At 63.7% G+C, this 57,671-nt stretch carries 48 protein-coding genes and 2 pseudogenes (1 of these 50 only partly in view); 28 read left to right on the top strand and 22 right to left on the bottom strand.

All coding sequences use genetic code 11. From position 1 onward, the window contains the following. Positions 1-80 precede the first annotated feature (80 nt). Positions 81-956: a tripartite tricarboxylate transporter substrate binding protein gene (locus GXN78_RS29835; RefSeq protein ID WP_164255884.1), complete on the bottom strand. Its 876-nt coding sequence runs from the start codon at positions 954-956 to the stop codon at positions 81-83. Positions 957-1,240: 284 nt separating this feature from the next. Next, positions 1,241-1,921, bottom strand: a complete 681-nt coding sequence (locus GXN78_RS29830; protein WP_106559125.1) for a Crp/Fnr family transcriptional regulator — start codon at positions 1,919-1,921, stop codon at positions 1,241-1,243. A gap of 553 nt (positions 1,922-2,474) precedes the next feature. Here GXN78_RS29830 and GXN78_RS29825 point away from each other — a divergent pair. The 10 genes from GXN78_RS29825 to GXN78_RS29780 all read left to right on the top strand — a co-directional run bounded on the left by GXN78_RS29825 (position 2,475) and on the right by GXN78_RS29780 (position 15,153). Further along, complete coding sequence (locus GXN78_RS29825) at positions 2,475-3,023, top strand: nuclear transport factor 2 family protein (RefSeq protein WP_106559126.1); 549 nt, start codon at positions 2,475-2,477, stop codon at positions 3,021-3,023. Between the two features lie 15 nt (positions 3,024-3,038). Continuing rightward, on the top strand, positions 3,039-3,758 hold the full coding sequence (locus tag GXN78_RS29820; protein WP_106559127.1) for an NAD(P)-binding domain-containing protein: 720 nt from the start codon (positions 3,039-3,041) through the stop codon (positions 3,756-3,758). A gap of 80 nt (positions 3,759-3,838) precedes the next feature. Continuing rightward, positions 3,839-4,831 carry a tripartite tricarboxylate transporter substrate binding protein gene (locus GXN78_RS29815; protein ID WP_106559128.1) on the top strand — a complete coding sequence of 331 codons (993 nt, stop codon included), beginning with the start codon at positions 3,839-3,841 and terminating at the stop codon, positions 4,829-4,831. Positions 4,832-4,871: 40 nt separating this feature from the next. Next, complete coding sequence (locus GXN78_RS29810) at positions 4,872-6,257, top strand: FAD-dependent oxidoreductase (RefSeq protein ID WP_164255881.1); 1,386 nt, start codon at positions 4,872-4,874, stop codon at positions 6,255-6,257. 31 nt (positions 6,258-6,288) lie between these two features. Further along, positions 6,289-7,275, top strand: coding sequence for a cupin domain-containing protein (locus tag GXN78_RS29805; RefSeq protein WP_106559130.1), 987 nt, complete (start codon positions 6,289-6,291; stop codon positions 7,273-7,275). Further along, complete coding sequence (locus tag GXN78_RS29800; RefSeq protein WP_106559131.1) at positions 7,272-8,468, top strand: FAD-dependent monooxygenase; 1,197 nt, start codon at positions 7,272-7,274, stop codon at positions 8,466-8,468. Before GXN78_RS29805 ends, GXN78_RS29800 begins: the two co-directional genes overlap by 4 nt. Positions 8,469-8,563: 95 nt before the next feature. Further along, positions 8,564-9,391 (top strand): fumarylacetoacetate hydrolase family protein, encoded by an 828-nt coding sequence (locus GXN78_RS29795; RefSeq protein WP_343231038.1) that lies wholly within the window; start codon positions 8,564-8,566, stop codon positions 9,389-9,391. Between the two features lie 11 nt (positions 9,392-9,402). Beyond that, positions 9,403-10,116, top strand: a complete 714-nt coding sequence (locus GXN78_RS29790; protein ID WP_106559133.1) for a TetR/AcrR family transcriptional regulator — start codon at positions 9,403-9,405, stop codon at positions 10,114-10,116. Between the two features lie 32 nt (positions 10,117-10,148). Then, entirely contained in the window at positions 10,149-11,147 is a 999-nt protein-coding gene (locus GXN78_RS29785; protein ID WP_106559134.1) for a tripartite tricarboxylate transporter substrate binding protein, read from the top strand. 1,084 nt (positions 11,148-12,231) lie between these two features. Beyond that, entirely contained in the window at positions 12,232-15,153 is a 2,922-nt protein-coding gene (locus GXN78_RS29780; protein WP_106559135.1) for an adenylate/guanylate cyclase domain-containing protein, read from the top strand. Here the strand turns inward: GXN78_RS29780 and GXN78_RS29775 are convergent. From GXN78_RS29775 to GXN78_RS29765, 3 genes and pseudogenes are all read right to left on the bottom strand, one after another. After that, complete coding sequence (locus GXN78_RS29775; RefSeq protein ID WP_106559136.1) at positions 15,134-18,685, bottom strand: Dyp-type peroxidase domain-containing protein; 3,552 nt, start codon at positions 18,683-18,685, stop codon at positions 15,134-15,136. The two genes, GXN78_RS29780 and GXN78_RS29775, sit on opposite strands and share 20 nt — an antisense overlap. An 11-nt stretch (positions 18,686-18,696) precedes the next feature. Beyond that, positions 18,697-19,401, bottom strand: a complete 705-nt coding sequence (locus GXN78_RS29770; RefSeq protein WP_146163121.1) for a hypothetical protein — start codon at positions 19,399-19,401, stop codon at positions 18,697-18,699. Between the two features lie 195 nt (positions 19,402-19,596). Beyond that, positions 19,597-20,836, bottom strand: a pseudogene (locus GXN78_RS29765) (ISL3 family transposase). Between the two features lie 306 nt (positions 20,837-21,142). On the opposite strand from GXN78_RS29765, the gene GXN78_RS29760 reads away from it, so the two are divergent. The 4 genes from GXN78_RS29760 (at position 21,143) to GXN78_RS29745 (ending at position 28,772) form a co-directional block, all read left to right on the top strand. Further along, complete coding sequence (locus GXN78_RS29760; RefSeq protein WP_164255879.1) at positions 21,143-22,630, top strand: S8/S53 family peptidase; 1,488 nt, start codon at positions 21,143-21,145, stop codon at positions 22,628-22,630. Positions 22,631-22,669: 39 nt separating this feature from the next. Beyond that, positions 22,670-26,365: a patatin-like protein gene (locus tag GXN78_RS29755; RefSeq protein WP_106561427.1), complete on the top strand. Its 3,696-nt coding sequence runs from the start codon at positions 22,670-22,672 to the stop codon at positions 26,363-26,365. Between the two features lie 85 nt (positions 26,366-26,450). Further along, complete coding sequence (locus GXN78_RS29750) at positions 26,451-27,098, top strand: hypothetical protein (protein ID WP_106561428.1); 648 nt, start codon at positions 26,451-26,453, stop codon at positions 27,096-27,098. Positions 27,099-27,395: 297 nt separating this feature from the next. Then, positions 27,396-28,772 carry an IS4 family transposase gene (locus GXN78_RS29745; protein ID WP_106561512.1) on the top strand — a complete coding sequence of 459 codons (1,377 nt, stop codon included), beginning with the start codon at positions 27,396-27,398 and terminating at the stop codon, positions 28,770-28,772. Between the two features lie 12 nt (positions 28,773-28,784). On the opposite strand, the gene GXN78_RS29740 is transcribed toward GXN78_RS29745, so the two are convergent. Then, the gene (locus GXN78_RS29740; protein WP_106561497.1) at positions 28,785-30,332 is read right to left on the bottom strand and encodes a cytochrome P450; all 1,548 of its coding nucleotides are present in this window, start codon (positions 30,330-30,332) and stop codon (positions 28,785-28,787) included. Between GXN78_RS29740 and GXN78_RS29735 the strand changes: the two genes are divergently transcribed. Both GXN78_RS29735 and GXN78_RS29730 read left to right on the top strand, forming a co-directional pair. Continuing rightward, a complete protein-coding gene (locus GXN78_RS29735) occupies positions 30,331-30,477 on the top strand; it encodes a hypothetical protein (RefSeq protein WP_164255877.1) in 147 nt (48 codons plus the stop codon). The two genes, GXN78_RS29740 and GXN78_RS29735, sit on opposite strands and share 2 nt — an antisense overlap. 151 nt (positions 30,478-30,628) lie before the next feature. Continuing rightward, positions 30,629-31,873 carry an IS4 family transposase gene (locus GXN78_RS29730; RefSeq protein ID WP_164255875.1) on the top strand — a complete coding sequence of 415 codons (1,245 nt, stop codon included), beginning with the start codon at positions 30,629-30,631 and terminating at the stop codon, positions 31,871-31,873. Positions 31,874-32,273: 400 nt separating this feature from the next. Here the strand turns inward: GXN78_RS29730 and GXN78_RS41525 are convergent, their stop codons facing one another. Further along, entirely contained in the window at positions 32,274-33,611 is a 1,338-nt protein-coding gene (locus GXN78_RS41525; protein WP_106560155.1) for a BTAD domain-containing putative transcriptional regulator, read from the bottom strand. 29 nt (positions 33,612-33,640) lie between these two features. On the opposite strand from GXN78_RS41525, the gene GXN78_RS29720 reads away from it, so the two are divergent. The 4 genes from GXN78_RS29720 (at position 33,641) to GXN78_RS29705 (ending at position 35,565) form a co-directional block, all read left to right on the top strand. Continuing rightward, a complete protein-coding gene (locus GXN78_RS29720) occupies positions 33,641-33,835 on the top strand; it encodes a DUF1059 domain-containing protein (protein ID WP_106560154.1) in 195 nt (64 codons plus the stop codon). A 519-nt stretch (positions 33,836-34,354) separates the two neighbouring features. Beyond that, positions 34,355-34,606 carry a hypothetical protein gene (locus GXN78_RS29715; RefSeq protein ID WP_146163168.1) on the top strand — a complete coding sequence of 84 codons (252 nt, stop codon included), beginning with the start codon at positions 34,355-34,357 and terminating at the stop codon, positions 34,604-34,606. Further along, entirely contained in the window at positions 34,603-34,980 is a 378-nt protein-coding gene (locus GXN78_RS29710; RefSeq protein WP_106560152.1) for a hypothetical protein, read from the top strand. The genes GXN78_RS29715 and GXN78_RS29710 overlap by 4 nt, the downstream gene beginning before the upstream one ends. Before the next feature lie 96 nt (positions 34,981-35,076). Continuing rightward, complete coding sequence (locus GXN78_RS29705) at positions 35,077-35,565, top strand: hypothetical protein (RefSeq protein ID WP_146163167.1); 489 nt, start codon at positions 35,077-35,079, stop codon at positions 35,563-35,565. A gap of 586 nt (positions 35,566-36,151) precedes the next feature. Here GXN78_RS29705 and GXN78_RS42045 read toward each other — a convergent pair. From GXN78_RS42045 to GXN78_RS42040, 4 genes are all read right to left on the bottom strand, one after another. Next, a complete protein-coding gene (locus GXN78_RS42045; protein ID WP_258187258.1) occupies positions 36,152-36,277 on the bottom strand; it encodes a hypothetical protein in 126 nt (41 codons plus the stop codon). Positions 36,278-36,758: 481 nt separating this feature from the next. After that, a complete protein-coding gene (locus tag GXN78_RS29700) occupies positions 36,759-37,040 on the bottom strand; it encodes a hypothetical protein (protein WP_164255873.1) in 282 nt (93 codons plus the stop codon). A gap of 101 nt (positions 37,041-37,141) precedes the next feature. Next, positions 37,142-38,563: a DUF4832 domain-containing protein gene (locus tag GXN78_RS29695; protein WP_164255871.1), complete on the bottom strand. Its 1,422-nt coding sequence runs from the start codon at positions 38,561-38,563 to the stop codon at positions 37,142-37,144. Positions 38,564-38,762: 199 nt separating this feature from the next. Then, positions 38,763-38,888 (bottom strand): hypothetical protein, encoded by a 126-nt coding sequence (locus GXN78_RS42040; RefSeq protein WP_258187257.1) that lies wholly within the window; start codon positions 38,886-38,888, stop codon positions 38,763-38,765. Between the two features lie 607 nt (positions 38,889-39,495). Between GXN78_RS42040 and GXN78_RS29690 the strand changes: the two genes are divergently transcribed. Together GXN78_RS29690 and GXN78_RS29685 are read left to right on the top strand one after the other, a co-directional pair. Further along, positions 39,496-41,400, top strand: a complete 1,905-nt coding sequence (locus tag GXN78_RS29690; protein ID WP_164255869.1) for a histidine kinase — start codon at positions 39,496-39,498, stop codon at positions 41,398-41,400. Positions 41,401-41,428: 28 nt separating this feature from the next. Beyond that, complete coding sequence (locus GXN78_RS29685) at positions 41,429-42,163, top strand: LytTR family DNA-binding domain-containing protein (protein ID WP_239143016.1); 735 nt, start codon at positions 41,429-41,431, stop codon at positions 42,161-42,163. Between the two features lie 979 nt (positions 42,164-43,142). Here the strand turns inward: GXN78_RS29685 and GXN78_RS29680 are convergent. The 7 genes and pseudogenes from GXN78_RS29680 to GXN78_RS29650 form a co-directional block, all read right to left on the bottom strand. Next, positions 43,143-43,532: a hypothetical protein gene (locus tag GXN78_RS29680; RefSeq protein WP_146163165.1), complete on the bottom strand. Its 390-nt coding sequence runs from the start codon at positions 43,530-43,532 to the stop codon at positions 43,143-43,145. Positions 43,533-43,598: 66 nt separating this feature from the next. Next, complete coding sequence (locus tag GXN78_RS29675) at positions 43,599-44,591, bottom strand: hypothetical protein (RefSeq protein ID WP_146163164.1); 993 nt, start codon at positions 44,589-44,591, stop codon at positions 43,599-43,601. Between the two features lie 492 nt (positions 44,592-45,083). Next, positions 45,084-47,660 (bottom strand): annotated as a pseudogene (locus tag GXN78_RS29670) (TrlF family AAA-like ATPase); the annotation flags it as partial. Further along, positions 47,642-48,136 carry a glyoxalase gene (locus GXN78_RS29665; protein WP_106560143.1) on the bottom strand — a complete coding sequence of 165 codons (495 nt, stop codon included), beginning with the start codon at positions 48,134-48,136 and terminating at the stop codon, positions 47,642-47,644. The gene GXN78_RS29665 and the pseudogene GXN78_RS29670, both read right to left, overlap by 19 nt. A 12-nt stretch (positions 48,137-48,148) precedes the next feature. Next, the gene (locus GXN78_RS29660) at positions 48,149-48,445 is read right to left on the bottom strand and encodes a putative quinol monooxygenase (protein ID WP_106560142.1); all 297 of its coding nucleotides are present in this window, start codon (positions 48,443-48,445) and stop codon (positions 48,149-48,151) included. 34 nt (positions 48,446-48,479) lie between these two features. Then, positions 48,480-48,779 carry a hypothetical protein gene (locus GXN78_RS29655; protein WP_106560141.1) on the bottom strand — a complete coding sequence of 100 codons (300 nt, stop codon included), beginning with the start codon at positions 48,777-48,779 and terminating at the stop codon, positions 48,480-48,482. Between the two features lies 1 nt (position 48,780). Further along, positions 48,781-49,590 carry an NAD(P)H-dependent oxidoreductase gene (locus tag GXN78_RS29650; RefSeq protein ID WP_106560140.1) on the bottom strand — a complete coding sequence of 270 codons (810 nt, stop codon included), beginning with the start codon at positions 49,588-49,590 and terminating at the stop codon, positions 48,781-48,783. Between the two features lie 96 nt (positions 49,591-49,686). On the opposite strand from GXN78_RS29650, the gene GXN78_RS29645 reads away from it, so the two are divergent. Then, positions 49,687-50,583 (top strand): LysR family transcriptional regulator, encoded by an 897-nt coding sequence (locus GXN78_RS29645; RefSeq protein ID WP_106560139.1) that lies wholly within the window; start codon positions 49,687-49,689, stop codon positions 50,581-50,583. 56 nt (positions 50,584-50,639) lie between these two features. Here GXN78_RS29645 and GXN78_RS29640 read toward each other — a convergent pair whose 3' ends face one another. The 4 genes from GXN78_RS29640 to GXN78_RS29625 form a co-directional block, all read right to left on the bottom strand. Beyond that, the gene (locus GXN78_RS29640) at positions 50,640-50,828 is read right to left on the bottom strand and encodes a hypothetical protein (RefSeq protein ID WP_106560138.1); all 189 of its coding nucleotides are present in this window, start codon (positions 50,826-50,828) and stop codon (positions 50,640-50,642) included. A 119-nt stretch (positions 50,829-50,947) separates the two neighbouring features. Further along, on the bottom strand, positions 50,948-51,583 hold the full coding sequence (locus GXN78_RS29635; RefSeq protein WP_106560137.1) for a class I SAM-dependent methyltransferase: 636 nt from the start codon (positions 51,581-51,583) through the stop codon (positions 50,948-50,950). A 3-nt stretch (positions 51,584-51,586) separates the two neighbouring features. Next, on the bottom strand, positions 51,587-52,033 hold the full coding sequence (locus tag GXN78_RS29630) for an AAC(3)-I family aminoglycoside N-acetyltransferase (protein ID WP_106560136.1): 447 nt from the start codon (positions 52,031-52,033) through the stop codon (positions 51,587-51,589). Between the two features lie 22 nt (positions 52,034-52,055). Further along, positions 52,056-52,874 carry a GntR family transcriptional regulator gene (locus GXN78_RS29625; RefSeq protein ID WP_181360669.1) on the bottom strand — a complete coding sequence of 273 codons (819 nt, stop codon included), beginning with the start codon at positions 52,872-52,874 and terminating at the stop codon, positions 52,056-52,058. Between the two features lie 100 nt (positions 52,875-52,974). On the opposite strand from GXN78_RS29625, the gene GXN78_RS29620 reads away from it, so the two are divergent. The 5 genes from GXN78_RS29620 to GXN78_RS29600 form a co-directional block, all read left to right on the top strand. Next, positions 52,975-53,844 carry an isocitrate lyase/PEP mutase family protein gene (locus GXN78_RS29620; RefSeq protein WP_106560134.1) on the top strand — a complete coding sequence of 290 codons (870 nt, stop codon included), beginning with the start codon at positions 52,975-52,977 and terminating at the stop codon, positions 53,842-53,844. Continuing rightward, positions 53,844-55,247: a 3-isopropylmalate dehydratase large subunit gene (leuC, locus tag GXN78_RS29615; protein WP_106560133.1), complete on the top strand. Its 1,404-nt coding sequence runs from the start codon at positions 53,844-53,846 to the stop codon at positions 55,245-55,247. The genes GXN78_RS29620 and leuC overlap by 1 nt, the downstream gene beginning before the upstream one ends. Further along, on the top strand, positions 55,244-55,873 hold the full coding sequence (gene leuD, locus GXN78_RS29610) for a 3-isopropylmalate dehydratase small subunit (RefSeq protein ID WP_181360668.1): 630 nt from the start codon (positions 55,244-55,246) through the stop codon (positions 55,871-55,873). The genes leuC and leuD overlap by 4 nt, the downstream gene beginning before the upstream one ends. A 152-nt stretch (positions 55,874-56,025) precedes the next feature. Further along, the gene (locus GXN78_RS29605) at positions 56,026-57,066 is read left to right on the top strand and encodes a tripartite tricarboxylate transporter substrate binding protein (RefSeq protein ID WP_239143015.1); all 1,041 of its coding nucleotides are present in this window, start codon (positions 56,026-56,028) and stop codon (positions 57,064-57,066) included. Positions 57,067-57,093: 27 nt separating this feature from the next. Continuing rightward, a protein-coding gene (locus GXN78_RS29600; protein WP_106560132.1) for a TauD/TfdA family dioxygenase crosses the window boundary here: on the top strand, positions 57,094-57,671 show its 5' portion. The gene runs 535 nt beyond the window's last position; 578 of the gene's 1,113 nt are visible here — the first part of the coding sequence; the start codon lies at positions 57,094-57,096; the stop codon falls past the right edge of the window.

Raw genomic sequence — 57,671 nt, 5'->3', positions numbered from 1 at the left:
GGGGTCGAACGCTGCGAGGTTCAAACGGCCGCAGGGCGCAGCCAGGGCGCGAGAGAACTCCCGCACCGTGCGTGCAGCAGTCAGTCCAGCGAAAGGTTTCCCTTTTTGACCACCTCGCTCCATTTCGAGATGTCCTGCTGAATGAACTTGGCGAACTCTTCGCTGCTGCTTCCGACCGGCTCGAAGTCGAAGCTGCGAATCCTTTCGGCGATCTCCGGCTCGGCAACGATCTTCCGGATCTCTTGCGACAGCTTCGCCACGATCGGCGCTGGCGTATTCGCGGGCAGAAAGAAGCCGCCCCAACCCGACAGGTTGGCAGACGAATATCCCGCCTGCTCGAAGGTCGGAATGTCAGGCAGGCTCTTCAAGCGCTTGGTCGACGACACCGCCAGGATCCGCGTCTTGTCGCTTTGTGGAATGTAGTAGCCGGCCGAACCCGTTGCCGCCGTGATGACGCCGCCCACCAGATCGGAGAACGGTTCGGCCTCGCCCTTGTATGCGACATGCGTCAGCTTCGCACCAGACTGCTGCTTGATGGCTTCAACGATGATGTGGCCCGTCGAACCCGTGCCCCAGGAAGCCACGCTCACGTTGCGCTGCGGGTCTTTCGAAAGCTCGACGAGATCCGCGACTGACTTCACGGGACTGTTCGCCTTGACGGCGAGGGCCACCGGAAAGAGCACGACGAGCGAAACTGGGGCGAGATCGCGCAGCTGGTAGGAAGTCCGCGATCGAAGCACTGTGTTCTGCACAACGGAAGCCTGCCCGAACAGGAGCGTGTAGCCATCGGCCGGCGCCTTGGCCACATAGGAGGTGGCCAACATGCCCGTGGCACCGGGCTTGGACTCCACGACCACGGGCTGTTTCAGGGCCAGCGACAACCTCTGGCCGATGAGGCGTGCCATGGCGTCGTGGGTTCCACCGGCCGGCGTGGGAAGAACGATGCGGATCGGCATCGACGGATAGGAGCCTGCATGCACCTGCGAATGGGCGGGCGTGAGCGCAAGCAGCGCCGCACCCGAGAGCAACGATGCTGCGACGCATCGGTGCCAGTGGCGAGCGTCTGTGCCGCATTTCTGCCGTGCGTGGGGGGTCGATCCGGTGTTCACGTGGTCTCCATGCGCTGATCTGCGTCAGCAACTGCATTAGAGATTTGTGCGCGCATCAAGATCGGCACTATTGCGACAATTCGAGGGTATGCACCGAATCCGGCAGGCACCCGTCGACCGGGGTGTGCTTGCTATCCGCTCAGCGCGCGCAGGACCACAAGATGTCGATAGCCGAGCCTGATGTAGCCGCTCTTCTCCAACTTCTGGAGCTCCATGCTCACCCGCTGGCGCGATGCGCCGATCGCGTACGCGATGTCTTGCTGCGAGAGCGTCAATCGGACACCCTCGCCCTGCAGCGGTGCAGGCTGATGCGCTACAAGACGCCTCAGAAGACTCACGATCCTTTTCTCCAGGCTCCCTGAGGTGAAGGCTGCCAGCAGTGCCACCAGCTCCGCGGCGAAGTGGCTCACTCTCGCGGCGAACGCCAGCGCACCTTCGGGATCAGTAGCCAGATGGCGCCGGAACTCGGACGCATCGAGCTGAACGGCCTCGACGGTGCCGGACGCAATCGCATCCGATGGAAAAGGAATCCGCCCCAAAACGGAAGCCACACCCGCAAACTCGCCTGGTCCGAACCAGCGCAGGAACACCTCGTCTCCCTCCGGCGTGCTGGCCACCATGCGCACTTGACCACTCAGGATTAGACACACGGAATTCGCCATCAATCCGTTGTGCAGGATAAGTTCACCGTCTTCCCAACACTTGAGATGTCCAAGCGCACGCAAGGCTTCCGCCGTGCGTGGCGGAAGTTCGTGCAACGCTTGCGCGAGCACATCAGCGGCGGGCCGACGAACGTCGGCATCCTTGATCATGAGAAGATTTTCGCACCCCGCATGGAGAACGGTCCTTCTGCGGTCGATCGGCTGGCGGACGGAGTGAATCGATCAAGTCAAGGCGGCAAGCAAGGTCTGAAGCAGCGCCGATGCGAGAAGTCGTGCGTCGTCGTCGCCAGTTGAAGCAGTCCAAATGGAGCGCGAAATCTTGGCAAACAGCTCCCGCTGATCGCGGGAGCAACGGCGCTCCTTGCCATCTTCTCGATTGCGCCGGCGGCAGGTTGCCCGGCACCTGGTGGCGCACCGACCATGTCAAGCGGCCTCATGACCGCCGCGCCCTGTGCGCTGAGTGCTGCGCGACTGCCGCGCCGGGCGAGGTCATGTAGTCCCCGCCGCAATGGGGCAGGCATGCGTTCTGACGTTCGCCCTATCTATTAAAGACGCGTCTCCTCGCGAAGCGCGAAGGGTTCGAGGGCCGTACCTATCGAAAACCCTGATGCTGTCGGGAGGTTCATGCATCACACTTACAAACCAGCTGGACGGTTTGTTCCATGCAGGTCGACTTCCACCAAACAGGACAAGGAGACAGCCCATGACGAAAACGACTGACGAGAAGCTGCGCGAGTTGCTGGTGAAGGATCGGCTTCACGAACTGGAGATGGCCTACTGCCGTGGCGTGGATCGACGTGACGCCGCGCTGTTGCGCTCCATCTTCTTCGAGGATGCGATCGAGGAACACGGCGACATGTACAGCGGCAGTGCGACGGAGTTCGCCGATTGGGTGTTCCGGGACCTTCTGCCCAAGTACGAACTCACGACGCACTATGTGCTCAACGAGTGGTACCGCGTCGATGGCGACAAGGCCGAGGGCGAGACGCACCGCCTGTCCTACCATCGCGAGCGTGCTGCGAACGGCTCGGCGACGGAAGCCACTGCAGCTTGCCGCACGTTCAACCGGTACGAGTGTCGCGACGGCGTGTGGAAGATTTCCTACCGCAGCGTGGTACGCGATTGGGTGACGAAGCGCCCCGTCGACGACTCGCTCTATCGCGGGCATTTCGGCATGGCGCTGAGCCAGCCGAACGATCAGGACGATTCGTACCGCCTGCTCACGCTGTTCCCGCGCGGCGACCGGCTCTGAGACGAGGCTGAAGTGATGAAGATCGGCATTGTGGGCACGGGCAACATGGGCCGCATTCTGGGATGCGGATGGGCGGTTCACGGGCACGAAGTGTTCTTCGGCGCGCGCGATCCACAGACGGCCGTCGATGCGGCCGAGCTGGCGCGGGCCAATGGTGCAGCGCGTGCGCAGGCGGGCAGCAATCGCGAGGCCGCCGTCTTCGGCGATGTGATTTTCTACAGCGTCCGCGATGTGGACCCCACCCAGGTGATCGGCGACATCTCCGCGCTGGACGGCAAGGTGGTCATCGACCCGAACAACTGGCCGGTCCCCGAAGGCAAATTCGACTTCGCGCCGATTGCCCAGTCCCTCGCTGAGAGGCTCCAGGCATGGCTCCCGAGCGCCCAGGTCGTGAAGTGCTTCAACACCATGGCGCAGGAGTTGTTCGAGATGCCGGTGGACGAACTGCGCGCTCAGAAGGTCTCGGCCTTCATCGCCTCCGACCACGCCGGCGCGCGCGACACGGTGGCTGCCCTCACGCGCGACCTCGGCCTCGCACCCGTGGACATGGGACCACTGCGCAACGCGCGCATCGTCGAACCGCTGGGCGACGTCATCCGCTATCTCATCCTGGGCGCGGGGCTCGGCCCCTACGCCACATTGAAAGTCGATGTTCTGCAACCGGCCGAGACGGGCCGCTTTGGCGGCCGCCACGCCTCGGCCTGGTGGGCCCGCAACGCCGAGACGGCCGGGTGACACACGCACTCCCTTAACGCACCCCCCGAATACACCGGCCGTATCGATGGCATTTCACGACAACGAACGGAGACGCATCCATGATTTCTCGCATTTCCCTGCTGCGCGCCTTCACGGCGGCAGCCCTGACCCTCGCCTCCGCAGGCGCGCTGTCCCAGGCCTCCCAGGCCTACCCGGACAAGCCGATCCGCATCGTCGTGCCCTTCAGCGCCGGCGGCGGACTCGATGCCGCCGCCCGCGTGCTGGGACAGGGGCTCACCAAGCGGCTCGGCCAGCCGGTCATCGTGGACAACAAGCCCGGCGGCAACGGTCTCATCGCGACGCAGTACGTCACCGGTGCCAAGCCGGACGGCTACACGCTCTACCTGTGCGTCACCACCCCGTGGTCGATGCTGCCGGCGCTCTACAAGCGACCGCTGGGCTACGACGCCCACAAGGACTACACGGCGATCTCTCTGCTGGCCGAATTCCAGACCGTGATCTTCGTGAATCCCAAGACCGGCATCACGTCGATGAAGGCTTACATCGAGCGTGCCAAGGCCAACCCCGGAAAGCTTTCGTATGCCTCGACGGGCTCCGCACAGCCCTACACGCTGGCGACCGAGCTGCTGAAATCGAAGGTGGGCATCGATGTGCTGCACGTGCCGTTTGCGGGCGCCGCGCCCGCGACGCAATCGGTGGTCGCCGGTGACGTGGATTCGGCCATGTTCGACGTCGGAGGCTCAGCGCCCTTCATCAAGGCTGGTCGCCTGACGCCGCTGGCCATTGTTGGCAAGAGCCGCGTGCCCTCGCTGCCCGACGTGCCCACGCTCACCGAGGCAGGCATCATGGGCGTCGACATCCCGATGATCTGGATGGGCGTTGTCGGCCCGGGCGGTCTGCCACCGGCCATCGTGCGCAAGCTCAACGAAGAGATCAACACGGTGCTGCGCGGCGACGAGATGACGGCGCTGCTCGCGGCCCAGTCGCTCACACCGCTGGTCGCGTCGCCAGAGCAGATGGACGCGCAGATCAAGGGTGACATCAAGTCCTGGGGCGCCGTCATCAAGCAGCTCGGCGTCCAGCTTGACTAACGAAGGAATCGCAATGAAGAACGCAAGCTTGCATCATGACGTGGTCGTGGTCGGCGCCGGCATGGCCGGCCACTGCGCGGCGCTCGAAGCGGCGCGCATTGGCGCATCCGTGGTGTTGCTCGAGAAGATGCCGGCCTATGGCGGCAGCACCGCCATGTGCGGCGGGGCCTTTGCTTTCGCCGGTACCCGTGTGCAGAAAGAGAAGGGCATCGCCGATACGCCCGAACTGCTCGAACAGGACTTGCTCACTTGCGGCCATCATGCCAACGACCCGCAGGTGGTGCATGCCTACGCCGAGCACCAGTACGACGCCTACCGGTGGCTCGAGTCCCTGGGCCTCGATTTTGACAATGTCACGCTGAGCGGCGGTCAGTCAATGCCACGCCTGCACAGCCTGGATCCGAAGCATATGCTGCGCGTGTTGCATCAGGCGCTGCTCGATGCCGGCGGCACGTTCCGCGCCAACGCGGGCGCGCGCCGGTTGCTCACCAGCGGCGAGGACACCGAGCGCCGGGTCATCGGCGTAGAACTAGAGAACGGCGAGCACGTGATGGCCCAGGGTGGCGTGGTCATCGCGACCGGCGGTTTCTCGCGCTCCCGCGAGCTTGTATCCCGCTTCGCGCCGCATCTGGCCGACGCCAAACCCATGGGGGGCGAAGGCAATACGGGGGACGGCCTGCGCATGGCCTGGGCGCTGGGCGCCGACCTGGTCGACATGGGCTTCACCAAAGGCACCTTCGGGGCGCCCGCCATGGCGCCGCTCGCGGGCAAGGAAAAGATCGCGCCCCACCTGGTGCACACCATGTACAAGGGCGGCATCGTCGTGAACACGGATGGCCATCGCTTCGTGAACGAATCGCTGTCGTACAAGCTGATCGGCGAGGAATGCCTGAAGCAGCCCGGCCGCATCGGCGTGCAGGTGTTCGACCAGCGCATCATGGACCAGTCCGCACCCTTCCCCACGGTTGACGACTACAACTCGGCACTCGAAGCCGGGCTGATCCAGCGCGCGGACTCGCTCGACGAACTCGCCGGGCTACTCGGCCTGCCGGCCGAGGCACTGAAAGTCACCGTGGCTCGCTACAACGCAGCGGCCGAAGGCCGGGGTGGCGACGAGATGGGCCGTGACTGCCTCACGGCCGGTTACGGCAACGTGCCGACGCTCTCGACTGCGCCGTTCTACGGCATCGCCTGCACCACCGGTCTCAACTCGACCTACTGCGGCCTGCGCACCGACGCGGGGGCCCGCGTGCTAGACGTGTTCGATCAACCGATCGCAGGCCTCTACGCGACAGGCGAGGTCATGGGTGGTCTGCACGGCGCCTCCTATCTGAGCGGATCGTCGCTCGCCAAGGGCTGCATCTTCGGCCGCCTCGCCGCGCGGGACGCCTACCGGCGCGTGGGCCAGGCACTGGCTTCCACTTGATCCGGACCCCGTTCACACAGGAATCACCTCTATGTCTGAAGTCCTAGAAACACCCCCATCGCGTTACGACGCGATCCGCAACGTGGACGAACTTGTCCGTGCCATTGATGCGCAGAACTGCACCCCTGGCTGGGTCGCGCGCAAGCAGCCGCTGATGTGGCAAAGTCCTCTCTCTAAGTTTGTCCCGGTGCATTGGCGTTACGCCGAGATTCGCCCGGCGCTGCTGGCGGCCGGCCGCGTCATCGGCACTGACCTCGCTGAGCGGCGCAACTTCGTGCTGCGCAACCCGATCGAAGGCAATGATTTCGCGACCACACGCACGCTCGTGGGGGCCTACCAGTCGATCCTGCCAGGCGAGAAGGCGCGCGCGCATCGCCATTCGTCCCACGCGCTGCGCGTGATCATCGAATCGCGCGGTTCGTACTCGGTGGTCAACGGCAAGCAGCACCCGATGGAGACCGGTGACATCGTTCTGACACCTGGCAATCACTGGCATGGCCACGGACATGATGGCGATGCGCAGGCATTCTGGTTCGACTGCCTGGACCTCCCGCTCGTGCACCTGCTGGAGCCCATGAAGTCGGAGGACCACCCCGAGCACTGGGAGCGGAACGCCGAGCGCGTTGACCACTCGCCCATGCGCATCGAATGGGCCGACATGGAGCGTCGGCTTGCGGCGGCCAGCGCCGACGGCCTCGATGCCTCCTTCTTCGGCAAGACCGTGGACGTCACCTCCAGTTTGATGCCCACCATCACGATCAAGATTCACCAGTGGGCCGCCGGCTGGCAGGGCGGCGCCTACCGGCGCAACGCCAATGCCATCTACGTCGTGCTCAGGGGTAGCGGCACCAGCGCCGTTGGTGAAGAGCGTTTTGACTGGGCCTTTGGCGACGTGTTCGTGGCCCCGCTGGGCGTGCGCGTGGCGCATGCGGCGCGCGAAGATGCGGTGCTCGTCGCCCTCACCGACGAGGGCCTGATGAAGTTCTGCGGCTATGACGGACTGGAGGCCTGCGAATGACGCGACCCGTACTCATCGTCGGCGGCGGATTGGGTGGAGTGGCTACCGCGTTGGGCCTGGGCCAGCAGGGCCGCAGCGTGCGGCTTCTTGAACAATCTGCCGAGATCGCGCCCATCGGCTATGGCGTGCAGATCGGCCCCAACGTGCTCCCCGTGCTCGAGCGCCTTGGCCTGGGCGACGAAGTGCGCCGCGCCTCTTACCTGCCGGACGATCTGCTCTTGCTTGACGCCTACACCGGCGAGAAGCTGGTGCGCGTGCCGCTCAAGGGCGTGGACTTCGAGTGCCGCTACCCCGCACCCTACATCGCCATCCACCGCGTGGACCTGCATGAGATCCTGCTGAAGGCTGTACGCCAGTTGCCCAACGTGGACCTGAACCAGGCTACCACCGTGAGCGGCTACACGCAGACCGCCGACGCCGTGCAGGTGCAGACCGAGGCTGGCGAAAGCATCGAGGGCTGCGCCCTGGTTGCAGCCGATGGCCTGCGTTCGCGCCTGCGCGCGCTGATGCATCCCGAAGATGCCTCGCGCGACACCGGGTACGTCGCTCACCGCACTATCGTGCCGATGCGCGAGGCGCCGGTCAGCCTGCAAGAGCGCTCCGGCGTCACCATGTGGACAGGCGACGGTTTCCACGTCATCTACTACCCGCTGCGTGAGCGCACCGAGATGAACATCGTCGCCGTGTTCCGCGTGCCCGCAGGCCTGGAGCCAACCGACAACGACGGCTATAGGAACTACATCGATGACATCGCCGCCAGCGCCCAGTCGGAAGTACGCGACGTGATCTCCGTGGTCAACCTTGAGCGCCGCTGGGCGATCGCCGACCGCAACCCGCTGCGCCGGTGGGCCGATGGTTGCGTGACGCTGCTGGGTGACTCGGCTCACGCCACGCTGCAGTCCCTCGCGCAGGGTGCGGGGATGGCCCTGGAAGACGCGTCCGCGCTGACCGCGCTCATGGCGAAAGACCCCGAAGACCCGGCGCGCGCCTTCGCGGCCTTCGAGCGCCAGCGTTTTGTGCGCACCGCGCGCGTGCAGCTCGAGTCGCGCGCCCTATGGCACACCTACCATTGCGGCGGGACCGACGCCGAAGTGCGAACGCAGCAGTTGCAGGAACGCACCACGGAAGACCTGTACCGCTGCTTCGACTGGCTCTGGAATCCGGCCGCGGCACGCGGCGCCGTGTCTGCCTAGTGTTGTGAATTGCGACGAGAAATGTACGAAAGAAGCACTGGATGAAATTCTGCCGATTCGACAATGACTGCCTGGGCCTGATCGAAGGCGACGAGGTGTTCGACATCACGCCGGCGCTCGACGCGTTGCCGCAGCTGCGGTGGCCCGTGCCGTTGGGCGACCCGCTGATCACGCACCTGCCCGCGTTGATGGACGCCGCGCGCCTCGTGCCGCGCAGTGCGCGCCCCTACAAACTCTCGCAGGTGCACCTGCACAGCCCGATCACCAACCCAAGCAAGGTGATGGCCGCGCCGGCAAACTACCGACTGCACGTGGAGCACGACACCAAGGACCCAGGCGTGGACCAAGGCGTGCACCGCAAGGCGCTCGAGGGAGTGGAGCGCCCCGCCGAGAAGTACGGTCTGTTCCTCAAGGCCACTTCGGCCATCGCCGGGCCTGCCGAGGGCGTAATGATCATTCTGCCCGAGCGGCGTACCGACCACGAGGTAGAGCTGGGCGTGGTGATCGGCAAGGCTGGCCACGCCATCTCGCGCGCCGATGCCATGTCGCACGTCGCGGGCTACTGCATTGGGCTGGACATGACAGTGCGCGGCGCGGAGGATCGTAGTTTCCGCAAATCGCCCGACACCTATACCGTACTCGGCCCCTGTTTCGTCACCGCCGACGAAATCGCCGATCCGCACGCGCTCACGATGTCGCTCTGGGTGAACGGCGAACGGCGCCAGCACAGCTCGACAGGCGCGATGACCATCGACATCCCGGAACTGATCGAGCTCGCTTCGCGCCTCTACACGCTGCATCCGGGCGATGTGATCCTGACCGGAACGCCCGAGGGTGTGGGACCGGTGGTGGCCGGCGACGAGATCCGCGCGGCTTGCGAGGGCATTGGTGAGATGACACTACGGGTTTCCATCCACCCATAGAGATACACGCCATGCCCAGGCCACCTGCTTCCGCACGCCCTCGCCGTACCCAGGCCGAACGCACCCAGTCGACCCAGCGCAAGCTGATCGACTGTGCCATTGATTTGCTGAAGAAAAAGCGATATGCAAGCTTTCGCACCGCCGAAGTGGCCGAGCACGCGGGCGTGTCCAAAGGCGCGCAGACGCACCACTTCCCTTCGAAGGACATGCTGGTGCTGCAGGCGCTGGAAGAGGTCTATCGAAGAACGCAGCAGCGCGCGATTAACCGCATCGAAGCCGGTCGCGATGCACCTGAGCGGCTGCTGGAGCAGTTGGTGGCCGACAGTCGCGAGTTCTTCCTGGGCGACGACTTCCTACTCTCGCTCGACCTGATGATGGTGGACCCGGGCTCCACGCTCGGTAGCGATGTGAAGCGTCTGGCGCAGCAATACCGCCTGCCAGTGGAGCAAGCTTGGTTGGACGCACTGGTGGAGGCTGGACATCCGGAACGCCAAGCCAAGGACGTGGTTCGCCTCACCTTCGCGATCGCGCGTGGTTTTGGCGTCCGGCAGCTCATCGCGGGAGAGGATGAGGAGTTTCAGCACCTCATGGACTCATGGATGCGCATGGCTAAAGCAATGCTCGTGCTTTCGGCGCACGCGGACCAGAGTGCTTTCGACTCTTCCTTCATTCATCCTTCCAAAGCCTCCCCGGTGCGACGCGCCCGCAAGAAGGATCTCAGCTGAGCACGACAGCAGCACACACGAAAAGAGACCCTATGACCGACCATTCCCATCCCTTTCCCAGTCGCCGCATCGCACTGCTGCGTATGCTCGCAACCGGATTCGCTGCATCGACCAGCCTGCCGGTGTGGGCGCAACCGCTTTCCTCGCGTCCAATCAAGGTCGTTGTTGGTAGCCCCCCGGGGGCACTAGGTGACGTTATCGCCAGACTCATGGCGCAGAAGCTTGGCGAAGCTCTGGGCCAGCCGAGCATCGTGGACAATCGCGCGGGCGCCAGCGGGGCCATTGCCGCTGACTATGTCGCCAAGGCGCCGGGCGACGGCCACACGCTTCTCGTCGCGCCCGATGCGGTGATGGTGGTAAACCCCTTTGTCTTCCCCAAGTTGCCCTATGACCCGACCAAGGACTTCCGTTCCGTCGCACTGTTGGGTAAGGCCACGCTGGTGCTGCTGGTCAGCCCCGCGCTCAAGGTGAAGACGTTTGCCGATTTCGCCCAGCTCGTAAAGTCCAAACCCAAGGCCATCAACTTCGGCAGCGGCGGTTCAGGCCACCCTTCTCATATGGCAATGGAACTGGTCGCAAGCCGCCTCGGGCTGCAATTGACGCACGTTCCGTACAAGGGCACGTCACTTGCATTGCAAGGCCTCATGGCTGGGGACGTCGATGCGGTTATCGTGAGCATGGCCGAGGCGATGCCACAGGTGAAGGCCGGCAATGTGATCCCGTTGGCAACCAGCGGCCCAGCCGCGAAAGAAGTGTTTCCCAACCTACCGGAATTCAAGGAGTCGCACGCCGACCTCGACATCGCTGTGTGGTTCGGCGTTTTTACCGCCGCGTCCACACCGGCCGACGTCGTGCAAAGGCTTAACGCAGAAGTCAACAAGGCGCTGGCACAGCCGGATGTGACGAAGCGACTAGCCGAATTCGGCCTTACGGCCACACCCGGCGCGCCGTCGGTGCTGGATCATCTTATGACCGCAGACCAAGCACGCTTTGGACCGCTGGTGAAAACATTGGGGATCACCGCGAATTGAACGGCCCCGGATCGCATCGAAGCATTCGCGCCTGCGGGCAATCGGAAGAAGCAGTCCTCGGGAGGCCGGCCCCCCATCGACCGTGTTCCGTTGGACGAGCTACTCAAGCTGTCGTCGGCCAGGCCCAGCCGCTGCTCAGCTTGATCGACGCGTACCAAGCGACCCATCACGGCTTGGACCGTCTAGAGTCGATCGGTTTCGCAGATGGTCATGGTGATCGTCGCCGCGGATGTTGCCATCGTTGTGCCACGAAATCAGGGGGCGACGCGAGGAAGAACGCGACATTTCAACTCAGCTCCCATGCGTCAACTGAGCACGCCTTGTTATGTTCAATGACCCGTGAACTTGAAAAGCCCGCACGGCAGGGCAGAAGAGGGTGAAGAGGGCGCCACCTCGCCGCGACAAACTGACATGGCCTGGCAGAGCCGGCACACCGGCTGCTCGACGAGCAAAGCAAACAGCGCTTCTGCGTGCTGTACGCGGCCGTCATGCCGGCCGATGAGCAGCAGGGGGCACTTCCCCATCACCGGCGCCTCCGGCGCCGTTGCAGCCCCCGTCGGAGATCAATCACAAGCAGGACTTCCGCGTCGGCCAGCGTGTGAGCGACCAAAGCCTGGATCGCGGCGAGGTGTGCCGCCCGAAGCCTGGCACGACGAAGGTCACCGCCCAAGTCGGCAGGAGCCAGGCCCACCGCGTGATCGCCGCCTGGTCGCCGCAAGCTCGATGCGCGCCGGCGCAGATGCCAAAGGCGCCGCGTGCCCGGCCACCGACCCCACCGCACCTGACTCGCTGCTCCGCCGATTACTAACGCGCTTGGGCGACGAGGTCAGCGTTGTTGAATCTCGTCGGCGCGCGTGCCCAAAGCACGATCTCGTCCCCCGAAACGCAGCTATGTCCGTGTGGCCAGGCGAATCGATCCGGGGCGACGCGGATCATTGGCGCTCGGAGCTTGATGACCGCATCCGCCGACCAACACCAGTACAGCAGTACAGCAGTACAGCAGCTTGCTTCGAGGGTCAGAGTTGACCTCCCGGTTTCCACGTCAGTAGTACTGCCGTATTATGGTTAGGGAAAAGTGACGTCCATGCACAACGAAGCGCCAAGCGGCAAGGTGAACGCCCAGGAGGAACGGCGGTATCTCGCACTCCTGTTCGCCGACCTATCCGATTCAACAGCACTGTCGGACCTGATGGAGCAGGAGCACTACGGCGCCCTCATCGCGCAGTTGCGTGCCATCTACGCGGGCACGATCAAGCGCCACGGCGGCATGGTGGAGCGTGTGCAGGGCGACGGCGTGCTCGCCACCTTCGGCTTCTCCGGCGGGGAGGACGCCGGCCGCCAGGCGGTGCAGGCCGCCCTGGAACTGCACGACCGGGTGCGCTCTATGCCGGTCGCCCTGCCGGCTGGTTTCACGCCCTCGCTTCACATCGGCATCCATTCCGGCCTGGTGCTGGTGGGCAAGGGCGGCACCACGCAGGGCAAGCACGAACTGTTCGGTCTCGTGCCCAACATCGCGGCGCGGCTGGCGTCGTGCGCCGGTCCGCACGAGCTCCTGGTGAGCGAAGAGACCCTGGGCCCGGCGCGCCGCTTCTTCGTCACCAGCCCGCCGACGCTGCTACCCGTGAAGGGAAGCGCGGCGCCTGTGCTGGTCTACAAGGTGGATGCCCGCGCCAGTTCCTCCGAAGCCGTGCGCGCGGCCTACCGTTCCGGCACCGGGTTCCTCGGCCGTGCGGACGAACTGGCACTGCTGAACGCCGAACTCGCCACAGCCATGGCTGGTGGTCCGCGCGCGCTGGCCATCGTCGGGCCGCCCGGGCAGGGCAAGTCGCGGCTGGTGGATCAGTTCCTGGCGCACGCGGTGCAGCAGGGCTGCGCTGTTCTGCGCGGCTACTGCGAACGCACGGGCGCCGAACCCTGCCAGCCGTTCCTGCACATGCTGCAGGCCCTGGGCCGCAAGTCCGGGTCGCCGCCGGACATCGAGCGGTCGCTCGTACTCACGGCGCGTGAGCGGCCTCACGTGTTGTTCATCGACGACTGGCAGTGGGCTGACGATGCGTCCCGTGTCCTGTTGGCCGCCCTGCGGGCGCGCATCGATTGCGTGCTGCTGGTTATCCTGTGCACGCGTCCGGAAGGCGCGCAGGCGCTGCCCGTGGACCGCACGCATGCGCTGCCTCCGCTCGGCGCCGCCGAGGCGCTGCAGGTCGTCTCCGCCCGTTTGCCTGGCGCGGACCCGTTTCTCGCCGCGCGCATCTGCCATGCGGCGAGCGGCAATCCGCTGTTCCTGGAGGAGTTGTGCCATTCCGCCCAGCGAGGCGAGCCGGAGCGACAGCCGGGCCGCGTCGCGGCCAATGCGGCATGGCTCAGCCAGCTTGTGCAGTCGCGCGTACAGGGGCTCGACCGCGCCGAGCGCGAGTTCGTGCAGGTGGCCGCCGTCATCGGCAACGTCATCCCGGCCTGGCTGCTGGAGCGCCTTACCGGGCGCCGCATCGACGATGCGGTGCTGGGCAAGCTGGTGCAGCGCGACCTGCTCTTCACCGGCGAGCGCGTGGGCACGCTGCGATTCAAGCACGTCATCACGCGTGACGTTATCTACGACGCCGTGGGCCTGCACGAGCGGGAGAAGCTGCACCTGCGCATCGCCGAGGCCCTGCTCAGCCACGGCCCCAGCGCATCGCGCGAAGACGTGCTGGAAGCACTGGCCCTGCACTACCACCTGGGGGGCGATGCGTCCAATGCGGCGGACTACGCGGAGCAGGCGGGCGACAAGGCGCTGGCGGCATCGGCCCTGGACCGCGCGCGCGCGCTGTACCGAGTCGCGCTGGCGGCCCTAGAGCGGCAGCCGCAATCCGCCGAAACGGCCCTGCGCTGGGTGAGCATCGTGCAGCGCCTGGCACGCGGCTGCGTCTTCGATGCTATGCGCAGCGAGCAGGTGCTGTTCACGCGCGCGGTGGAACTGGCGCAGCGCCACGGCGAGCGCTCCACGGTTGCTGGTGCGCGTGTCTGGCTGGGCTACGTCTGCTACTCGCTGGGCGACACGCGAGCCGCCATCCGACATTGCGCGGCGGCGCTTGAAGATGCCCATGCCGCGGGGGACCGGCGGCTGACCATGCACGCCGTGGCTGCGCTGGGCGAGATGTACTGCGCGGCAGCGCACTACGATCGCGCGCTGCCACTGCTGGACCAGGCCATCGCGGTTGGACGGCAGAACCGCAGCGAGCAGCGCACCAGCGCCGGGCTGGCGTTCTCGCTGGCCTGCCGGGCCATCGTCATGGCGGAGCACGGGGAGTTCAACAAGGCTTACGCCTTGTTCGACGAAGCCGTTTCCTGCATCGGCCGCCAGAACTACGAGGTGGGTGCCTCGGTGCATGGCTGGCGCGCGGCCGTCCTGCTGTGGCAGGGTCGCTGGGAGGATGCGCGCGCCGCGGCAATGGACTCGTGGCGGGTGGCCGAGGCGACGCACAGCCTGCTGCAGCTCTCCATCGCCCGCGGCATCAGCGCCTTCGCGGACTGGATGGAACGGCGTCGGCCCGAGAGTCTGGCGACCATCCTCGAAGTGTCGGAGTGGCTCAAGCCGCGCGACAGTTGCCTCTATCGATCGCTGTACCACGGCTGGCTGGCCGAAGGACTGGTGGACCTGGGTCGGCATGCGGAGGGTCGAACACATGCGGTGCAGGCGCTGCTGCGGGGGCGCGAACGCGACGTGCTGGGCCTGCCCATGAGCTGCCGGGCGTTGGCGCGCGACGCGGCGACGCATCGCCCGGAGCAGGTCGGGCGCTACCTGGCATGGGGCATGCGCGGCGCGCGGCGACGCGGCTCGGCCCACGAGTTGGCCAAGATGCAGCTGTGCGCCGCGGAGATCGCCTGGCAATTCGGTGAGGCCGAGCGCGCGCTGCACCTGCTGGAGCCGGCGGCGGCCGCGTTCTCGCGGATGCAGATGGACTGGCACCTCGGGCGTGCTGCCATGCTGCGCCTCCAGCTGCAGCCCGCTACGGCGCGGGCTGCGTGAGGATCAGCAGCACCGGCGATCCGGTCGGCCGCAGGGTGCCGGCCTTCATCAGGCAGGCGATCATCGCGAGCATGACGCCCATGGCGAGTTCGTAGCCGGGGCAGCCGTGCACGGTGGTGTCTTTGTCGTAGTCGTTGTTGTCGCGGCCGAACACCAGCACGGGCGGAGCTCCGGGTTCCGCCAGCGCGGACTGCAGGCCCAGCACCACGCGCTTGTTCTCGGCGGTGTCAACCTTGCCGTTCACCACGGGACAGCGCCATGCCATGGTGGGAACGGGGTGCTGCCGAAGGGCGGCCATCAGCGGCTTGCGCAGTGCATCTGCGGCCTCGTCGTACGTGATGTCCTTTGTGCTTGACTGCTCGAACAGGCTCTGCTGGTGCACCCACAAGGCCCGGTCGCCATCGATCCAGGTTTCCATCGTGCGCAGAAAGTTGGACTGCACCGAGGGCGTGAAGCCGAGCATCGTGCCGGCGATGTTCGCAGCCAGTCGCTCCAGTGTCGGTGCCCCCAAGGCGGCCTTGATATCGCGGGAAAGCCGATGCCCGGTCAGATCGGGATCGCGTTTCAGCCAAGCCTCCACCGCCTCGCGTACGGCCGTCGCATGGGCCCTGCCGTCGGCCTCCAGACTGGGTTGCGGATGCGGCATGAACATGTAGCGCGAGGCTGGGCCAAGGCTGCCGGGACACAGGACCGGCTTGACGGGAAACTGACCTGCCCGGTAGCCCCCCGTGACCATCAGATCTTCGTCGGGCAAGCCGAACCATTTCTTGCAGAGTCGGGCGAGCACATGGTTGCTGAAGTCCACCAGGTCGATGGGGCGGCGGACGACGTTGTCGCCGGCCGCGCTGGGAAGAGGATCGATTTCGCTCAGAACGGTTTGGCCCTCCAAAAGGGCGTCATCGAAAGCAGTGGACTCGTCGACGTCGGCGATCACCTTCTTCACCGGCATTTCTTCGATGCGTTGGGGGTCGTCGGGGTCCATCCCCAGAAGGTTCAGGCCGATCGTTTCCTTCATCCGCTCGCCGTAGCCGTGAACGGAATACAGGACGCGGCGCTTGTCCCTCAAGGCCGCGAGCACCTCATCGAGCGTGCCCAGCAGCGTGCCGTAAGCACTGGCCTTCGGCGCCAACAGGCTGCCGTCGCGCACCCGTTTCCACACGACTTCGCTCTTGTCGCGGTCCTCCAGCAGTGCGCGGATGGCCTCGCGGTTCTTCCCCAGTGCTTGGACGGCCTCGATCGCGGCCTTGCTTGGCGGCGGCGGGTCAGGAGCCGCGTTCGCCGCCTTCGCCCGCTTGGTGAATTCCGCGAAGGTCTCCAGCGCCTCGAGCGAAGGTATGAATGCATAGAGCCCCCACTGCAACTGCACCAGCGGCTGGTCCGAAAGCTCCACGCGCTGCACTCTGCCGTTGGCCAGGTAGCGGAAGGTGTAGTCCTCGCCCTCTTTCGGCACGCGCAGCAGCGGGTCGCCCTGGGCGGAGCCCGCGCCGCTGGCGTTGCCGCCGGCAACCCAGCGCTGGAGGGTCTCGAACTGCTCCGCAAGGCTGGCGCAGTAGGCCATGAACATGACGCCGCGAGCGGCTTCGCGTTTCGAGTCGGAATATGTCCCCCAGGACATGCCTCGACGCAAGATGCGAGGGGTGTAGTCGCGGCCATCGCGCGGGTTGCAGCGCCGGACGTGCGAATGTAAAGGGCAGGCATCGCTGGCGGGCGAATCGAACCGGAAGTCGTTGTCGTGTTTGAAGGCGGCCGGCAGGCCGCCCAGCGGCGCGCCATCTGCGCCTCGGCCCATCATCGCTTCGAGCAGCGCCTTGCCCTCGGTGGTGGTCGGCGGCGCTACGGCGTCTAGCCGGTCCATGAACTGGCGCAGCTTGCGCACCGCGAGGAAAGTGCCGTTGTGCAGCAACGGGTCCTTCGCCTCGGGCTCAAGGTCGCCGCGGTCGTTGGCGTAGCCGAGCAGCAACTCGCCCGCGCTGACCTGATTGTTGTAATGCGCGAAGTCGTTGCCCGATAGCGAAGGCAGCTTCGGCTGGCTCACACCGTCCGCGATGCCCATGTGCCCCACGGAATGGATCTCCTTGGGGTCGCGGTAGCTGCGCATCGGCTCCGCGGCGAGCAACCGCAGGCCGTTGTCTGCTTGATGCAGGGCGTCCACTTCTTCCCGCAGGTCCGGGTGCTCCTCGCCCTTGTTCGCGGTGTCCCTCAGCCGCAGTTGCACTATCAGGTGGACTGCCTGGAAATCCACGCGCTGTCCGCTGTCCTGGCCCCATAGCAGGGGCCGAGTCCAGCGGTCGGGATGGTTGGTGCGCAGGTCCCCGAGCAAGCCGAATCGCGCCTCCATGCCTTCCAGGAATTCCTGCGGCAATGCGGCCAGGCGATCGGGCGTCACGCCGAGCGCCTGCAAACCCGGGTAGGTGAAGCCCACCATGTAGCCAATGTCTTTGTCGGCAACGGGCCCGCAGCGCACGGCGAGCCCGGCGATTGCTGTCAGCGCCCGCGCCTTGTCCTGGTCCGTGTTCTTGACCTGCAGCAGCACCAGGTAGCCGTGCGTCATCCGCTCCCCGGTACTCAGTACGTGCGCTTGAAGGGCCTTGGTGTCGACGATCACGGCGGGTGTCGGTTCGGGTTTCTTGACGTCGCGCCACTGCAGCCAGTCGAGTTCATCGCGCATCGCGACGGTCTTGATCCCGTTCCACGCGTCCTTGAGAGCGGTGAGGTCCGGAGTCAGCGACGGCTTCCCGGTCCTTTCCTCAATCTGTTTCATGAAATCGATGGGCGTCCTCAACGCGTCTTGTGCAAACCGCCGCAGAACGTCTTCGTCAGCATTCGGCGGGAAGTAAGTGGCCAGCCGGTACAGGCCCTTGAGCGTGCGCAGTGGAAGGGCCAGGGCGCGCTTCGGGCTTTTCCAAGCGATGGCCAGCGCCTCGGTCTGCCGCTGTGGATCCGAAGGCTGGTGGTACCGGGCAAGCGCATCGTCCGATGCGCCGTCACGCTGCATCGCCTCCAACCGTGCGAGATAGCCGCTGTCGCCCACCGTGCTTGCGGAGTCGGCATAGAACAGTCCGGCGGGCACTTCATGCCGGCGGACCCAGTCGCAGTAATCCTCGAAAGTGGCCTTGGTCGAGCCCGGGTAGTCCGGCGAATGGCAGAACAGCAGGTCCAGCAGCGGCCCGATGCCGTGCTGGATCACGCGCATGTACGGCTCCCAACCGCCATCGAAGGTGACGTTGAGCGAAAGCCGCCAGACACCCAGCTCCGGGAGCGCGCCCTCGGGCCCCGCTTCGGGTTCGACCAGTGCATAGCGGAAGCCATGAATGATGCCGAAGCGCCCGACCACGTCGGGGAAGACCGACCACAACTCCGACTCGCGCAGGTTCTGGCGCGACGTGTGCACGGCCTCCAGCACCTTGCGCAGACGGCCGACGTAGCTCATCGGCTCGATTCCCGGGACCATGTCGGTGCGCAGCGGGGCGAGCACCGACAGATTGGTGACGCCGGCCAGGCCGGTGGAACGCGTGCGGACCTTGTCGTTCATACGATTCTCTTTCAAGTCGGGCGGCGGCTGGCGCCGAGGGTGAGCGCGGCCGCGCCACCGTCATTCAGGAACGCGATCGCTTCGCCCTTCACTGCCCAGGAGATGCCAAAGGCGAGCAGCATCAAGGTCTCGAGCCAGAACATGCCCGCCGGGCCCAGCCATCGGACAAAGGCGAAGTGCACGAACAGCGCCAGCAGGCAGCCGGCGATCACGCTGCCGCAGACGTAGTAGGTGAGGTTGCGCTGGTCCTTCTGTCGGTTGGCACGGGGCGGCGCATCGCTCATGGGAAAGAGCCAGAGGCAGAACAGCGCCAAGATGCAGAACAGGACGGCGGCTGCCAGCAGGTGGATGGTCGGCCAGGCGGACGCGGCGTAGGACGGTCCCCAGCCCCAGATGAATTCAGGTCCCACGTCCTTCCCGCAAGCGCAGGGCACCTGGCCGACCACGAGCGCCGCGCCCCCAGCGACAAAGGAGGCGATGCGGTCCCTGGCGTCGTAGCCGCGGTAGAAAAGCAGGAATGTGCCGATGGCGCAGATGCCCGCCACGAAGAGCGCGCTGCCGGCTGTGCAGTAGCCCTCGCTTACCGAGCCCAAGCCGCCGCCGTGCACGAGCAGCATCGCGAACGGCAGGGCCGTGCCGATGAACCCCACCGCCTTGCGCAGCGCCAAGAACGAATGGATGAGTTCATCCCTGAGCCGCGCAGCACCGTGTTCCATGACAGTTCCTCCGCAACAAGGCGTGAACGATTCAACGGAATGTAGGCGGGGAACGTGCCCGGGGGCAAACAGGCTCTCATCAGTTTTGGGGATGCCCTCGCGCGGATCGGCCTCCGCATCGCCAGAAGTAGCACGCTTCTGCAGGCAGACCCAACAACCACTTACAAGTGCCCTCAAAAACGGCTCTGTTGAAAATCAAGTGGGTTGCCCAGCGTGAGGGTTGATGGCTTGGAAGTCGAGCTTGCCGGCGATCAGGAAGATGACCGTCTTGATAGTGGACAGGCGCACGAAGCCGCGGGCGCGACGCTTGGCAGCCTGGAACAGGCCGTTGATGGCCTCGAGAAAGCCGTTGGTCTGACGCGTCTGCGACCAGGCCACGATGCCGTCCATGTGGCGGCGCACGAGCGCGGCAACTTCTTTCATCGGCTGGACCTTCGAGCGCATGACGCAGGTGCTCCAGTACCGAAGCATGGCGCGCATCACGTTGACCTGCCTGCGCTCCAGGATCTCTCGCAGCTGCTCCTTGTAGAGCCAAGCTCGGGCCGTGCGTTTGAGGCTCGGCTGTGTGATCAATGCGTAGAGATCGGCGGCGGCCTCGGGCGTGAGGCTGTAGCTGCGCTGCCTTGAGCAGCGTCCAGCGCATGCCCTTGAGGGACCTGTCGGTACGCTGTTCGATGCGCCGTGTCTTGTCCACTGCGGTGTTGGCGTGCCAGATGACGTGGAACTTGTCGAACGTGATCTGAGCGTTGGGCAACTCCTCGCTCACGCCCTTGATGAAGGCCGGGGACATGTCGATGCTCACCGAGCTGATCTGCTGCGGCGGACAGCCATGAGCCTCGAGATCGCAGGCCAGTGCCGCTATGGCTTGGGCGTCGCGGCCCTCGGTGACGAAGAGCACTCGGCGGGCGACTGCGTCGGCGGCCAAGGTCACGTAGTCGTGCCCCCGGGCACGCGAGGTCTCGTCGATGGCCAGCGCAGTGACATCGCTGAAGTCGGCCAGCCCCAACGCCATCTCGACGTAGCGATTGCAAACTTCCATGACCCGATAGGCGGACTCGCCCACGATGCGTGCAACCGCCGCAAAAGGCATCTGCTGCGCCAGCATCAGGACAAGTGCCTCGAACAGCAGCGTGAAGCCCGACAGGCGTCCGGCGAAATCGGGCTCGACCAGGCGAACCGAGCCGTTGGGCAGCTTGACGCGTGGCGTGCGCACGTGCAGGTGGCACTCGTGCTGGAAGAAGTTCAGGTGTCGATAGGTCTTTGCCACCGTGTCATGCACGGGGTGCGTACCCTCATACCCGGCAACTGCGAAGTGGGTTCCGGGTTCGAAGTCGACCAACACGGTCAGCAGCTTGGCGCCTTCGTCGAACTCAACCGAATTCACCGACCAGGGCGCAGCAATCCCGAGCGCCGCTTCGAACAGCTTGGCAGTCATCGCACAACCCCTCGCAGAGTTCAGCCAGGCGAAATCTTACCCACTCGAAATTCAAGAGAGGCTCAAAAACTGTGTCCTGTGCGATCGGTGCAAATTGACACGCCGGGATCCACACAAGCGCGCTGCGTTTCAATGCGCGGCTTTGCTGGGGCCACGTTCAAGCAGCATCGGTGCGTACTTCGTCAGGTTGAACCGGAAGGTGTCGGATGGGTAGTGCCCCAGCACTCATCCCCAATCTGGATGATGCAGCGATCAGACGGGCGACATAGAAGCAAGCTCCTCCGAGTTGGATCAAGGAACATCATCGTGCCGACCGTGACTACCAATGATGCGCAAGACTCCGATGCCGACGACGACCGCGTCGTAACCGTTCAACTGTCGCAAGCGAAGGGCGCTCAGCAGGCGTTCCTGCGAAAGCTCCAGGACGCGCTTGGCGAGGACGCCAGCTTGGGCAGCCTGACTTCCGGGCCGGGTGAAGACGTGTTCGTGATACCTGGTACGGCAGAAGCGCTATTGCGCCGCAAGTTGCAGCTGCCAGACGACGATGCGCTCGAAGCACTCTTGCGCAGCTATGGCGCCTTGACCGTGAACGCGCTGCACGCACAGGCACTGTTCGCGCTCATGTACCGTGGTGCTGTTGTCCTGCCCGGTGGACCGGTGGGCGCGACGAAAATCACCAAGATCCAGGCTCCCGCCAAATCGGCCCTTCAGGGCGCCGCTGCTGTCTCGCTGCCAAAGGATTTTCGGGGGCCTTACGACTGGAATCTAGGACCGCGTGGCGCTAATGTTGTCGAGGCATGGCAGATGTTTGCGGCGCATCCTTCGCACAGTGCGCAGCTTCCGTGGAAGGACGTTCGCGTCGCACACATCGACACTGGATATACCGAGCATGCCGCGCTGGGCTGGGACGGCGGCGCGAGCATGACAGTCGACGTGGGGCGCGGATCGGAGCATTGGCCGCAGAAGGACGAGGATCCCCGCGACGAATGGCTGCCTGGCTTCCCCGGGCACGGCACGCGCATCAGCGCGGCGATTGCCGGTTTCCTGCCGCAGGCGCCCGGTAGTCCGTTCTATGGCGTCGCGCCTGGAGTGCAGATCGTTCCATATCGGGTGACCGACAGCGTGATCGTGGACCACGTCCAGTCTGCCATTGCAGACGCAATTCTCGAGGCGGTTGCCGACGATTGTCACATCGTGAATGTATCGCTGGGAGCGTTGCGTGGCGACCGCCGCGTGGCCGAAGCACTGGACACGGCCTACGAGCACGGTCTTATCGTTTGCTGTGCCGCAGGGCAGGTATGGCCGAGGGTTATTTACCCCGGCCGCTTCAATCGATGCATGACGATGGGCGGGGTGGGTCCCGATTTCAAGCCATGGGCCAGTGGGGCCACCGGCCGTCATGTCGACCTGTGCGGGCCGGCAGACGCCATTCGTCGCGTGAAAGCCGAAAAGCGGACTCCCGGCGATGCGGCCCAGGCGATCTATCCGAAGCCGGAGGGCGATGGCACCTCCTATGCGACCGCTACCTGCTCAGGAGTCGCCGCCTTGTGGCTGGCGTGGCACCAAGTGGACGCGCTGCGTGAACGCTACGCCAACTCCGGACGCTGGCAGATCCCGGCGGTGTTCAAAGCGCTGGCGCGCGCCAGCTCGACTCCGGGGAAATGGCCCGCGGGTTCGAACAGCTACGGCAGTGGCGTGATCAACGCTGCCGCGCTGCTTATGCTCGAACTTCCCGACGATGGTGTTGCCGTCAAGGCGGCTGCAGCCGATGCGGGATTCGACCCCAACGACTGAGACGCTGCAGCCGCAGAGACTCACTCTAGGGACCTTCACATGCGCGAAGAACTCCGTCTCGCCCTCGTGATGAATGGTGGCGTCAGCCTGGCCGTCTGGATGGGAGGCGCGACCGCCGAGATCTGGCGACTGGTCACCGCCAGGACCAGCGACCAGCATCCCGTCTACCAGCGCCTGCTGGCACTCACCGACACCGAGGCGCGCGTGGACGTGATCAGCGGCACTAGCGCCGGGGGTATCAACGGCGCCGCACTCGCCTTGGCTCTGGTCCACGATACCGACTTCATGGAACTGCGCCAGGTTTGGACGGAAATCGGGGATTTCCAGGCGCTGCTGCGAAGCCCGATGGACACCCAGAACCCCGGCTCGATCCTGAAGGGCGACGACTACTTCCTGCCCGAAGTCCAGGCCGCCTTCGAGAAGCTGGCCGGTCCCCAGAAGGCCGTGAAGCACAGCACCGAAGCGCTTCCGCTCGATCTGAAACTCACTGCCACCATGCTCAGCGGCGCCCAGGGACGCAATGTTGACGACCTGGGCGCCGACCTGCACGACGTCGACTACCGCGCGTACTTTCACTTCTGCCGGAAGGGCCCGCAGGACGACTTCCATGGTCCGGAAGCCGTGAAGCGGCTTGCCCGGGCGGCCCGCTCGACCGCGTCCTTCCCCTTTGCCTTCGAGCCTTCGCGCGTCGGTCCAACCAGCGAATCGCACCTACGCACCTACCGCCACGACGCCATGAAGCAGACCCGCTACGTCGTCGATGGCGGCATCCTAGACAACAAGCCGTTTCGCGGCGCCCGGGACGCCATCTTCGACATGCCGCACAGAACGAAGGTGCGACGCGTGATGGCCTACATCAACCCCGACCCTGGAGACGGCCCGCCGTTCGACTTCGGCGAGAAAAAGGAAGCCCCAATGCCTGCGATGTCCTCGGTGATCGCCGCGGCCGTCATGGGCATCCCTACCTCCCAGACCATCGCCGACCAGCTCATGGAGATTCGCCGGCACAACGACGAAGTGAGGGCGCGGCGCTCGAACGTCCAAACGCTGGCGATCTCGCTCGCTGGACAGCCGAGCAAGGTGCTCGACCTTGCGGAGCAGCTGTACCGCAGCTATCGGGAGCGCCGCCTCTCGACGACCTTCGAGCTGTTCATCTTCGAGCCGCTGACCCTGGCGGCCTCGCGCGATGCCCGATACGCCGAGACCATGAAGCGCTTCGGTAGGAACACGCGGGACGCCATGCGCCGCCAATTCGCGAGCAACGAGGGTCGGGGTTGGCTGCCCGCTGGATTCAAACGGGACGACCCTGTGGGCGGTGAATGGACCTGGGGCATGTTCCCCATCGAGTTCTCGATCACTGTGGCGATGAATCTGCTGCGCCTCGTACAGTCAGTCAACGAGAAGCACTTCAAGGTTGGCATGGCCGTTGGCCGGGAGTGGGATGAACTCTTCGAATGCGTCCGCGTGATTCAGGCGCAACGCGCGAAGGAGACCGAGGCTTGGCGAGCGATCGTCAGGAAGCATCTCGACGCACTCGTCACGGAGGAAGAGCAGGGCCTGCGGAAGCAGTCGCCGCAAGAGCAGGTTCGCGCCATCTTGGTCTGGCACCAGGGCTTGTTCGAGGAACTCTTCGACATCACCCGGGCGCCGGGCAGGCAGGCTGTCTGCAAAGACCTGGGGCAACGCGTCGCCACTGTTTGCAGTAGCGCATCAAAGCACGCCGACATGCTGTGGCAAGAGTCACACAACGGCGCGAACTCGAGCCGCTCCGAGGATCTCGCGGAGCTGAATGCCATGTGGGACCTGTCCCAGATGCTGACCGCGCCGACGCCGGGTCTCGATCCCGGGGTCGATGGGACGTTGAGCGTTCTGATGGCGCTGGAGGTGGTGGAGTTCGCCTTCACCGATCATCAGGAGATGTGCTCGGACACGCTGATAGAACTGGTGCAAATCAGCGGCAATGACGCGAGCCCTTTGGGCGGCCGGCATGCCGCGGCAGACAAGCTGCGCGGCATCCAGGTGGCGCATTTCGGCGCCTTCTACAAGCGCTCTTGGCGCGCCAACGATTGGACCTACGGGCGCTTGGACTGCAGTTCGCGCATCGTGGACATCCTGCTCAGTCCCGTGCGCCTATTCAACCAGTACAAGGACGAGCCCGACAAAGTGTTCGACGAACTCAAAAAGCTGGCGTTGGCGTTGGACGAGAGCAAGGGTGTGTCGGACCAATTGCGAGAGCAGCTCAAGGCCGACTGGGAGGCGGAGGATTGCGATGCCGAACTCCAGGCTGAGCTTGCATTCCTGAAATCGAACGCCGATCACATGCCCGACGCTTTGCCCCGATGTGCGCGCGCCCTGAGTCGACGACTGCATTACGAGATCGCCATGCAAGAGATGGGGCACATCGCAACCGCCGTCGAAGCCGACCAGAGCAACGGGGCGCTGGCGTCCGGCCCGGGCCACACTCTGATGTGCCGGCTGCACCGCATCCGAGCCATCGCCGATGTGGATAGGGGCTTCGTCCAGAGCATGCTCGGGCAGTTTAAACAGCAGGACCCCACCGTCCGCAGCAGTCCGGCGGCCGCGCGCGACCTGATCGGCTCCGGGCTCCTCGCAAAAGAGAGCTTTCACACCGAGGTTGGCTCCGACCTCATGACCCAGACCTTCGCCCACACCATGGCGACTACGCAGAGCACTCTGGCAGGCAAATCGGCGCAGCTGGGCGCCGTAGCCACCTTTTTCAGGGCCTTGCACCTGCCTGTGTTCGCCTTCTACATGGCGGCGAGCTCGCTGGCCAAGCAATCGGCCACCGCCGCAGCGGTGATTGCATTGCTGCTTGGCGTGGGCATCACGCTGGTTACCGTGAGCGTTGCCTCCAAGGATTTGCCGGACACAATCGCCACCATCGGATGGGCAGCGTTGTGCGCCGGCGTGCTGATGGCCTGTGCGGCCTCGAAGCGGACTGCCGTGTGGATCCTGGTGCCCCTTGTGCTCGGCATGGGTTTCATCGTGGCGAATACCGACAATGCCCCGCTGTGGATCTGGGTGACTGTTCTGATAATGGTCCTGGCCCTGATGAACCGTCTGCAGTTTCCGGTTGCGCTGGTGGCGATCCTCTGCGCCGGCGTCTTCAGCAGCGGAAGCTCGCCGAAACGACTCATCGACGCGCCGGCGGCCGTGCTCACCCTGGTGGTCGTCGTCGCGCTCGTCGTTGCCTACCGCCACGGCACGACGCGGCGCAGGCGTGATTGGCGCAGCGTGGTCATGGAGGCGTTGCGCACGCCGGAGCCCTCGAGGGCGTGGTCCACGGCGGTGGCCTCGCTAGGCATTGCATCGCTGGTGGCCAGCATCCTGCCGCTGGACGGATGGGTGCTGAACGTGGCGATGGCGAGCGGGAGCTACCAGCCGGTCTTTGATGAACCCTCGCTCGCGCTCGTGCAGGTGCTTGCGTTCGGTGCGTACTGTGCAGTTGTCGCCTTGCTCGTGTGGCTCGTGCTGCGGCGTTTCAAGATCATGGATCAGGTTCCCCAGAAGTACCGTGCCGTGCGGCTGTTCGGAATCGGCCTGGGCCTGGTGGTGCTCTGTTCGATCGGCGCCGCTCTGGACATCACCGTGCCGATCGGCGACGCCCACTATGCGCTGTCGGTTCTGTTGCCCATCCTTCTGTTCCCGGCACTCGCGCTGCTGGTCGTTGCGGTGGTCCGGGTGTGTGTCGGGTACGGCAAGGGCCCGGCGTAGCGGGCGCAGCGCCCGGCGGCCCGGTCGGCAGCCCTCGACAGAAAGCTCAATGGCGTAGAGACCAGGTACCGAAAGGGGAAATCAGATGTGCGAAGCGGTCAATGAGAGCCCGCCTGACCAGGACGAATCCTGGCTCCAGGACAAGCGCAAAGCGGACTACGGCGCTGAGCTCGCCCGTGGTGCTGCGCAAAACGCGGCGGACACCGCCGCCCGGGAGAAGAGCCTTGAAAGGCTCTACGACTACACCAAATTCCACATTCAGGCATACCTGACCCTCGCCACGGTGTACGTTGGCGTGGCCAACTTGAAGGCGGGGAAGGATCAACTACTGATCCCGATGAGCCCCTGGTTCGTGCTTCTGGCAGTCATTGCCTTTGCAGTCGCTGGGTTTGCCGGAGGGGTGATAGTGAGCAGCATCACTCAGTACATAGGCCCGCCCAACCGAAGCAGTGAGACATTCTTGGCCGAGAGGATCGGACCAATGTGGAAGAGGGGCTGGCCAGCTTTGAAATGGACCTACTTGGAGCACGGGGCCTTCTGGGCGGGGCTGGCGCTGGCTGCACTTTCGATAATCTCGGGCCGCGTTTGCAGCTACGAATCGTCGACATGCCCGTACTTTGGTTTGCCGGTGCCTCAGGCGGACTCGCCTGCAGAAAATAGAACCGGCGCGACGCCGCCCAGTGTGACAGTCAATCAGCTTGGCGGCATGACCCACCGTTTAAGGCAACGCTGAATAAGGCCCCGGACTTCTCCATCCAGTGGTCACATCGTTCGCGGCGCCTGAATTGAGGTTCTTTTCGGCGCCGCAACGCGAATTCGGAGCAAATTGCTTCGCACAGTGACCCATTGCGAGCCGCGCGGCGAGCGATTGGCTCGCATGGCTGCCCTTAAGAGGAATGGCACTTACTTTGGGCCGCTGAGCCGTCGGCGAGGCGTAAGTGCTTGATTGCAAAGGGAGGGTGGCTGACCCTGGATCGATAGGATGGTTGGTTACGAAGCATCCAAACCATCTCACCAAAGGCCAGCCAGCATGGATCGTAAAGCCCGAAGCGATTTGCATCAACGCCGCAGAGGCATTCAACGGCGGGCACGCACGACCGAGGCGGTGGAGTTCTTCAACATCCTGACGAGCCCGCAGTTGCTCGAGACGACCGAAGCGCTGCTGCCCGAGCATCGCGAGCGGCTGTATCCGCCGACGGTGACGCTGTCGATGTTCATGCGCCAGACGCTGGAGGCCGATGGCTCATGCCAGAAGGCGGTCAATGGCTGGGCGGCGCAGCGCGCGGCCGACGGGTTGAGCGCGTGCAGCGTTCGCACGGGCGCGTATTGCAAGGCTCGCCAGCGCTTGCCCTTGGAGATGGTCACGGCGCTCACACAGCAAACGGGGCGCGAGCTGAGCGCAAAGGCGTTGGCGCCCTGGAAGTGGCGAGGCCGCGCGGTCAAGTTGGTGGACGGCACGGGCCTGTCGATGCCCGACACGCCCGAGAACCAGGCGGTGTATCCGCAGCCCAGCACGCAGGCACCGGGCGTGGGCTTCCCGCTGGCGCGGCTGGTGGCGGTGATCTGCCTGGCCACTGGAGCAGCCCTGGACGCGGCGATTGGCCCGTACAGCGGCAAGGGCAGCGGAGAACTCGCGCTGGTGCGCCGCCTGCTCGAAGGCTTTGGCGCGGGCGATGTGATGCTCGCCGACGCGCTGTACTGCAACTACTTCCTGATCGCCGCGCTGCTGGACAAGGGCGTGGACGTCGTGTTCGAGCAGCACGGAGCGCGGATCACGGACTTCCGCCGCGGCCAGCAGTTGGGCACGCGCGATCACATCGTGTGCTGGCCCAGGCCGGCGCGTCCCGAGTGGATGACACACGAGCAGTACGCGCGCGTGCCCGAGGACATCATGCTGCGCGAAGCCAAGGTGGGCCACCAGGTGCTGGTCACCACGCTGCTGGAGCCTCGAGAGGTGAGCAAGAGTGATCTGTCGGCGCTCTACGCACGCCGCTGGAACGTCGAGCTGGACCTGCGAAACCTCAAGACCACCACGGGCATGGAGGTGCTGAGCTGCCAGACGCCGCAGATGAACGAGAAACAGATGTGGGTGCACCTGCTGGCCTACAACGTGATCCGGCTGCTGATGGCGCAGGCCGCTTGCAAGGCCGGCGTCGATCCGCGCGGCCTGAGCTTCAAACACACGGTGCAACTATGGACGGAGTGGACCACGCGCGGACTATGCGCCGCGAAGGACAACCAGCGGCTGTTCGCATTGATCGCTCAATCCAAAGTCGGCCACCGCCCAGGGCGCATCGAGCCGCGAATGCGAAAGCGACGGCCCAAACCGTACCCATGGCTGAAGACGCCGCGCGAGCAGGCCCGTCGACATGTGCAGCGACACGGTCACGCGTGCAGGCCAAAGTAAGTGCCATTCGTCTTAAGACAGGAATGCCGCGCCTGAGCACGACACGGGGCTCTGAACAGTCTCCCCGTCGGCGGCGCTCGCCGCGGGAGTGGTTGTAGCGCGGCGAAGCGTAAGTTTTAGTGCCAGCCCGGCCGGCGACATTGTCAGCTTGAGATGCTCCCGCGGTCCACCCGCGGGGGTCGACATGGTCGAGATCTCGAAGTTCGAGAAGAGCATCGTCATCACCATCTTGATCTCGGCCAGAGCCAGGTAGCGACCAGGACAGACCCTGGGGCCCGCTCCGAACGGCATCACCACGCGCTTGGCGCTCATCATTCCGCCACCTTCAGCGTGGCCACCCTTCAGCCAGCGAGAGGGGCGGAACGCATGGGGCTCGTCAAAGTGGCCCTGATCCATGCCCGCCGGGCGCATCACGCACGTGATAAATGTCCCCTTGGGAACCGCGACATCGCCAACCACTACGTCCTGATGCGCCTGGACGATATTCATCGGCGCGACCGGCTTGAGTCGCATCGCTTCGTTGGCGCAGGCCTCGAGGAAGTCGAGCTGCGACAGCTGTTCCAGCGATTGCGGGATCGATCCTTCGCCGACGATCGCGTCCGCTTCCGCTTGAGCGCTCTCCCACTCCTTCGGATGTTCGTGCAGCAGCCAGATGAGCCAGCCGATCGTGTTGGCGGTCGTGTCTTCGCCGGCGAGAAGCATACCCAGGACATTTCCAGAGAGCTCCTCGTCGGTGAGCCTGGCTCCTTCGCTGTCGCAGGCGGCGATCAGTGCCTGCAGGAGGTTCTGAGGCCGGTTGGCGAGATCCGACTGCTGTTCGAGCTGATGCCGCGCATCCCGGATAAACCCCTGGACTGCCTCGCTGAGCGCCGCTACGTGCAGCCGGACTCCGGGCTTGGGGAGCCAGTGTTCGACGTCGATCGGCGCCAACGCCCGGCGCAACAACGTCGGAAAGATCACGTTCAGGTGCTGCTGGATAGCATCTTGATCGCCTTTCTCCGTGGTGTTCAGGTTGCAGCCGAACGCCAGACAGGTTGTCACGTCGACGGTGTAGCGCATGAGGTCGGCCAGAACGTCGATCTCACGGCTCTCGCGTGCCGCCTTGATCCACCGATCCCTCAGCTTGGCGGCGACGTCCACGATTTGCGGCAAGAAGGTTTTCATGTGCGCAGGATCCAGCCCAGCCATCACGAGCTGGCGCTGCCGGCGCCAGGCATCCTCATTTGCCGTGAAAAGGCCATGAAACCCGAGATCCTTGGCCACCTGCACCAAGCGCGGACCTTTGAAAAAGACCTCTGGCCGCCGCTTGAGCACCGACGCAATGACTGCGGGGTCGCTGACGCCTAGAAAATTGCGATCGGTGATCCGGAAGCGGAACAAGCTCCCGAACTCTTTCGCCCACCCCTCGAGCTGCAGGTGGAAGGACTCGGGTTTGATTTGATGGGCATTGCCGAGCACCGGAAGGCCCTTGGGGCCCGGCACATCGCTGTAGGGCCGAATGCTGAGGCTGGCGGAGCCGGCCGTGGAAGTGGAACCGAGATCGGCTTGGTCGACGTCCATGGAGGCCTCCACCAGTGTTGGGCGTCATGCTAAACCTGCCGAGCGCCGGCGCCAACTGCATCAGATCTGCGACATCGTATTGACCAAGGAGTCGATGAACGGAAATTTCTTCCGGATCGGGCAGTTTACGGCTGCCATGGTCTGATCCAGCATCCGCTTCGTTGAAGTCGAGGACCGTTCGGAGCCCCTCTGAAGGCGTAGGGGATTGTGACGGGGTCTGGCCATGAGCCAATACTGTTCGATTAGAGTAATGTCGCCTACAATTGCTTCCGTGGCAACTCGATGGCGGACGGGATATGGCACGGACGAAGGCAGTGTTGGGCGAGGGAGCCAGGCTTAGCGACTTCTTGGCGGCCAGTTTGCTGGCCCGGGTGGTACCAGCCGATGTCGTGCACGCTGTGCTGGACGAGCACGGCTGCAACAGCCAACGCATTCGCAGCTTCCCTGCGGTGGCTGGGGTCTACTACTGCATGGCCTTGAGCCTGTATCCCGAAGCAGCCTACGAAGAGGTCTTCGCCGTCGTCTCTCAGGGTCTGGCCTGGGCCAGTGGGGGCGCGCAGCCGGCCCTTGTGGCCAAGTCTTCCATTAGCGCTTTGCGCAGCCGCATCGGCTCGGCACCCTTGAGCGACTTGATCAAGCGCTGCTGTGTGCCTTTGGCCAATCCCCAGGATCATCCGCAAGCGTTCTTTGCCGGCTTGCGGCTTGTAGCGTTTGACGGCAGCACGTTCGAGCTACCTGACGAGGCTGATAACGCGCGGGATTTCGGTTACCCGAGCAGCAGTGCGATCACCGCTGGCCATGCCGGCTATCCGCAGGCTCGCTGCGCCGTATTGATCGAGTGCGCGACACACGCCATTCTCGGTGCCAAGATTGGGGCCTTTAGCGATGGCGAGCGAGGGCTCGCGGCCGCGTTGCTGCCGCGTCTCGAGTCAGGCATGCTTTGCATGGCCGACCGGGGCTTCAACTCCTTCGAACATTGGCGTCAGGCCACAGCCACGGGAGCGCAGTTGCTATGGCGATGCGGGAGCACGTGGAAGATGCCGGTCCAACGCGTGCTCGATGATGGGTCGTTCCTCAGTGTCATCCGCCCCAGCAATGTTCCCCGAGCTGAGGCCGAGCAGCAAGCCATGACTGTGCGCGTGATCGACTATGAGTTGCCGGGCTTGGATGACGCGCAGCCGCGCTACCGACTCCTGACGACGTTGTTGGACCCGCAGCGCGCACCCGCCATGGAGCTGGCAGCGCTGTATCACCAGCGCTGGGAGATCGAGTCCGTGTTCGATGAACTCAAGACGCATTTGCGGCAGAGCCGGCGGGTGCTCCGAAGCAAGACACCCGAGCTGGTGCGTCAAGAGTTCTACGGCTGGGTGCTGGCGCACTACGCGGTGAGATGGCTGCTGCATCAAGGGGCCTCCAACCACCGAATACCTCACGCCGAGCTGTCCTTCAAAGGACACGTAGAACTCCTCCGACGTACGCAGCCCCACTCCGGGGCCTTTCCCCCCAGCGAGGCCCAAAAAGCGACGACGCTGGTTCCGTGAACTGCTCCAGGCCAGCGGCAGCATTCGCGCATCGAGGACTCTCAATCGGCGTTCTCCGCGGATGGTCAAACGACGCACCTCACCGTACGCGGGTCACGACCGCGCCGCTCCGACTCGCGTACCCGTGGACTTCGCGCCCTGCTTGTTCTCAGGGCCGCCAGGTGCCCCAATACAAATTGTCCGGCGCTCCGGCGTGCGGCCATGGTCGCCAACCAACCCTTCAGGCAGCTTTTCTACTTAAGCGAACAGTATTGGGCCATGAGCGGCTGGTCAGCCTCCGCTCGGAATTCGCGAGATAGCGGATGTCCGCGGCCCGTGCGTGGCATACCGGGCAGCGCACGCACACGAGCTGGCGTCAAGAACACTCAGCCGTAGCGGGCTTCTGGTAGGGCATTCCTGGTCACTTCTTCGTGGCTTCGCGCGTCGGCGCTTTCGGCGCAGACCCGACCTGGACAGCAAACAGCCGCCATTCACCCGGGACGCCCCGAAGGGTGTGCAGGCCGCGATCATCGAACTCGATGTCAGACCCTGTCATGAGGTCCTTGACGGTGGACGAAACAAGGACTTCGTCGGCTTGCGCGTGGGCGGCGATGCGAGCACCTAGGTGGACGGCGATGCCGCACACCTTGCCGTCCAGGACCTCGCATTCCCCCGTGTGTATGCCCACCCTCAGACTGACACCCAGCGCGCCGACCTGCTGCATGACCTTGCAGGCGCACGCCACGGCCTGCACAGGGCTCTCGAAGGTGGCGAGAAAGCCATCGCCCGCCGTGTCGACCTCGTGACCGCCTGCTCTTTCGAGTTGCCGCCGAACGATGTCCTGATGCTTCAGCAGGAGATCCTGCCAGGCATGATCCCCGATAGCTGCCGCGAGCTCGGTCGAGCCGACGATGTCGGTGAACAAGACGGTCTTCAATTCGCGCGCTACAGCCCCTCGGCGACCGGCGTCGCCCTGGAGAAGCCGCCTGTGAACAGCCAGCGTCGCGGGACTGGGGGATGCGCCGAGGTCGTCGCTCAGCAGTCGGCGCAAGCGCTCGTAGATCAGCAGGGCCTCAGCGACGTTGCCCTGAAGCGCAAGAATTTCCATCATGAAGCGATAGCCAGATTCCCGGTAGGGCGCCAGCTTCATCAGTGCGCGCGCCGAACGCGCGGCCGATGTCAGCTCGCTGCCGCGCAGGGCGAGGCCGGTATTGGCGACGCACTCGTGGGCTCGCATCAGGACGTCTTCGATCTGTTCGCGGGTCGCGTCGACCCAGGCTGCGTCATAGCCTGGAAGAAAGGGCCGCATGGCGATGTGCAAGGCGACGCGGGCCGGCCCCCATGCGGCCGTCCAGTCCTGGCGCGAGGCGGCGGACTCCGCCCGATGCAGGCCCTCGAGGGCGGCTTCCAGGTCGATCCAGGCATCTGCCGGAAGCACCAGCCGCAGCTCCTGCTTCCCCACCACGGCGTGCGTGCCCACCACTCCTCGGAGCTTGGTGAGCAAGGCGCTGAGTGCCGCGTCGGCAGCAGACGGGGGGTTGTTCGGCCAGAGCACATCCGTGAGCTGGGATCGAGTAACGGCGTGCCTGCGGTTCGCCGCGAGATATGCAAAGAGAAGTCGTCCCTGCCGCCCCGGCAACAACTCCTCGATGCGGCGCCCCTCGAGCTTGGCCACCAGTCGGCCGCACAGTTGGATCCGCGTTTCCGACCCGGGCGCCAAGGTTTCGCCAAGGTTTTCTCCATGCTCGTCTGGCAGCATACTGACACCCCCGTTGAAAGGAGTAAGACATGGGAAAGCTGATCAACTGCGAATGCGGCGAAGCGGTCCGTGGCTCCACCGATGAGGAACTTATCGCGGCCGTACAGGCACATGTGAACCGCGATCACCCGGAACTGATCGGAAAGCTGTCGCCCCAGGACATTCTAAGTATGGCCGAGGAGGACGACGACGACGCCAAGGGCGCCAACCGAACACCCTCGTAGTCCGGCTACAGCGGGGCCGGCTGTCGGGCGGCACCTCAGCAGCTCCCAAAAGCGCGGCAGCTCTGCATGCTCCATCCGACGTCGAACTGCAGCGACTCTCCGGCCGAGTTCTCGAGTTCGATGGGAAATAGCCGACCACGGGGATATCCGTCCATGCACGTCCACTCGTCCACCGCCGCGCTCCAGCAGGTCATCGACGCTGACGCTGCAGATTACGGCGATGAAGATTGACAACCGCTGCAGTCGGCTGCGGTCATTGCAAACGTGTTCGCAGAAACGTACGCTGTGCCCGCGCAGCGCTTGACTATATCGTCAGGCCTATCGCAAGTGTCGCGAGCTCGTCGTAGCATGGCGCGGTGTGCGCTTAGCGTTCGGGACTGAAGAACCCCTGCGTTGCCGTTCGTCGTCGGGCTGTCAAGGTATCCAACCGAAGGTGGGACCGCCAGCCTGAGTGAGAGAGCTACAGCTTCAATTCAGGGAGACCTCACTTGCTCACCGGATTGGGGGTCGGATATGACCATGTTCCATGGCGTGCCAAGCATCCACCTGCTGCAGTGGGTCGCGCCGTTGCTACTTGCGGTGTTGACGAGCTCGGTATTGGCTCAGCGTGCCGAGCGGCCGGACATCAAAGTTGGTGATCGTTGGAAGTATGAGCAGCGCGACCGGCGCACCGGAGGCTCGGAGGCTCGGAGGGGCAGTATGTTCGCGTTGTCACTGCTGTCACGGCAACACATATCGAAGGCACCGAAAACGATGGAAAGTTTCTCATGACCATCGACATGAACCAGCTCGAATCGCCTACAAACAGCAATACCGATCCGAAGTACCTGGATTTCCCTCTCGAAGTGGGAAAGAAATGGGAGTTCAAGAACAAATGGACAAACAAGACCAGGGTGGCCAGCGGGCGTGACCAATTGGACATATTCGTTGTCGCCTACGAGAAAGTGACGGTTCCCGCTGGGGAGTTCGACGCATTCAAGATCGAAGCAAAGGGATTTTGGAACAACGACACCTCGCGCGCAAATGGTCGAGCGATTCGAACCTACTGGTTTGCTCCTGCCGCCAAGGCTGTCGTTAGATTCGAGAACGACGATGGCTACAACCGGTGGGTCAGGGAACTGACAGAACTGCAGCTCCAGCGGTGAGACCGGTGGTAGTCAAGTCGGCGACGGAGGCCGCGGGGCCAATGATGGACCCTTCGTCGAACCAATGGCCGCTTTGCTCGGCGCAGGAGTGCCGACTTGAAAGATGAACCTGGCGAGATTGACATGCAGATGGCTGGCTACGCCATCGGAGGCGCCGTGTTCTTCGCCTGCATTGTGTCGGCACTCATCGGAGGGGAGGACCGGACATTTCAGGTGATGCTATGCCTGCTCGGCGGCTCAGTAGGATGGGCGGCCGGGATTGTTGCCACGCCCCTTAGTGAGGACGAGAAAAGCAAATTCTCCGGTATCGCAAAGGCGTTCGTCGCATTAGGCTCCGGCTACGTCATCGGCAAGATCGAGGGCCAGCTCGTCACACTTGTCTCGGGTCTCATCGCCTCGAACACCGCTACGCTGGCTTTCAGGGTCGTACTGTTTCTCACCTGCACCACCATCGGCTTCTTATTCACCCTGGTGACGCGCCTATACGGTACTACCGAGCAGGAAAAGCGCAAAAAACACGAAGCTCGACTCCTTGGACAAGCCGAGGAAATCCTCGAGAAAATCCAGAAGGCTCGGAAGGCCTAGCTCCGCGGCGACCGCCAGAGCGGAGGACCCCGCTCCGGTGGACTGGTAGCCATCCAACGCGCTCAGACGCTCAGGTTGCCGCCTCACAGCAGACTGACCAATGCCGGAAAGCAGTCACTGGGAGGCCGGCCCCGCCATCGACCCGTGTTCCTGTGGACGAGTTGCTCAAGCTGTCGTCGGCCAGGCCCAGCCGCTGTCCGGCTTGAACGGCGGGAACTAGGCGACCATCACGGCCGCGACCGTCTGGAGTCGATCGGTTTCGCGCATGGTCATTGTGATCGTCGCCGCGGACGTTGCCACAGTTGCGCCACGAAATCAGCGGGAAAGAGCGACATTGCAACTTTGCCCCGACACGCTCCCACGCAATTTTTCTGCTCGACGCCTTGTTATGTTGATCTCATTCTCTCCCGCCCTGAAAGCCGCCCGCGCAGGGGGAGAAGAGGGCAAAAGAGGCGCCACCGCAGCGCGACAAACTGACAGGGCCCGGCGAGCGGCACCACCGTCGTCTCGCCTCTCGCAGGAGGTCCTCCATGCCATTCCTCGCGCCCTCGTTCGCACGGCTGCCGCCCCTGTCCGTCCGTGGTGTTCAGGAAATCTGCTGGCGCTGGTAGAAGCGGCAGTAGCGCATGAGCTTCTCGTCAGTGAGTTCGACCACGACCGAGGCGTGGTCGGCGCGGTACCGCAAGCGCTCGCCCAAGGGCGCGGCGATCACGTCGCCGAACTTCCAGTCGCAGGCCTGGTCCCCGATCTCGCTGAGCCGTGGCCCTCCAGCACAACGTAGAGGGACCTAGCGTTGGCGGTAGGCCGCGCCCTGCAAGCCGGCCGCCATGCGGTGCACCTTGATCCAATGGTCGGCATGCCGGGAGCGTCCAGCGTGAGCGTGGTGCCGAAGAGGGGGTGCTCCGGGTCGGCGGCGGCGTCGCTCGAGGCTTCCAGCGCGTCGAGCCGAGCCTCGGTGTCCTTCCATGCGAAGCGCATCGCCGAGTCCTGACATTCGACGACGTCCACCAGCCGTCGGGGTGGCGCGGCCATCGGTTCCAGCAAATGCACGAGCGAGATGTCCAGTCGAACCAGAAGGCCTGGGCTTCGCCCTCGTGGCGTGGCCGTGCCAGTGGTCGCCCGGCGTCAGCGCGATGTCGCCCGTTTCCATTGGGTGCTTGGTCCCGTTGACCACCGAGTACGAACCGTGCGACTCAAGGATGACGCGCAGCGCGTTGAGCGCATGCTTGCGAGCGCGCCCGCTCGCCGGGCAAGATGGACTGGTAGGGGCCCACCAGCGTGCGCGTGGTGGCGAACTGGTTGCCTGGCACTGGGTTGCGCAGGATGAAGCTGCGCCGCTCCGCATGGTCGGTGCCGATCACGCGGGCGGCCACCAGTGCCGGGCGCGTGCGCTCGTACTGCCAGTGCGCGGGCTTCAGGGCCGAGCGGGGCGAGGCCCACATCAAAGGCGGCTGGTGATCGGTCCAGCCGGGCACGCAGTTTTCTTCTGCAATGGCGGCAATCAGGTCGTCGACCGAATCGACCTCGGACCGCCAACCGTGATCGGCAGAACATGGCGAGCGCGCAACTTACATCGTCAATTTATAAGAAGCTGATTAATCAAATAATTAAAACCCTTGACGGAATCAAACTTGGTATTTGGAATCCGCACTGCATACTTGGGCTGACCTGTTAACGAATCCTCTATGCTCAAAGCCACTCTGTAATTTCCAACCGGCATTGTTGCTGGAAGAACAAGCGAAGAATTGTTGCGATTGGGGAACTGAGATCTAGCAATCGTTCTCCTTTGCCCCGGGAGCCAATCCTCAGTTGTCGTAAGATCAAATTTGTATTCCTGATTCGAATTAACATGAATCAAGACTAGCTTGACGGGCCTAGGCCTCATGGCTGCTGCCCACCCCCTGTTTATAATAGTCATTTCAAAATCGATCCGTCCTCCCCGAGTCGCAGAAGAGCGCATGGAGGTTGAAATCAGTTCGTATCGATATCCCAGCCTTCTTTCAATATCCGGCAAGCATCCTTGGTCTTGAAAGCCTTCGATATAAATTGGAGCCCAATCTTTGTTCAGATAACCATAGTTGAGAGCACCCATTTCGGCGATTGCAGATGGACAATCGTTGCGTGCTCCCTCTAGGATTGATCTGCCGCATGTTTCGCCTCCGACGCTTACGAAATCAGAGTCTCGCGTAACGTAGTCCTTGTCCACTACATTACGATATGTGTTTGAATCGCTGGCATTCCTTAAAAAGCAATCATTGTGGTGTCCAATTCGGCCCATGCGCGTTTTATTCTTGTAATCCGCGAAAGTCGCGCTCGGAGTGGAACTATCCAAATCTGCATAATCAAGTGCTTTTGCCTTCATCAAGGGCCTGCGTATTTGTACTTGGATATGAGAAGGTGTGTTGTCCAACCAATTGTTAACTATTTTGTTTCGATCCCCCCAGTTTTCATTGCCGACGTTGCCGAAATTTTTCGAGTCAGCCCCCTCGCCCCATTCTCCAACAAAGCCCGATTGAATAACAGCAATAACATCCTGGAATTCTGCGACTAATGGAAGAATTTGCGCCATATGTTCTTGAACACGGGCTAGAGGGGCATCCAACCTCATTTCCACCGGATTGGAACCCTCTATGGGTTTTGGTGAGTAAGCAAAGCGCAAGATCATCTTGAGTCCGTCGGACGCTCTAACTTTAAGTGCTTGCTCCCTGAACTTGGCTATCGGAACCTGTGGGGAGTCCATATCCAGGTTGTATAAGCACATAACAAGAGTGATATTTTCGCGCATCTTGTAACTGTCCAGAGTAGTTTTGCTAAAATCTGACTTATCGCAGTCTCCTGTGTGATGATACAACCCTCTCTCCGGGTTGGGAATTATTTGGCTGGAGGCTGGATAGTCGATCGATGGAAGCACTCCAGGCAACTGAGCGAATGTCGTACCTGGCGCTGTCAGGATTGCGCTTAATAGTAGTTCAGTAAAGCGGCCATTTGGCTTATTCATAACGTTCTCCAGTGGGCAGGGGATTAGCGCTGGCATGAGCGCGCATGTATTGATCAAGGGAAAATTGCTTCATTGACTGACTTTCCGGTTTCGATCAACTTTCTGCTAATTTAAAAATCCGCCAGTCCAAGCTGGAGCAGCGGCCAATGACCGAGGTCGAGTGGAACAATCCGATCGCGACGGCGCCGCGCCGGGCGTGTCAGCCTTCCTGCCGCAGCGGACAGAACGGACGGCCTTCGATGGCGGCCCACACGCAGGCGCGTATGCAGGCGATCACCAGGCGTGTGTCTTGTACGGGGGGGACCGTTCTCATGACGATGAACATGTTTGTTCTCCTCAGAGGCTTGCATCACTTCACACCGCCCATTGCAAATGGTGGAGTTGGACATGAACCGTCGTCTTTTGCGTATGCGAGCCGGCCGCAAAACAATCGATAGGGGCCGCGCCGAAGAACTTCAGGATTTCCATTTCGATCTCCTTTCAAATGTTTTGGACATGTCGAACAGGGTCTTCCTGTTCACGAAGATCAGCTGTCAAGACGGCCGATCGCCCCATCGATGGGATTCCCGTGTCATCCCGGAGTCCCGGCCTAGAGGTGATGTGCATCGCAGGTTAGGCGCCAGGTTCAGCGCTGACCAGCGCTATGCGATGGCCACGGTAGATTGCGCTGCCGCTTCGGAGATCGCCATCCATCTGGTGGGAATAGGGCGAATGACGGTTGGAGCGCTCGTCGGCCGTAGGCCGCGCTCGCACCTAGAGTTGCCGCTTCCGTCACCTTCACTGCGCGGATAGGATGGCTGGGCGCGATCATTCGGTGTTGACACCTGTGTGTTGCCATGATGCTGCGGCCCCAACTTGTTACAGTTACCCCTGGCTACTGGCACAGGGTGCGAGGCGACCTGAATGCAGTCGCCCTAGGGGTCGGGGCGGGCATGGCGATGCTGGTTTCAATGCAGGTCCTATTCCTGCCACACCTCTTCGAGGTGTGGGACCTGGTAGATGTCGCGCGCGCTTGGGTTCGCTATTTTGCTGAGTCCGCGGCGATTGCCAGCGCTTTGATCGTCGCAGTCGCAATGGTCGGTCATGCCTTTGTTGGGCATCCCGTGCTTCGCTTTGTTGCGCTGTCGCTCGCCCTCCTGCTGCCTGCGCAAGCGCTAGTGTGGTTCCTTGCCTTGCGCCATCCGGGGAGTTTGGATCCGGTGTCGGTGAGGGCGGTGATCGGCGAAGGCATGAAGTTCAGCTTGCTTGGCGCAGTGATGCTGGGTGCTCGCACATTGCACCGGCGCATGCAGCGAGCAAACGCCGACGCCACGGCCGCTCAGGCGGCGCGAGTCGAACTGGAGCGTCAGGCTGAGCAGGCGCAATTGCAATTGCTTCAGGCGCAGATCGAGCCGCATTTCCTGTTCAACACCTTGGCCAATGTGCGCCGGCTCTATCGCAAGCAACCGGCGGCTGGCGCCGAAGCAATCGACGATCTAATGGTCTACCTGCGCGCAGCGTTGCCACAACTGCGTCTGACCGTTTCGACGCTGGGTCAGGAGTTCGAACTTGTGCGGTCGTATCTGAAGCTTTTCAAGATGCGGATGGGACCGCGGCTGAACTACGCGCTCCATCTGCCGCCACCACTGCGTAGCGTTGCCTTCCCTACAGCAGTGCTGGTCACACTCGTCGAAAACGCGGTCAAGCATGGAATCTCTCCGGCCGATTTGGGCGGCATGATTCAAGTCGCCGCGACCCACAATGGGCAGCAGATCGAGGTGACTGTCATCGACGATGGGGTCGGTTTTGGCACCGGAACCAGCGGCAGCGGGCTCGGCCTCGTCAACATCCGCGGCCAATTGCAGGCTCGCTTTGGGGACTCCGCACAGCTCACGCTGGAGCAAGCTGAAGGCTGCGGCGTGTGCGCGCGGATCATCATTCCATCTAATTCGCGTGCTGACATGGTGCGGGCTTGGATGAAAACGATGAACAGGAGGCAAGCAAGCCCGCCGGCCGTCGAGTATCAGCCTTTCAGGGGCGGAGTCCAGATCGCCTGCACCTTGGCGCTGGTACTCGGGTTCGGTTTGGCTTCGGCAATTTTGTCGTCGTTCGCTTTGCAGCAGCCCACGGTGGCAGCGCGGATGGGCTCCTTTGCCTCGGTGGAGGGTTGGTTCTGGTACTTCTGGAGCGACATCATTGTCGGTATGCTGGCCGTCGTGATCGTAAACCGGTGGCGTGCGCGCGATCGCGCCGTCGAGAGTCTCACGAAGGCGCAGGAAATGGGACGCATTGCACGACAGCGCTTGGTGCAAGCTCGGCTGTTGTCCATCCAGACTCGGATTGATCCGAAACTACTTTTCGACATGCTTGCAGCCGTGAAGCGCTTCTACGAGTGCGATACGGCGCGCGCTGAACACCTGCTTGATGACTTGACAGCTTACCTACGGGCTGCGCTTCCTCGACTTCGCAGTGAACGCTCCTCGCTGGAAGAGGAATTCGCCTTGGTCGAAGCTTATGCGCGACTGATGCGAGCAGGGCACGGCCGACAGATCTCGCTGAGGGTCGGCCTGCCGGCAGAACTGAAAGACGCAGCTTTCCCACCGGCGCTGCTGCTGCCCCTGGTAACGCACGTTCTGGAGCGCAGCGGCCCGGAGGTGAGCATCGAATTGGTCGCACTGGAACGCGGGAACGCCACTTGCGTGCGGATGCTTAGTGCCGTGCGCCTCGACCAGCAAGGGCTTGAGAGCATGCGAAATGCTTTAGTCGAGCTCTATGGGGAGCGCGCCGCCATGCGCCTGCAAGGCGGCGCCGGACCACACTGCACGGTGGAATTGGAGGTGCCGCGTGAGTACGGATGAAACTGCGATGGGCGCAGGACCTACGGCCTTGATCGCGGAGGACGAGCCGCTGCTCGCCGACGAACTGGCGGAGCACCTTGCTGCGCTGTGGCCGGACTTGCGCATCGTCGCCCAGGTCGGTGATGGCGTCGCGGCATTGCATGCGATCGAGAAGCAGCGGCCGGACGTCGCGTTCCTGGATATCGAGATGCCGCGTCTCTCCGGGCTCGACGTCGCGCGACAGATCGCCGGAAGGTGCCACGTGGTGTTCATCACCGCCTTCGATCAGCACGCACTCGGCGCATTCGAGGCCGGCGCAATGGACTATGTGCTGAAGCCGCTGTCCTATCCGCGGCTGGTGACGACCGTCGGTCGCCTCAAGGAGCGTGTCGTGCAGCGACCATCCGACCTGTCGCGCGTCGCCTTGCCACCGGCGTCACCGTCCCCCGCACCCTGTGGACACCTGCAATGGGTTCGCTTATCACGCGGCGCCACGGTCCGCTTGGTTACGGTGGACGAGATCTGCTACTTCAAGGCCGACAACAAATACACGTTGGTCGTGACGAAGGACTCCGAATCGCTCATCCGAAAGACGATTAAAGAGCTCGTCGATGAACTCGATCCGGACACGTTCTGGCAGATTCATCGCTCGGTTCTGGTCAATGTGCGTGCCATCGATAGCGTGTTTCGTGACGGTAGCGGGGCGCTTTCAGTGCGCCTGAAGGAACGCCCCGAAACCCTAACAGTGAGCGAACAGCACCACCATCTTTTCAGGCAGATGTAACTTTCACAGAGGCTTTCCACTCGTTTGAGCGTTTGAACATACGGCGGTCTGAGATAAGGGGATTGGCTGCGGTTGATTCCTTGATTTTTAAGGCCACTGCCAAGCCGCCGGAGACGCACCGGTTGAGCCCTGCAACTATCGTTCAACCCCTCATCGTGCGGCCTCCTTCCCTCCTTCAGCGCAGCCAGCGTGCCGAAGTAGACCATGTCCGAAGTTCGCCCGTTATGCGACTGATTGCCATCGAGCTTCGCAAAACTCGAAGTACGCGGCCAAGTCCAGCTAGGCGGCGCTGACCCCCGGCATGGCCCTCAGGTACACGTCCTCGCGTCCTCGTACTTCATGCTGCGCTACACACCCACAGCCGCACAGCCGCTCCGCAAACACGTGTCCCTCCAACAACCGCACCCGTCCAAGCTCACGCGTGAGCCGATGCGCGCTACTTCGGCGACGAACTCAGCATTGCTGAACTGGCTGCCGCGAAAGGTGTTGACGGTCTCCGTCGCTCCCCAGCGAGTTGCTGCCTCGCTGCCTTGTGCTGGGCCTCCACGCAGAAATCGGCCTCCATCGCGATCGACACCCGGTGCGCCAGCATTCGATAGCCAAGTCGGTCCAGCACCGCTATCAACTACACCAAGCCGCGCGATAGCGGGATGTCGGAGATGTCCAGCGCCCAGACCCGCTCGGCTCACTCAATGCCAGCCCGCGCAGCAGGCACGCGGGTACGCGAACACCGGGTCCGCGGGTGCCGCTTGCTCGTGCTGGCTACATGCCGGCGCCAGGCGGCCAAGAATCGTGCTCCGCCTCAACTTCCCGATCCTGGCGTGCAGCGCCTTCAGGTCCATGAACCCCAGTTCCCCGATTGGAAGAAAGGCCAAAATGTGCGGGCACATCGCCCAGATGGCTTAAGTCAGCGTTTTGAAGACGTTCATCTGAGAGATCAAAAACGACATAAAGCGCCGCAATTTTGACCCCAATCTGCTCAGCACGCAGTGGATTTACTAGGACGCGACCCTTCAAGTACGCCTTCGTCCAAACAGCCGCTAATTGACACTCTAATCTGCCCATCCTTTTGTTCGTCTCCCCGCAAAATCGGCTCTGCAGTATGTGCAATCTTCCGTCGACGCGACAACAACTGCTGCTCGAGCTCGGTGACTTCGCCTGATGCGTTCACGTTCAATGCGCCATTCGGGGCTATCGAGCGATGCAGGGCTGGCTCGCTTGCCCGCTCCTCAAGCATTTGTTTTGGCTGGGTGCTCTCCAGGATGGATGAAGCCGATATTTCGCCAGAGAATCCCTCGGACCCACCGCCGCCACATCCCGCTGCCAAAAATATCGGGACTATCGCAACTGAGATAACAATATTCTTCATGCCATACTCCAAATTTAATATAGGTAGCGGCTGTGGTTGTCCAGCGAGCCGCAACATTTTCGACGACTAGTGCACGTATTTGTGTATGCCGCTTACACTGCCCCAAAAAACCTGTGTTGCATCCCATTGGAGATTCGCAAAGCCAACTCTGCTGATGCCTACTCCGACGTTGTATCGAGTTTCTCCGCCACTCTGGATTCCAACTGAGCAGTCGGATCCGGAGTCTGTACACCGGGCCCAAAGTACCCTCGTTCCGTCAAAACCTACTGACGTTGTTCTATATCCGGTCGTAGTCGCTTTGTAGGTTCTCGTTAGGGTACTGCCAACATCCCTCGAATACACCCCGCCCCCTTCGCTGCCCCAGAAAATGCGCGTACCACCCGAAATTGGATAGATAAAAAGTGCACTAATTGGCTCTGGCGAAGACGCCACCACATTCGTAGCGCTGCCAGATTTTAGTACCCTGCGAATGACGTTGCCATCGCTGTAATAAGCGAAATTCGTGCCCAATTCCAAATGGTGCCCCGCGGTGGTGGTGGCAAGTGTTTGGATGCTCCCCCCTCCAATCGGCATGCGGCGGACTCCATCTTCATCTACCCAGTACAAATACTCTTCGTCGGTGCGAAGCGACCGGTTCCCCACGAACCGGGACAAGGTGGCGATCGTAGTCGCAGAGCCGCCAGCCAATGGGATTCGCTTGATGGTCGAAGTTTTGTTCAGCGGGGATGACTGGTCGTTTGCAATAAAGTAACCATACCAAGCCCCCAAGTTCGCATACACGATATTTCCGAACGGCTTGTAGCCGTTACTAGATTCTGAATACAACAATCGTTCACCTCCCGGCTTCGAATTATTTCCCGCTCGCCATATAGAGGCTACGCTAGGCCCGCCAAGTACATCATCTGGTTCTGAATAGGACGTCCAATACAGATTGCCGGTGGATGCAATTAGATCGGTAGGCTTTGAGTACGACAGATTGGCGTAATCTGCGGCAAACACGTTGCCGGCTGAAATCCCAAAGCCAAAGACCACGACAGCAGTGATTTTTGCGAGGTTCATCATCTTTCCTTAACAAATGGCGGATGGTTGTGGAGCGCGCCATAGCACAGACGTATGGCTCCAAAATCCAGATCTCAATCTTCCGATTTGGGTATTTAATAAAGCTTGGGTCGCATGGCGGTTCCTTTGGTGATCTGCGCTGCAGATTAGGCTCGAGGCGTCGCCCAAGCCAGTGCCATGCGATAGCCCCTCGAAATCGAGGAGCCGACGCCAACCACGTCGTTCGTCTGCCGTGAATGAGCCGAATCACGTTTCGAGCGTCGTTCGACCCCACACCGGCGCTCATCCGCCAAAATGCCCCACTTATCGCTCTCCAGTTGCCGATCCACTGACTTGGCGCAGCAAAGGATGCACGTGCCCCACTAGGGCTGTGAATTGGTCCCAGAAAGTTGAACATTCCTGAGGGTCCAACTTTCGAAAAGGATTCAGGCGCGCTACACGGTCGGGCGGTGGCCGCCCTCTAGAGGCGATGCAATGGCGCCGTACGCGATGTCAGGTTTGATTCTGTATCGCGATGCCGTACATCTTCGCGCGCCGCGTGAATGCCTCCATGGCACCCTCCAGAATTGAACACGCGGAACGCCGAGTCTGCGGGTTGTCGATGGAACCTCGACTGACAATCTCGCCGCGATCATTGAACGCCTTCATTACGACAATTTGCTCTGCGTCGCCCAGCACAGCGACATTGGGATTGTGGGTGACGATGATGATCTGCCGGCGCTCCTTTGCGCGTCGAAGCACTGGAACGAGCGTTGAGTAGATGAACTCACCATCGAGGTTGTCCTCCGGCTGATCGATGATCAACGGCTTATCGCTGTCGGCGGATAGCATGAGCGCCAATAAGATCGACTGCTGCTGGCCGAGGGAGAGCTTGGAAAACTCACGGCTAACCGGTCGGCGCCCCCCCTTTCCGTCGTCTAGTTGCTTGGTCACCAGGAGCTTGGGCAAGTCATAAAGGGCAACGCGCTCCAGCGCAAATCTGGTCGCAGGCTCGCGAAGCTTGTCGAGGATCGCCTGTGCCTCGCTCTTGTCGAACGCAGCGAAGCCATCCCTCGTCCGAAGGTGAGTCAGGGGGCTGGCGTCGTTGTGCTTGATCGCGTCAAGAAGCACGGGAACGGTCAGGTCTTCCACGAGATAGCTTGCGCGCACCTGCTGATTGGTCCGCCACCCCATAGCGTTGATGATCTGCTCCGCCGCATCCGGGGAGTGTGCACTTCTTCCGAACTTGAGGCTGACATTGAGATCGGACAAGGCTTCCCTGAGCGTCGCCGACGCCTGCTTGCCCAAGGCCTCTCGTTGGGTCGCAATACGGTCGCGCGCAGACCAACGCCGAGCGAGCGCAGCAAGGCGGCTGCGCTGCAGGGCGGCCAGATGTGTTTTCCAGGTGGCAAGCTTCTTCAGCGTCTGGTCGTGTCGGGCCTCATCGGACGCCAGCTTGGCGATGTACGACATGTCGAATGTCACCTTCAGCGCTTCAAGCTCTTTCTTTTTCGCGTCAATCCTCGCTTGGGCTTCGGTTTCCTTCGCGCGCCACGTGGCGGATTGACCCAGAATCGTCTTCTCAAGCCGCACAACCCCTGCGCTTATCTTCTGTTGTGCATCGGTGATGCTCGACTTGAAGACGTTCGCTTCTGCAGCAATGGCCTTGAACTCATCTCCACCGAGCTTCAACTTTGCCGGGTCTGCAAGGTCGGCAATCTCCGTTGCGGCGGTGGTCTGCTCGGTCACGTCGCTGTTTTCCTTGAGCCGCTTCAACTTGTCCTGAATCTGCACTCGCAACTCGCGCTCCGTCGCGAGCTGACGCTGGAGTTCGATCAGTTCCTTGACTTCCGGTTTCTGCATGGCGGTCAAGGCTTGCTTCGTCGTCGCGAGCTGACGCTCATACTGCGGAATCAAGGCAACCTGTTGTTCCGCCTTTTCAATGTCGGTCTGCAGCGTCAGCAACTCCTCCCTGGCCGACTCCTCTTCGCCCGATGCGACACTGAGGTCAACGAACTTGTCCAGATAGCCCAAGAGCGCGAGAGGACTGCTCTGCGCCTGGTGACTGATCTTGGCGGCATCGCCTTGTCCGAAGCAGTCGATGTCGAAGAAGCAAGGGCCCTCATCAGGGTCATTGACGTTCTCCATCGGAAGGTTCTTGTGCCGGGACAACACGTGTTGCTGCCCGGCCTTGTCCTGCCAAACAAGGTGCAGCTGATCTGGCCAAACCTCGGAGTCCACGACCTTGCTTGTTTCACCTGGACTGTGGATCAGGCAACGAACGCCCTCAAACGTTGTCGACTTGCCAGTCCCTCTGCCCCCGATGATGCAGTTCAGGTTGGGACTAAAGCGGATGACCTGCTTGTCCAGAAAGCCCCCGTCGAGTGCGATGCCCACGACTCGGGGGACAGATTGAGGAATCAGGTCTTCGATCCGCACGCGCGCATCGGCGTCGTCCAAGGCGATGCGCAACGCAGAAAAGCTGGGAACATCCATCTTGTATCGGGTGATCCGCTTGTCGTTGGCAGCGTTTCGTCCCAGCGCCTCGAGGGAATGAGAATCCGAGTTGAGTACGCGTGCCAGAAACTGTTTGGCGCCCAGTCCCAGTCGCTCGATCCTGGCCTGGCCCATGCGGGCTCGATCGGCAACGGGGTCCCCTGCCGAATAGAAGACGTCTGAGTTGGCGTGCTTCAGCTCGATCGCAGCGAGCGCGCGATGACAGATCACGTCGAACTTATGGGGCGACGCTCCAGGGTTTTCCTGTTCGAAGCCAGAGGGGACATCCACATGCGCGAGGATGCCAAATCCCCCGTGGGCTTCGGTCGCCGTCAAGCATTCAAGAATCGACTGCTGACACCGCGAAGTGCCCATACCGGCATCAGCGATCTTCAACCCGGCGAAGAATCGGGTGAGCTTCTGGTGGTCAGGGAAGTAGCACAGGAGGTGCCCCTGTGCCGTCGACAGCTCAACACCGGGAATGACCAAGACGTTGTGCGCTTCAGCTACGGCGAGGGCGCGCGGAACGCTCGAAATGTCGTTGTGGTCCGTGATGGCGATGTGATATTGAAGATTCAGGCCATCTCGAATTGCCGGTAGACCTCCGGGTCGAACCACTCCGATCCCGCCTTGACCCAGTTGTCGGGGTCGACCGTCACCTCCCCCAGGTCCTCGTAGGCCGAGTGGAAGTTCAGTTCGAACTGGATGCCATTGGGGTCGTAGCAGAACAGCTGCCAAAGTGGGAAGCCGGGCACGGATCGCTCGCGGTAGGGGATGCGCAGCGCTCGGCAACGCTCGCGAGTCGCGGAGAAGCCGTGAGCCGACAACGCGATGTGGTCGATGGCGCCACTGCCTGTCGGTACGCGCCCGTCGGTGCCGAGAGCCGCCTGGCCGGTGTAGATGTGGAAGATCGATCCGCCGTGGGGTGTGTTCAGCTGCATCCAGTAGCCAGGGAATTCGAAGAGCGGCCGAGGCGATTCGGACATGGCGAAGACCTGCTCGTAAAAGCGCTTGGTCGCTTCGGGCTTGCCGGTCTTGATGGCGATGTGAAAGAGGCTGGTGGCGGGCATGGCTGGCTCCGCTCAGACGCCCGGGCGCACCATGTGGCCGCGAAAGATCGTCCAGTACTCGGACAGCTCCTCGATCACGGCCTTGTACCGCGCGAGCTGCGGCGACTCCATGTGCCGGTCCCACAGCGCGCGGCTTTCCCACAATTCGGTGAAGACCCAGCTCTGCCCGTCCTCGGATTCATTCATCTCGTAGCGCAGGCAGCCTTCTTCGGCCAGGGTAGGCAATAGCAACGATTTGAGGACGGCGCGGAATTCATCGGCCTTGCCCGGCTTGGCTTTGGCGCTGCCGACGATGACGAGGGTGGACATGGGTGAGGTCTCCTGATGGTTCGTTGAAGAAGCGTCATGCAGCGCCGGCTGCGGCGAGCGCCTGGAATGCCGGGAACGGCTTGAGCGGGCAGTACTGCACGTCCAGCAAGTCCTCTTCGACGTACGGCAGCGACGTGACGTAGTACTTGGCTTCCTCGATGGTTCGCGTTTCCAGCTCCAGCACGGCGCCGGCACCTTCCAGCAGTCCATAAGCCGCGCGCACCGTTCCCTCCGCCATGCCCTGCCACACTGCCAGCAACTCCGGCATGGACAGCCGTGCCAGGTGTTCCGCGTCAGCATCGGCGCGGCGGGTCAATATCACGATGGTCCTCATGTCACGCCCCGATCTCGGCCGGCTCACGTTCCATCTCCGTATCGGCGATATGCGCAAGCAGCCCGGTCTGGCCGGGCGCGACATGGCTGGCCAGCACGTGACGGTCCGGGTAGTCGCCGCCGTTTTGCGGCCGGAAGGGAATGGGTGCGTCCTCAAAGAGACCTTCGAGCCGCAAGCGCCACGCACGCAGCGCCTGCGCCACTTCTTGCTCGGTCATGCGCCCGGTGCCGTAGACCGCATACGTGGGCAACACGTCGAAGCCGGGAAAGTACAACGTGCCGTGGGTGATCGGGAAGAGCAGCTCCTCGATCGGCCCGTTGATGCCGCGCGCCGAATAGTCGCTCGCCGGTCCGCCGGCCGCCACGGCGAGCATGGCGCGCTTGCCCTTGAAGGCGCCATCGCCATAGCGGTAGGTGTTGCCGCCGTCCCTGTAGCCGTATGCCAGGCCGTAGGCCCACACGCGGTCCACCCAGCCTTTCATGATGGCCGGCATGCCGTACCACCACAGCGGAAACTGGAAGATGACGGCGTCGGCGGAAAGTACTTTGTGCTGCTCGGAGACTACGTCGGCAGTCTGCCGGCCGGTGGCATAGGCATGCCCGGACTCTGCCACGAAAGACAAGCGCTGCGGGTCGGTCCGGCTCGGGAAATCGTCCTCGTCGAACGCGGCCTTCCAGCGCATCGCGTACAGGTCCGACTGCAGCACTTCATGCCCTTGTGCCTGGAGCGTCTGGACCGACGCATCGACCAGCTGGCGTGTGAGCGACGTGGGCTCGGGGTGGGCATGGACGATCAGAACCTTCTTCTTCATGGTCACTTTCCATCGAGTGTTGTGGGTACGTGGCCAAGTCTCGGCTGGCATGCGCCATGTGTGAAATCGAAGAATTGTTCGGCTACCATCCATCGCATGGATAGCAAGCGCCTCGACCTCAATTTGCTGGTCACGCTGGAGGCGTTGCTGGTCGAGCAGAACGTAACGAAGGCCGCCGCCCGCCTGCACCTGAGCCAGCCAGCGGTCAGCGCGCAATTGAACCGGTTGAGGGTCGTGTTCGCTGACCCGCTGCTTGTTCCCGCGCAGCGAGGGATGACGCCGACCACCAGGGCCGTCGAGCTGCTGGAGCCGCTGCGGCAAGCTCTCGACCAGGTTCGCGCCACCGTTGAGTTGCAGGACTTCGACCCTGCGAAGGCCAAGCTGACCATCACGATCGCCTGCACGGACTACCTGCAGGCCGCGGTGGTCAAGCCCCTCGCCATGCATCTCAGGGCCAGGGCGCCTGGCGTGCGCGTGGCGTTGCGCAACCTGGACGTGGGGCTGTTGGAGTCGCAGATGGCGCGCGGCGATGTCGACCTGGCGCTCTTGACGCCGGGAGTTGCGCCGCCAAGCCTTCGCACCCGACACTTGTTCGATGAGCGTTACGTGCTCATCGGCCGGCGCGGCCATCCACGGTTGCGGGATGTGATCACTGTCGCAGAATTCGCGCAACTGGAGCACGTGATCGTGTCCTTGCGCGGCGGCGACTTCGAGACGCCGGTAGACGCCGCTTTGGCTGCACTCGGGCACAAGCGGCATGTGGTGCTGTCCGCCGCCTCATTCCTCTTCGTCCCCGAGGTCGTGTCGCAGTCGGACTTCGTCGCCCTGGTTCCAGCGCGACTGGTGAGCGACCGTGCCGACAGACTCCAGTTCCTCGATCCCCCGTTCCCGGTTGAAGGATTCGCAGTGGGGATGGTGTGGCACGAACGCACTCACGCCCACAGTGCTCAACGCTGGATAAGGGAGGCCTTCGTCACGGCCTCGAGGTCTTGAGGCCCGCACCACCGCGGCCAATCATCAGCCCGCTTCCGCTCCACCCGCGCGGCCCCTCACACCACGTGCAGCTTCCTGCCCTCCCGCGCCAAGCTATCCGCCACCTTCTCGATCACGACCCGCCGCCGCAGGCTGCCGCCCGGCACGTCCAGCTCCCAAAGCTCCAGCGAGCCGTCCGGCCTTTCCTCCACAAGGATGGAGAAGCGGCCAATGCCATCGCGGTATTTGAGGGTTCGGCAGTACATGGGGGCTCGTGGAAGAGGGGGAGCGCCAGTGCGTAACCCTAAGGCCGCGAAAGTTCCCTTCGCCTCTCGGCCGACAGGTGCCTTCGAGGACGAGCCGCGAGCCACCCCACCGCGCCAGCCTACAAACGGGTCGTGTACTCCAGCGCCCAGAAGTACTGCCATTCCCGGTACTCGATGGCCGCCGCGTGCGGAGCAACCATATCCATCAACGCATCCCGGTCCGGAAGATTCTTCAGCACGCGATGGGTCGAGCCATCGGCCAAGGTCCGCACCTGGTAGGTGTTGCCTTCGGCATCGCTCTCCGCAATCGGCGTGCTGCTGCCGGGGACGAAGCGGTTGTCCAGAAAGACCACCTTCGCGCCCGGTTCGATCGCTGCATGGAAGCCGCGCAAGAACTCATCGATGCGCGAGCGCGGGATGTGCGACCACCAGAAGCCGGCAAAACCTGCGTCGCACCTTACCGTGGAGGAGGGGAGGCGATACGCATCGCCCACGACGAGCTGCGCCTTCGCCGCCGGTACGCGGGTCTCGGCGATGCGCAGCGTCTCGGGTGCCGCATCGACCGCCACCACGCGCTCTGCAGCCGGCGCATAGAACTGGGTCCAGTACCCGGTGCCGCAGGCGACCTCCAAGACCGAACGGCGTGCGAACACGGTCGAAAGCCAGCTTTCGATCTGCCGCAGATCGGCTTGCCGTTCAGGCTTCAGGTAGATCCCGTCGTACTCGTTCGCGCGGGCCGCGTAGTAGTCCTGCATGGATCAAGCTCGGCTCGTGGGGGAGGGGACCGGGACATCGAAATGCAGCACGTCTTCGCGCACCCCGAGCTTCGAATACAACGCGATCGCCGGCGCGTCAGGCGGATCTGCCTGGACGAAGATGACATAGGCCCCGCGCTCGGCGCCGACGCGCTGAAGCTCCCGGATCAATGCGGTGGCAACGCCTCTTCGCCGGTGCGCAGCGGCGACGGCCAGGTCGTAGATGTAGATCTCGCTGCGCTCCTGCTCGAACTTCCTCAGTTCGTAGGCGGCGAGGCCTCCGATGACCTTGGACCTTTCCACGGCCGCCAACGCAATGAAGGTTTCGCCGGCGAGCAGCTGCCGAAGGTACTCTGGCCGGGGGCGCTTGGCCCCGTAGGTGTCCACGTCCTCGAAAGCCTCGCCGAAGACGGAGAGGCGCTGGATGGTGTAGCCGCTTGGGGTGGTCATGGTCTTGTTGGTCGCAACTTATCTATCCGGACAATAGATTGCCATCGACCGGCGCGTCCAGCACGATCTGCCCTGCCGTCAGCGTGTTCACGGTCGCGCCGGCGATCTCCATCATGACGCTCGCGCGATCCGCGGCCATGTAGGCGGTCAGGTGCAGCACCGGGCGCTCGTCCATGTCATGCATCAGCCGCACCAGCTTCAATAGCGGCGCACCGACCTCGGTCTGGATCAGGCCGGCCCGCTGCGGGTCGCTTACGGTCGCGCTGAACTCCTGCACGACGCGGCCGAACTGGACCCCCTGCATCATCAGGATCTCGTAGAGCGCCTTCTTCTTGAGTGCCGCCGCCGTCACGCGCCGGCCGACCGCGACGGGGACCCACGCGTCCGTCAGCATCGCCGGCTGACCGTTGCGATTGGATCGAATGCGCAGCGCGTGCACGGCCTTCTCGCCGGGCGGAATCTGCAGCAGCCTCGCCACATCGGCCGGCGGCACGGTCTGCTCGACCTCGAGGACGCGGACGATGGTCTCGATGGCCGTCTGGCGCAGGCTGTCGATCACGCTAAGGCTGGGCACGGGCCGCATCTGCCCGGGCTCGCCCCGCACGAAAGTGCCGCGGCCGTGCCGGCGTTCGACCAGGCCCTGGGCCGCCAAGTCCCCCAGGGCGCGCCGCACGGTGATGCGCGAGACGCCGAATCGTTCGCAGAGCCCTTCCTCGTTCGGCAACGCGCCGCCCGGGAACAAGCCCCGCGAAATCTCGTCGCGCAGCACCAGATAGATCTGCCGGTGCAAGGCGGTGCCGCGTGCCCCGTTCATCGGCGTGGTTCCAGTCGACAGGTTCATGGCGGGAGCATAACTTGTTGACTTGTTGTTATGTTGTGATAGTCTTAGAACAACTGAGACAAGCAAGCAAAGACCAACCTGCGCTGAAAGACCGCCGCCCATGACGAACCCCTCCCTACGCGAACTGCTCGCCGCGCCCGACATGCTCATCGCCCCCGGTGCCTATGACGGCATCGGGGCGCGGCTGATCGAGCAGGCGGGCTTTAGCGCCGTGTACATGACCGGCGCCGGCACCGCGGCGGCGCGCGGCTACCCCGACTTCGGCCTGCTCGACATGGGCGAGATGGTGGCCAACGCGGCCACGATGGCGCGCGCCGTCAGCGTGCCGCTGATTGCGGATGCCGACACCGGCTACGGCAATGAGCTGAACGTGACGCGAACGGTGCGCGAGTACGAGTCGCGCGGCATCGCCGCGATCCACATCGAGGACCAGGTCTCGCCCAAGCGCTGCGGCCACCTCGACGGCAAGGAAGTGGTCTCGCGCGCCGAGTTCGTCTCGAAGATCCGCGCCGCGGCCGATGCGCGCCGCACGAAGGAGTTCGTGATCATCGCGCGCACCGATGCGCGCGCCATGCTGAGCCTGGACGAGGCCATCTGGCGCGGCAACGCGGCGCTCGACGCCGGGGCCGACCTGGTCTTCGTGGAGGCCACGCAGTCGCTGGAAGAAGTGGCGGCAGTGCCCAAGGCCGTGAAAGGGCCATGCCTGCTCAACGTGGTCGCCGGCGGCCGCACGCCGCTCTTCGACCTTCGCGAAGCCGAGGCCATGGGCTACAAGCTGGCGATCCTGCCCGGCCTGATGCTGGCCGCGGCGATCCAGGCCGGTGATGCGGCGCTGGCCCAGCTCAAGGCCACGCACAAGGCACCCGAGGTCACGCAGAGCGTGGCCCAGACCTTCCGTCGCTTCGGCGCCAACGAGTGGGACGCACTGCGCCAGCGCTTCAATGCCGGCGCCGCCATGGAAGCCAAGTGATGGCCGGCCGGACGCTCTTCGACAAGATCTGGGACGCCCACGTCATCCGCGACCTGGGCGACGGGTGGGCGCTGCTGCACATCGATCGTCACCTGCTGCATGACCTCTCCGGGCCGCCCGCGCTCGCCGAGGTGACGGCGCGCGGCCTGCCGGTGCATGACCCTGAACTGGTGTTCGCCACGCCCGACCACGCGATGTCGAGCCAGCCCGGGCGCAACGGGCTGACCTACGCGCCCGGCGGCAGGCTGTGGACCGCGTTGCGCGACCGCACCCGCGCTGCCGGCGTGCGGCTGTTCGACCTGGGCGAGCCCGGGCAAGGCATCGTGCATGTGATGGGCCCGGAGCTGGGCATCGTACTGCCGGGCCTCACCGTGGTCTGCGGCGACAGCCACACCTGCACCAACGGCGCGCTGGGTGCGATGGCCTTCGGCATCGGCTCGTCCGAGAGTACGCATGCCCTGGCCACGCAGACGCTGCGCCAGCAGAAGCCCCGGCGCATGCGCATCCGCTGCGACGGCAGCTTGCGCGCAGGCGTCACCGCCAAGGACCTCGCGCTGCACATCATCGGCAAGCTCGGTGCTGCCGCCGGCGTCGGCCATGCGATCGAGTACGCGGGCAGCGCCATCGAGGCCATGGAGGTCGAGGCCCGGCTCACGCTGTGCAACCTGACGGTGGAGCTCGGCGCGCGCTGCGGCATGGTGGCGCCCGACCAGCGCACCTTCGACTACCTGCGTGGCCGTCTCTTCGCGCCGCAGGGCGGCGCCTTCGATGCGGCGGTGGCGCAATGGCGGCTGCTGGCCAGCGATGCCGATGCGGTTTTCGATCGGGAAGAGTCCATCGACGTCTCGCTCATCCGGCCCACCATCACCTGGGGCACGAGTCCCGAACACGCGATTGCCATCGACGGCCGCGTGCCCGATCCGCAAGCGGTCGCCGATGCGTCGCAGCGCGACACGCTGGCTGCCGCGCTCGACTACATGGGCCTGAGAGCGGGGCAGCCCATCGCCGGCACGCCGGTCGACTGGGTGTTCATCGGGTCGTGCGCCAATTCGCGCATCACCGACCTGCGCGCTGCCGCCGAGGTAGCGCGCGGCAGACACGTGGCGCCGGGCGTCACGGCCTGGGTGGTTCCCGGCTCCGAGAACGTCAAGCGCGCCGCTGAGGCTGAGGGTCTGCGCGAGGTGTTCGAAGCCGCGGGCTTCGCCTGGCGCGAGCCCGGTTGCAGCATGTGCGTGGCGGCCAACGGGGAGCAGGTGTCGCCGCAGAAGCGCTCGGTGTCGACGTCCAACCGCAACTTCGTGGGGCGGCAGGGGCCGGGTGCCCGCACGCACCTCGCGAGCCCTGCGATGGCGGCTGCAGCGGCCATTGCCGGCTGCATCGCCGATGTCGGGAGCCTTGCATGAGCATTGCGCCCTTTACCGTCGTGAGCGGCGCTGCACCGTACCTGCCGCGCGCCAACATCGACACCGATGTGATCATCCGCATCGAGCGCCTGACCTCGCTGCCCAAGGAGCAACTCGGCCCCTACGCGATGGAGGCGTTGCGCTACCGCGCCGACGGGAGCGACGACCCCGATTTCATCCTGAACCGGCCCACCTTCCGCGGCGCCCCGATCCTGCTGGCCGGCGACAACTTCGGCTGCGGCTCCTCGCGCGAAGGCGCGGTGTGGGCGCTGCAGGGCATCGGCGTGCGCTGCGTCGTCGCGCCCAGCTTCGGCGACATCTTCTACAGCAATTGCTTTCAGAACGGCGTACTGCCGATCCGCCTGCCGGCGCCCGAGGTCGAGGCGCTTGCCGCGGGGTGCGCCGACGGAGCCCCACTCACGGTCGACCTCGAACGGCGCTTGCTGATTGCGCCGTCGGGGGCGCAGACCGCGTTCCCCATCGACCCGCTGCGCCGCGAAGCGCTGCTCCATGGCCTGGACGACATCGGCCTGACGTTGCGGGATGAAGCCCTCATCCGCGCCTGGCAGCAGGCCGACCGTGCACAGCGGCCCTGGGCCTGGCCGCCTGTGGCCGTGGCCTATTGAAGGAGTCGAACACGATGCCCACCGACACCGTCATGGAACAAGACGAAGTGCGCTGCGTCGACAGCAGCGTTCAGGTCGATTGAGACCTCTCGAGGCAACGACGGTGCAGCGATAGGGCTGCCGGCGTCTTGCCGATCACAGAACAAGGAGACATGAAGATGATGAAGTGCATGCTTGAATCCGCGTCGCGCCTCCTCGGGCATGCCGGCCAACGGCTGCGCCCATGCATGGCCGCGCTGGCCGCAGTGGCTGCAGTGGCTGCAGTAGCGGCGGCGAGTCTTCCGCTAGGCGCGGCCGCGGCCGGCTGGAAGCCTGAGCACCCAGTGACGATGGTGGTGCCCTACGCCGCCGGCGGCGGCACCGATGCGCAAGCGCGCGTCGTGGCCAAGGAACTGTCGCAGCTCTGGGGCCAGCCCGTGGTGGTCGAGAACCTCGGCGGCGCCGACGGGCTGATCGGCACCCGCCGCGTGATCGACGCCAAGCCCAACGGCCTCACGCTGCTGGTGCAACTGCCCTCGATCACGCTGATCCGGCACCTGCCGGCCTTCAAGGGCACCGATCCCGTGTCGCAACTGGTGCCGGTGTCGGCGTTCTCGACGCTGCCCGGCGTCGTGGCGGCCAATGCCGCGATGCCGGTCGCAACCATGACCGAGATGGTGCGGCACTGCAAGACGGCCGCGCCCCCATGCTCGCTCGGCACCACCGAAAACATGGCCCGGCTGCAGGCGCGCATGCTGGGCGAGGAAAGTGCGCTGCCCAACCTGATCGTTGCCAACTACAAGGGCGGCGGCCAGCTGATCACCGACCTGGTGGCCAACAACGTCTCGTTCGCCATCGCCGGCAGCACGGCGGTGCTGCCGCATGTGCGCTCCGGCGCGCTCAAGGTCATCATGACCATGGGCAACAAGCGCTCGTCGATCCTGCCGGAGGTGCCGACAGCCATCGAGCAGGGCTTTACCAGCTTCGACGCGACCACCTGGTACGGCATCTTCGTGCCGAAGGGAACGCCAGCCGACATCCAGCAGGGCATCGCGACCGCGTTGCGCGAGGCGGCGAAAAGCGAGGCGGTGCGCAAGGCCTTCACGACCATCGGCGCCGAGCCGCTGGGCAACACGCCCGCCGAGTTCGCCGCCATGGTGCAGCGCGAGCGCGATCGCGCCGACGCCTTGGCCAAGCGCTTCCCGCTCGAATAGATCCGAATCGACAGGAGCCATTGCACGATGAGCACCGCGACGACTACTCCGGCCGCTGGTCGCGACACCGCCGCCTGGCACAGCGCCGACTTGGCACGCGACACGCGCTGGATGACGCGCTTCGACAATGCCGAGCGCGCCGACCTGCTGCGGGTACTGCGCGCCGGCCACCGGTCCGGACAGCCGTTGCTGGGCTACCGGCGTGGCGACTTTCCCTTCGGCGCCGCGGCGATCGCGAAGATCCGCCGTGCAGTCGACGAGGCGCAGCACGGCCTGGGCGTCGCGCTGCTCAAGGGCTTTCCGCGCGAGGGCGTTACGGCGGACGAGTTCGAGCTGCTGACCTGGGCCGTCGGCCTCCACGTCGGCGTGGCGCGCCCGCAGGACAAGATGACACGCTACATCAACCGGGTGCAGGACGCGGGCACCGTCTACCGCAGCCCCACCGGCCGCGGCTATTCGTCGAATGCCGAACTCGACTTCCATGTCGACGGCGCCGACATCGTGCTCCTGAGCTGCTTCAACCAGGCGCCCCTGGGCGGCGACAGCATGTGCGCGAGTTCGACCGCGGCCTGGCGCCAGCTGCTGGCCGAGCGCCCCGACCTGGC

Origin of the sequence: Variovorax sp. WS11, assembly GCF_010499245.1 — a bacterium.
Taxonomy (GTDB): domain Bacteria; phylum Pseudomonadota; class Gammaproteobacteria; order Burkholderiales; family Burkholderiaceae_C; genus Variovorax.
Note: the sequence above shows the minus strand (reverse complement) of the source record. Positions and strands in the feature narration are given on the sequence as shown.

What these genes read in the sequence shown, in the direction of transcription:
- GXN78_RS29650 (WP_106560140.1), bottom strand. Translation starts at nt 49,590, where the DNA reads ATGAAGAAGAAGGTTCTGATCGTCCATGCCCACCCCGAGCCCACGTCG.
- GXN78_RS29640 (WP_106560138.1), bottom strand. Translation starts at nt 50,828, where the DNA reads ATGTACTGCCGAACCCTCAAATACCGCGATGGCATTGGCCGCTTCTCC.
- GXN78_RS29720 (WP_106560154.1), top strand. Translation starts at nt 33,641, where the DNA reads ATGGGAAAGCTGATCAACTGCGAATGCGGCGAAGCGGTCCGTGGCTCC.
- GXN78_RS29815 (WP_106559128.1), top strand. Translation starts at nt 3,839, where the DNA reads ATGATTTCTCGCATTTCCCTGCTGCGCGCCTTCACGGCGGCAGCCCTG.
- GXN78_RS29745 (WP_106561512.1), top strand. Translation starts at nt 27,396, where the DNA reads ATGGATCGTAAAGCCCGAAGCGATTTGCATCAACGCCGCAGAGGCATT.
- leuC (WP_106560133.1), top strand. Translation starts at nt 53,844, where the DNA reads ATGGCCGGCCGGACGCTCTTCGACAAGATCTGGGACGCCCACGTCATC.
- GXN78_RS29710 (WP_106560152.1), top strand. Translation starts at nt 34,603, where the DNA reads ATGACCATCGACATGAACCAGCTCGAATCGCCTACAAACAGCAATACC.
- GXN78_RS42040 (WP_258187257.1), bottom strand. Translation starts at nt 38,888, where the DNA reads ATGTTCATCGTCATGAGAACGGTCCCCCCCGTACAAGACACACGCCTG.
- leuD (WP_181360668.1), top strand. Translation starts at nt 55,244, where the DNA reads ATGAGCATTGCGCCCTTTACCGTCGTGAGCGGCGCTGCACCGTACCTG.
- GXN78_RS29805 (WP_106559130.1), top strand. Translation starts at nt 6,289, where the DNA reads ATGTCTGAAGTCCTAGAAACACCCCCATCGCGTTACGACGCGATCCGC.
- GXN78_RS29625 (WP_181360669.1), bottom strand. Translation starts at nt 52,874, where the DNA reads ATGAACCTGTCGACTGGAACCACGCCGATGAACGGGGCACGCGGCACC.
- GXN78_RS29680 (WP_146163165.1), bottom strand. Translation starts at nt 43,532, where the DNA reads ATGAAGAATATTGTTATCTCAGTTGCGATAGTCCCGATATTTTTGGCA.
- GXN78_RS29620 (WP_106560134.1), top strand. Translation starts at nt 52,975, where the DNA reads ATGACGAACCCCTCCCTACGCGAACTGCTCGCCGCGCCCGACATGCTC.
- GXN78_RS29645 (WP_106560139.1), top strand. Translation starts at nt 49,687, where the DNA reads ATGGATAGCAAGCGCCTCGACCTCAATTTGCTGGTCACGCTGGAGGCG.
- GXN78_RS29630 (WP_106560136.1), bottom strand. Translation starts at nt 52,033, where the DNA reads ATGACCACCCCAAGCGGCTACACCATCCAGCGCCTCTCCGTCTTCGGC.
- GXN78_RS41525 (WP_106560155.1), bottom strand. Translation starts at nt 33,611, where the DNA reads ATGCTGCCAGACGAGCATGGAGAAAACCTTGGCGAAACCTTGGCGCCC.
- GXN78_RS29730 (WP_164255875.1), top strand. Translation starts at nt 30,629, where the DNA reads ATGGCACGGACGAAGGCAGTGTTGGGCGAGGGAGCCAGGCTTAGCGAC.
- GXN78_RS29775 (WP_106559136.1), bottom strand. Translation starts at nt 18,685, where the DNA reads ATGAACGACAAGGTCCGCACGCGTTCCACCGGCCTGGCCGGCGTCACC.
- GXN78_RS29690 (WP_164255869.1), top strand. Translation starts at nt 39,496, where the DNA reads ATGGCGATGCTGGTTTCAATGCAGGTCCTATTCCTGCCACACCTCTTC.
- GXN78_RS29665 (WP_106560143.1), bottom strand. Translation starts at nt 48,136, where the DNA reads ATGCCCGCCACCAGCCTCTTTCACATCGCCATCAAGACCGGCAAGCCC.
- GXN78_RS29735 (WP_164255877.1), top strand. Translation starts at nt 30,331, where the DNA reads ATGGAGGCCTCCACCAGTGTTGGGCGTCATGCTAAACCTGCCGAGCGC.
- GXN78_RS29825 (WP_106559126.1), top strand. Translation starts at nt 2,475, where the DNA reads ATGACGAAAACGACTGACGAGAAGCTGCGCGAGTTGCTGGTGAAGGAT.
- GXN78_RS29660 (WP_106560142.1), bottom strand. Translation starts at nt 48,445, where the DNA reads ATGTCCACCCTCGTCATCGTCGGCAGCGCCAAAGCCAAGCCGGGCAAG.
- GXN78_RS29770 (WP_146163121.1), bottom strand. Translation starts at nt 19,401, where the DNA reads ATGGAACACGGTGCTGCGCGGCTCAGGGATGAACTCATCCATTCGTTC.
- GXN78_RS29835 (WP_164255884.1), bottom strand. Translation starts at nt 956, where the DNA reads ATGCCGATCCGCATCGTTCTTCCCACGCCGGCCGGTGGAACCCACGAC.
- GXN78_RS29800 (WP_106559131.1), top strand. Translation starts at nt 7,272, where the DNA reads ATGACGCGACCCGTACTCATCGTCGGCGGCGGATTGGGTGGAGTGGCT.
- GXN78_RS29830 (WP_106559125.1), bottom strand. Translation starts at nt 1,921, where the DNA reads ATGATCAAGGATGCCGACGTTCGTCGGCCCGCCGCTGATGTGCTCGCG.
- GXN78_RS29820 (WP_106559127.1), top strand. Translation starts at nt 3,039, where the DNA reads ATGAAGATCGGCATTGTGGGCACGGGCAACATGGGCCGCATTCTGGGA.
- GXN78_RS29635 (WP_106560137.1), bottom strand. Translation starts at nt 51,583, where the DNA reads ATGCAGGACTACTACGCGGCCCGCGCGAACGAGTACGACGGGATCTAC.
- GXN78_RS29780 (WP_106559135.1), top strand. Translation starts at nt 12,232, where the DNA reads ATGCACAACGAAGCGCCAAGCGGCAAGGTGAACGCCCAGGAGGAACGG.
- GXN78_RS29750 (WP_106561428.1), top strand. Translation starts at nt 26,451, where the DNA reads ATGTGCGAAGCGGTCAATGAGAGCCCGCCTGACCAGGACGAATCCTGG.
- GXN78_RS29715 (WP_146163168.1), top strand. Translation starts at nt 34,355, where the DNA reads ATGTTCCATGGCGTGCCAAGCATCCACCTGCTGCAGTGGGTCGCGCCG.
- GXN78_RS29655 (WP_106560141.1), bottom strand. Translation starts at nt 48,779, where the DNA reads ATGAGGACCATCGTGATATTGACCCGCCGCGCCGATGCTGACGCGGAA.
- GXN78_RS29785 (WP_106559134.1), top strand. Translation starts at nt 10,149, where the DNA reads ATGACCGACCATTCCCATCCCTTTCCCAGTCGCCGCATCGCACTGCTG.
- GXN78_RS29740 (WP_106561497.1), bottom strand. Translation starts at nt 30,332, where the DNA reads ATGGACGTCGACCAAGCCGATCTCGGTTCCACTTCCACGGCCGGCTCC.
- GXN78_RS29695 (WP_164255871.1), bottom strand. Translation starts at nt 38,563, where the DNA reads ATGAATAAGCCAAATGGCCGCTTTACTGAACTACTATTAAGCGCAATC.
- GXN78_RS29605 (WP_239143015.1), top strand. Translation starts at nt 56,026, where the DNA reads ATGAAGATGATGAAGTGCATGCTTGAATCCGCGTCGCGCCTCCTCGGG.
- GXN78_RS29675 (WP_146163164.1), bottom strand. Translation starts at nt 44,591, where the DNA reads ATGAACCTCGCAAAAATCACTGCTGTCGTGGTCTTTGGCTTTGGGATT.
- GXN78_RS29790 (WP_106559133.1), top strand. Translation starts at nt 9,403, where the DNA reads ATGCCCAGGCCACCTGCTTCCGCACGCCCTCGCCGTACCCAGGCCGAA.
- GXN78_RS29755 (WP_106561427.1), top strand. Translation starts at nt 22,670, where the DNA reads ATGCGCGAAGAACTCCGTCTCGCCCTCGTGATGAATGGTGGCGTCAGC.